The sequence below is a fragment of the Paracoccus tegillarcae genome (assembly GCF_002847305.1).
Lineage (GTDB): Bacteria > Pseudomonadota > Alphaproteobacteria > Rhodobacterales > Rhodobacteraceae > Paracoccus > Paracoccus tegillarcae.
Genome location: NZ_CP025408.1, coordinates 2578937 through 2634311 on the forward strand (window position 1 = coordinate 2578937; position 55375 = coordinate 2634311).

The window sequence follows — 55375 nt, forward strand, 5'->3', positions numbered from 1 at the left end:
CTGATCAACTATCTGCGCAAGTCGCAGAAAAAGGGCCAGCCCATTCGCGATGACGGCCCCGAGACGCATTTCGTCAAGGCGGGCACGCCGACCATGGGCGGCTTGCTGATCCTGTCGGCGCTGTTCACCTCGACCCTGCTCTGGGCGCGGCTGGACAATGGTTATGTCTGGATGGTTCTGACCGTGACAGCCGGTTATGCCGCGATCGGTTTTGCCGATGACTATTCCAAGGTCAGCAAGATGAACACCAAGGGTGTCTCGGGCAAGGTGCGGATGGCGCTGGGCCTGTTGCTGGCCTTTATTGCCGGGGTCTGGACCATGTGGCTGCAGCCCGATGGGCTGACCGGCATGCTGGCGCTGCCGGTGTTCAAGGATGTGCTGGTCAATCTGGGCTGGTTCTTCGTGCCCTTCGCCATGATCGTGATTGTCGGCGCGGCAAATGCGGTAAACCTGACCGACGGGTTGGACGGGCTGGCGATCATGCCTGTGATGATCGCAGCCGGGACGCTGGGGATCATCGCCTATACGGTGGGCCGGGTCGACTTTACCGACTATCTGGGCGTGCATCACGTCCCCGGTACGGGCGAGATCCTGATCTTTGTCTCGGCGCTGATCGGAGGCGGGCTTGGCTTTTTGTGGTACAACGCGCCCCCCGCCGCCGTCTTCATGGGCGATACCGGATCGCTGGCCCTGGGCGGCGCATTGGGCGCCATCGCCGTCGCCACCAAGCACGAGATCGTTCTGGCCATCGTGGGCGGGCTGTTCGTGGTCGAAGCCCTGTCGGTGATCATCCAGGTCATCTATTTCAAGCGCACGGGCAAACGCGTCTTTCTGATGGCACCGATCCACCACCATTTCGAGAAAAAGGGCTGGGGCGAGGCACAGATCGTCATCCGCTTCTGGATCATCGCGCTGATCCTTGCGCTGATTGGTCTGGCAACGCTGAAGTTGAGGTGAGGCAATGGCACTGACCGTCACGGCCAACCTGCCAAGCCGCGATTTCACCGCGACCGAGGCGTTTTATGGACGTCTTGGTTTCACCAGATCCTTCCGTGACGAAGGCTGGATGATCCTCAATCGTGACCAGACAATCATCGAGTTTTTCCCACACCCAGAACTTGACCCCGCCACAAGCTGGTTCAGTGCCTGTTTCCGCACCGATGATCTGAACGCGCTGCTGCAAGACTATGCCGCGATTGGCCTGCCTTCCGACGGTATTCCCCGCCTGACCGGCTTGCAGCGGATCACCGACGATCTGCGCATGTTTGCGGTCATAGATCTTGATGGCAGCCTGATCCGCTGCATCGGACCCTGATCTGCAACGCGCCTTGCGACTGCATTGGGCGGCAAATATCCTCGGGCGTCGGTGGGGCAGACAGCCCCCGGTCCGACAGTTTAAAAAGGGCATGACATGATCCCCGTCCAAGACGTCGAAAACCAGACCATTGCCGTGCTTGGCCTTGGTCGCTCGGGCAAGGCCACCGCTGCCGCGCTTGCTGCGGGCGGTGCCAAAGTCAGCGCATGGGATGACGGCGTCGATACGCGGCAGGCCGCCGAGGCCGAGGGGCTGGAGATCGTCGATCTGACCAGAGATGCCGCCTGGGTCGGTGTCAGCACCCTGATCACCAGCCCCGGCATCCCGCATCTTTACCCCAAACCGCATCCGGTGATCGAGATGGCGCTGCGGCTGGGTGTGCCGATCGACAATGATATTGGCCTGTTCTTTCGCAGCTTTGCCACCGAAGACTGGAACCATTTCGACCGCACCCCGCGCGTCATTGCGGTGACCGGATCGAACGGAAAATCCACGACGACGGCGCTGATCCACCATGTGCTGACCCAGGTCGGCCGGCCCGCGCAGATGGGCGGCAATATCGGCACCGGCGTCCTGTCGCTGGAACCCGCCATCGACGGCGAGGTCGTGGTGCTGGAATTGTCCAGCTATCAGACCGAACTGGCGCGTGCGCTGACGCCCGATGTTGCCGTTTTCACCAATCTTTCGCCCGATCATCTTGACCGTCACGGCGGGCTGGGCGGTTATTTCGCCGCCAAGCGCCGGCTGTTTGCCGAAGGTGGACCGGATCGTGCCGTGGTCGGGGTGGACGAGGTCGAGGGCCTTTATCTGGCCAATCAGCTCTCTATGGCGCCGGCTGATGATCGCGTGATCCGTGTGTCGTCTGACAGCAAGCTGGACGGCCCCGGCTGGTCGGTCTTTGCGCGTAAGGGCTTTCTCTCGGAATATCGCAAGGGGCGGCAGGTGGCCTCGCTTGATCTGCGCGAGATCACTGGACTGCCCGGCGCGCATAATCATCAGAATGCTTGTGCCGCCTATGCGGCCTGCCGCGCCGTCGGGCTGGCCCCGCGCGAGATCGAGGCGGCGTTTCACAGCTTTGCCGGCTTGCCGCATCGCAGCCAGACGGTCGCCGAATTGGGCGGCGTGCGTTACGTCAATGACAGCAAGGCCACCAATATCGACGCGGCCGCCAAGGCGCTGCAAGCATTTGACCGGATCCGCTGGATCGTCGGAGGGTTGGGCAAGGAGGGTGGGATCACGGCGCTGCAGCCGCATTTGGGGCGCGTGACCAAGGCCTATCTGATCGGCCATTCTGCCCGCGATTTCGCGCTGGAGATCGGTCAGACGCCGCATGAGGTCGTCGAAACCATGGAGGCCGCCGTCGCGCGCGCCAGCGCCGAGGCCGAGCCGGGCGACACCGTTCTGCTGGCCCCGGCTGCGGCCAGTTTCGATCAATATCCGAATTTCGAAAAACGCGGCGAGCATTTCGTGGCGCTGGTCGAAGAGCTGGCACGGGGATAGGCCGCGCCCTCAGGCCTGCCCGCTGATCGCGCTGAGATGAAAGTGGTTCAGCGGCCCATGTCCACTGCCCACCGACAGTTCGTCAGCGCTGGTGATGGCCTTGCTGACATAGGTCTTGGCGCGGGCGACGGCATCACGCAGTGGCACGCCATGACCCAGCCATGCGGCGATGGCAGATGACAGCGTACAGCCTGTGCCGTGGGTGTTCCTGGTGTGGTGGCGGGCGGCATCGAACCAATCCATCCCATCCACAGTGGCCAACAGATCGGGACTGTCCTCGCCCGGCAGGTGACCGCCTTTCAGCAGCACCGCACGCGGGCCCAGTTGCAGCAAGGCGGTGGCCTGAGCCTGCATCGCCATGCGGTCTTTGGCAGGTGCCGTCTCCAGCAGGTCGGCGGCCTCTGGCAGATTGGGTGTCAGCAGATCGGCCATGGGCAAAAGCCGGTCGCAAAGTGCGGTGACGGCCTGACGTTCCAGCAACCGGTCGCCACCCTTGGCCACCATCACAGGGTCCAGCACAATCGGCGCAGCAAGGCCCGCCAGTGCATCGGCCGCGATACATGTGATCTGCGCATTGCCCAGCATGCCGATCTTGACCGCATCGATGCGGATATCGGCGCGGATCGCTGCAATCTGGTCCGACAGCATCTGGGCAGGCGGTAGATGCAGACTGCTGACGCCTTGTGTGTTCTGCGCGGTCAAGCCGGTGATCGCCGCCATCGCATAGCCGCTATTGGCCGAGATCGCTTTGATATCGGCCTGAATGCCGGCCCCGCCCGAGGGATCAGATCCTGCGATAGAAAGGATATTGGGGATCATGCGCAGCGCCGTCCCGTTGAGGCGCCGCAGATGGCCCTGCGCATAGAGGTGAGATAGGTTGCGGAATTGTCCATTATGCCCTCGCTTTGACGACGAAGGCGCGTCGGGGCAGGCATCAGGGTGCTGACCCCGCGACTTCCTCCGCCGGCATTATCCGGTTCAGGTTCTAGGGTGCATCTCAGCCTGCGGTCTCGCGCAAGCGCCCCTGTCGCAAGGTTGCAGGAAGCAGCCGGTTGCCGCTTAAGTCAAGCAGTATCGGCTTTGATAATGAGGTCGAGATTGGCGTACATCACCTCCATCCCCTCGGCCATGCCAAAGCTCAGCGCCTGTTCGCGAGCCTCGGCGCTGGCGAAGGTGATGGTCATCTGCATCTTGGTCATGCCGCCCGCGTCGATCAGCCGCGTCTCGACCAGGCTTTCCATATAGTCATGCTGGGGACAGGTTTCGCGGTGCCTGATCAGTTCCGGCGGTTCCAGCAGGTCATAGGTGGCGACCATCACCAGATCCTCGTCTTCACCTGCCCAGACAAAGCGGTGTTGGCCACCGACCACCGCCTCGCCCTCAAGCGATTTCAGTGCGCCGTAATCGCTGGTCATCCATTGCCGCATCAACTGGGTATCCGTCACGGCACGCCAGACCTTTTCGCGCGGAGCGGCGAAATCGCGGGTGACGACGACGTCGCGTTCGCCCTGGGCTGTCATTGTCAACTTTGTCATGGCTTGGTCCTTTCATCTGGATCATCCGGCATCGCCGCCAGCACGTCGTCCAGCGCCCGGAAACGGGCGTCCAACGCGGCAAAGAACGGCCCGAACCAATCGGCGGTTTCTGTGATTGCTTGCTGGCGCAGCCGACGAGGCCGCGCGGTGCCGTCCACGCGGGTTTCAATCAGGCCAGCCTGCTCCAGCACCTTCAGATGGCGCGAGATCGCGGGTTGGCTGATGGCGAAGGGTGCGGCCAGTTCGGCCACGGTCGCCTCGCCCTCGTTCAGGCGCTGAATCAGCGCGCGACGCGTGGGATCGGCAAGGGCGGCAAGGCGTGCATCAAGTTCATTCATAACGAATCGTTTATATAATTAATTCGTTATATAATCAAGATGTCGCCTGTCAGGCGCCCTCGGTCAGGTGGTTCTTCATCCAGCGATGGGCGCAGCCGATCTTGTGGCGCACCGGGCCGGTCAACACGAAGGGATAGAGGTCTTCGTTATCCAGTGCCCGGTTGATGTCGTTGATGGCGATTGCGACTTTTCCGGCGACGTCCAGCAGGCGATCTGTGTCGTCCTCGAAATAGGGGCGGAAGTCGTCGGGTACGCCGGGCATCGACAGGCCGGCGCTGACGAAGCTGTCGGTGAAATCGACCAGATGCAGCAGATGCGCGACGGTTTCGGCCCAATCCTCATGCGGATGGGCGCTGGCATAAGGTGTGATGAAATCCGCCGAGGGCATCTGCGGCGTGTCGTAATAGATCTGCAGCGCCTGACTGTAATTGGTGCGCTCGTCGCCGAATATCTGGCGAAAGGCGGGCAGGAAATCGGGTGCGACCGATAGCCGGTCAAAAAAGAAATGCGCCAACTCGTGCCGGAAATGGCCGACCATGCTGCGATATTGCTCGCCCAGTTCACGGCGGCGCTGCAGGCGGATCAACTCATCCGCTTCGGTCACGTTGATGGTGATCTCGCCGGCCAGATGCCCCATGGTGATCTGCTCGGTCCGGCCGCCCGTGTCCTCGGCCAGCATAAGAAAGCGGGGTCGCGCGCCCGGATCGTCATCAGAAAACCAGTGCCAGTTTGCAATATTGGCCAGAACCCATCGCTTGCCGCGTTCGGCCCGGTCAAGCAATTGCAGGTTATTGCCTACGTTCAGAACCGGCACGACCTGCGACATGGCACAGGACCGGCAATGACCGCTGGGGCCAGACAGCCAGTTGCAGCCCAGAGATTGACGATTGGCGCAGGCGGGGCCGTCATTGCGCATCGCCATCGCGCCCGGGTCAAAGGTCAGGGGCTGACCGCAGACACATTGCAGGTTGTGAAAATAGGCGCGGCGTCCGCAGGTGGGGCATGAAAATCGTTGCATCGGCTGTTCCATTTGGGCAGGAAGAAAAGCCCGTAGCGACGGTTAGGTTCCCTTGTCGCGGGAAATGAAAAGTCAGCCGGCATTGCTTGACTTGGTGGGTCGAATCCGCCATATAGCCGCGGACCGGCCGGGCGAATAACCTTGGCCGGTACGTTATTTTCAACACCACCCCGATTGAACGGGTGCGCAGTCCGACGGCGGGACGATCCCGAAACGCCTGCAATCGCAGGGGCCACAGGGCGCGGCAGATAAAGGAAGACACAGCATGTTCGCGGTCATGAAAACCGGTGGCAAGCAATACAAGGTGCAGGCGGGCGACGTCCTGCGCGTTGAGAAACTGGCCGCCGCAGCTGGCGATACCGTCCAGTTCAACGATATTCTCATGGTCGGCTCGACCCTGGGCACCCCGATGGTGGCCGGTGCAGCCGTTCAGGCGGAAGTGATAGACCAGATCAAGGATGACAAGGTCATCACCTATGTCAAACGCCGCCGCAAGCACAGCTCGCAGCGGACCCGTGGTCACCGTCAGCAACTGACCCTGCTGCGCGTCACCGATGTGCTGGAAAAGGGCGGCGACAAATCTGGCGTGAAAGAGGCGATCGGCGCCCGCACCGCCGGTGCTGCCTATGCTGCCGAGGCCAAGCCGGCTGCCAAGAAGGCCGAGCCCAAGGCTGAGAAAAAAGCAGCTCCGAAGGCTGAGAAGAGAGCAGCGCCCAAGGCCGAGAAAAAGGCAGAAGCGCCCGCCGCCGAGGAAAAAGCGGCTGTCGGTACCCGCCCGGCCAACCTGCTGGATGCGCCTCGTGACGGTCAGGCAGACGATCTGAAAGAGATTTCAGGCGTTGGTCCCAAGCTCGAGGAATTGCTGAACGAGAATGGCGTTTACCACTTTGACCAGGTTGCTGCCTGGAAGAAGAAAGAGATCGAATACATGGACGATCAGCTGTCCTTCTCGGGCCGCATCGAACGTGATGAATGGATCAAGCAGGCCAAAGAGCTTGCCAAAGGTAAAAAGGACTAAGAGCCATGGCACATAAAAAAGCAGGCGGTTCGTCCCGCAACGGTCGCGACTCGGCCGGCCGCCGTCTCGGCGTCAAACTGTACGGTGGCCAGGAAGCCATCGCCGGCAATATCATCGTGCGTCAGCGCGGCACCAAGATGTGGCCGGGCCAGAATGTCGGCATGGGCAAGGATCATACCCTGTTCGCCCTGACCGATGGCGCGGTCAATTTCAAGAAAGGCCTGAAGGGTCGCACCTTCGTGTCTATCTTGCCCGCCACCATCGAGGCAGCCGAGTAACCGGCCGGTTTTAGACACAGATGTGTTGGGGGATCGGCGCAAACCGGTCCCCTTTTTCGTTGAGTTCCCGAGTTTTGAGCCGGGGGCATTATCATGCCGCTGGGGAGGGCGAGATGATAGAAGATCTGACAGCAGAGGCATATGCGCAGGCAGTGATCGAAACGCCGCGCTTCATTTTGCGGCCGCTGCGTGACAGCGACGCGGGATTGATCGCGCATTACACCGCTGATGAGCGTGTGGCCAAGGGCACCCGTGCCATCCCCCATCCCTTGCCGCCCGGCGCATCCGAGGCATTCATCCGGCGGTCTTTGGCAGCAGGTACGAGGGCCGAAGACGTTTGGGCCATCGACGGCAGCGCCAACCGGCTGGCCGAGTTGCTGGGCGTCGTGTCGCTGACCCGGCTCGAGGACAGCCAGTCCGAACTCGGCTTCTGGATCGGGCCCGGTTTCTGGAATACGGGCTTTGCCACCGAGGCGGTCGAGGCACTGGTCGCTGCCAACCCGCATGGTGCGCGGACCCTTTTTGCCGAGGCATTCCAAGACAATGCCGGATCAGCCCGAGTGCTGACCAATTGCGGCTTTGCCTATCTGGGCGACGCCGAAAGCTGGTCGGTTGCACGTCAGGCGAGGGTGCCGACCTGGACCTATCTGCGGCGGATGGATTGACCTGCTGATTGCAGATATTGCAAAAAAGTCGTCGCGTCATGCGCGGCGGCCCTTTTTATGCGCGCGCAGACTTCCTAGCTATCGGCTATGACACACGCGATCCCATATTCCGTTCTCGACCTGTCGCCCGTTCCCGAAGGGAGCGATGCGGCAGATGCCATTGCCAACACACTGGACCTGGCGCGCCATGCCGAGGGCTGGGGTTATCACCGCTATTGGATGGCCGAGCATCACAACATGCCGGGTATCGCCAGTGCCGCGACGGCTGTTCTGATCGGCTTGGTCGCCGCCCATACCAAGACGATCCGCGTGGGTGCGGGCGGGATCATGCTGCCCAACCACGCACCGCTGACCGTGGCCGAGGCATTCGGCACGCTGGCCACGGCCTTTCCCGATCGCATCGATCTGGGTCTGGGTCGTGCGCCCGGCGGTGACGGCGCCGTCATCCGCGCCCTGCGCCGCGATCCGATGGCCGACAGCTTTCCGCAGGATGTGGTCGAATTGCAGGACTATCTGGGCCCGCCGCGCGAGGGTGCAGCCGTGCGTGCGCTGCCGGGCGAGGGGACCAATGTTCCGATCTGGATGCTGGGCAGTTCCTTGTTTGGTGCGCAATTGGCGGCCTATCTGGGGCTGCCCTACACATTCGCCAGCCATTTTGCGCCGGGTGACCTGACCCAGGCCGCTGCGATCTACCGAGAGCAGTTCCGCCCTTCGGCCAGCAACGACAAGCCGCGCTTCATGCTGGCCGTGAACGTGTTTGCCGCCGATGACAGCGCCGAGGCGCATTATCTGCGCACGACGATGCAGTTGGCCTTTGCCCGGCTGCGCGGCGGCATGCCCGGCAAGTTGCCACGTCCGACCCACGATCTGGACGCCGAGATTTCCCCTGCGATGCGCCGGATGGTCGACGAGGCGCTGCGCGTCAGTGCCGTCGGCAATCTTGCCGAGATCCGCGAACAATTGGCCGGCATGATCGACACATATCGCCCGGACGAGGTGATCCTGACCGGACAGATCCACGAGCACGCGGCGCGCCTGCGCAGTTTTGAACTGGCGGCCGAGGCCATGCAGTCCCTGCCGGGCCAAACGGCCTGACGGTCGGATCGGGTCAGAACAGGAAATCTCCGGCATCCAGCTGCTGCAGTTGTGTGCCCAGCAGCACCACGACCGTGCCATCGGGCAGATCGAACTGGACGTTGCCATTGATCTGCCGGGCATAACCCATCACCTCGGAAAAGCTGTTCATGCCGGTACTGGGCAGAAAGCGCAGGTGATCGACGTTGTTCTGCCAGTCGGTGACGGTGTCACGCCCGCCACCGCGCTCGAACACGAATTCATCCGCACCGGCGCCGCCTGTCAGCGTATCGTTGCCAGCTTCGCCGCGGAGCAGATCATTTGCGTTGCCACCGATCAGCCGGTCGTTCCCACCTCCGGACCATAGGGTGTCGTTGCCATTGCCACCGTTAAGCGTGTCATTTCCGGTCGCGCCAAACAGCAGGTCATGCCCGTCGCCGCCGTCAAGCGTATCGTTGTTCGGCCCGCCGATCAGCAGGTCGTTTCCTGTCTGCCCCGCCAGATAGTCGTCGCCGCTATTGCCATCCAGCGTGTCGCGGCCATGGCCACCAAACAAGGTGTCATCACCAGTTTCGCCCAGCAAATGATCATGCCCGTTCTGCCCTCGTAGCGTATCCTGCCCGTCTCCACCGAATAGCTGATCGTCACCATCACCGCCCCAAAGATCGTCATTGCCAGGGCCGCCGTTCAGTGTGTCATGGCCGGTATAGCCTACCAGTAAATCGTCTCCGGCTTGTCCTTGCAGGGCATCGTTTCCGGTCTGTCCCAGCACATAGTCATCACCATCGCCGCCCCACAGCGTGTCATTTCCATCGCCGCCGTCCATCGTGTCGCGTCCGCTGCCACCGATCAGAGAATCATTCCCGCCTTCGCCCGCGATGAAATCATCCCCGGTGCCGCCGTGGACGGTGTCATCGCCATGTCCGCCGGTCAGCTGGTCATCGCCGGCAGCGCCGTTGAGAAAGTCATTGCCCGCCAGCCCGTGCAGATGGTCATTTCCCGCCCATCCGATAAGGCTGTCATTGCCGTCGCCGCCCCACATCGTGTCATTGCCATCGCCGCCAACCAGCAGATCATGACCGGCATTTCCGAAGATCAGGTTATGGCCAGATTGCCCCTGCAGACTGTCGTTCCCAAAGCCGCCTTCCAGTCGGTCGTTGCCGTTTCCGCCCCATAACGCATCATCGCCACCGTTCCCGAGCAACGTGTCATTCCCATCTGCGCCGCTTAGAAAATTGTTGCCTTCATTTCCTTCGATCCTGTTATGCGCGTTGTTACCCCTGCCGGCGTGATCGCCCGTGCCCTGCAGGACCAGGATCTCTATATTCCGGTAGGCGCCCTGCAAGGTCATGGTGCCGTCGATCCAGATCTGATCCCAGCCATTGCTGGGCATTTCGATGATTACATCCAGCGTATCTTCAAGAAGATAGATGTCGTCGCCGGCCCCCCCAAGCAATGTGTCAATGCCAAGGTTGCCGATCAGGGTGTCATTGCCGTCCCCGCCATCCAGCCAGTCGTTTCCGTCACCCCCTTCCAGTCGATCATCGCCGTTTCCGGCATCGATCACATCGTCGCCACCTCGACCGAAAAGTCGGTTATTGCCGGAATTGCCGCGGATCAGGTCGGCGCGGTCGGTTCCCCAGCCGTAAAGGGCCGCGGTGCCGATCAGCGTCAGTTCTTCGACCAGCCCTTCGACGGTCTGCAGATCAAAGCTGATCGAACTGTAGACCGTATCGTGCCCGCCACCGTTTTCGATCACCAGATCGCCGGGATTGTCGACGTAGTAAGCGTCGTTTCCGGCCCCGCCATCCAGGGTATCGGCGCCGGTGCCACCATTCAGCGTGTCATCGCCGCCCAGACCGAACAGCCGATCATCGCCGCCTTCACCAAGAATGGCATTGGCATCGCTGTTGCCAAAGATGCGGTTTGCAAGGGCATTGCCGGTCAGATCGATCGGACCAGAGCCGATCGCATAAAGCTCTTCTACATTTTGCGCGTTGCTGGCCAGCGAGTAGTGCCAACGGGAATAGACCCGGTCATAACCGCCAGCGGGCCCCGCCGCCTCGATGATCGTGTTTTCGGTATGCTCGACGAAATAGACGTCATCGCCGGCGCCGCCGATCAGGCTGTTGCTGCCCGCGCCGCCGTCGAGGACATCGTTGCCCGCGCCCCCGTCGATCGTGTCGTCGCCGTCATCGCCATAAAGCGTATCGTCGCCGTCACCGCCCAGAATGCTGTCATCACCGTCGAGCCCCGAGATGCTGTCATCGCCAGTCAGGCCGCGAATCAGATCGTTGCCCAACGTGCCGGTAAGCCGGTTACCGCGGCTGTCGCCATCGATCATGGTGATAGGTTGAGGCATAAGATTACGTTCCCGTGTTTCCTGTCTGTCGGTCTTGCGCCTTGCCGGCACGCGCAAACTAGCAACGCAGGACTAAGCTTTGATTAACGGGCGATCAGACATTCTTGCGTGACAGGTACTTGGGCACATCATGCGCAAAGCGCCGCATTGACGGCGGCGTGGAAATCTTGTCAGCCGGGGGGCATGACGATCCAGGATGCCAGCGCCAAAGACAATCTTGCCCGCCTGACGGCGGATCAGGCGATACCGTTGCGCAATGCCGCGTTTCTGACCGTGCTGGCCGAGACGTTGTGGATCGCTCAGGCGGCGCTGATTGCATGGTCGCTGGCTGCGCTGGCCGCCGGGGATGAGGCTGCGGGCACGACCTTGATGCTGGGTTGTGCCGGATTTGCGGTGATCGGCGCCCTGCGCGCTGCGTTGAATGCGGTGGCTGCGCAGATGCTGGCCCGGGCTGGTGACGCCGTGACCGCCCGGCAGCGCGCCGCGATGCTAGCACAGGCAGATCAGCGTGGCATCTGGGCGAACGCCCCGCCTGCGGCGGCAATCGCGGCGCTGGCGACCGACAAGCTGGCGCTGATGCTGCCCTATTTGCGGCGCTGGACGGCGGCACGTTTGCGCGTGGCGGTCATTCCTGTGCTGATCATCGCCGTGGCACTGCCGGTGTCCTGGGTGGTGGCGCTGATCTTTCTGATCACCGGGCCGATGATCCCGCTGTTCATGGCTTTGGTGGGCATGGCCGCTGGTCGGCTGAGCCAAGAGCGGATGGATGAGATCACCGATATGAACGCATTGCTGGTCGAGCGCCTGTCCGCGCTGACCGATATCCGCCTGCTGGATGCCTCGCAGGCGATGCTGGACAACTTTGCCGCGTCGGCGGATCGGCTGCGCAGCCGCACCATGCGGGTGCTGGCGCTGGCCTTTCTGTCCAGCACGGTGCTGGAGCTGTTCTCGGCCATCGGCGTGGCGATGACGGCGATCTTTGTCGGTTTCTCGTTGCTGGGCGTCCTGAACTTCGGCGGTTGGGACCAAGGCATCGGGATGGGGCAGGGGATCTTTCTGCTGATGCTTGCACCGGCATTCTATCAGCCGATGCGTGATCTGGCGGCTGCATGGCACGATCGTGCGGATGCCCTGGCGCTGGCCCGTGATCTGCAGGCTGAAACAGAGCGTGAGGAAGATGCGATTCTGGGTGACGGAGGCACAGCCGCGCCGTTGGGATTTGCGAACCTGCAGACGAAGGGCTTGCGCGCGGGCAGTCGCAAGCTGACCGATCTGTCGCTGCGACAGGGCGAGGCCGTGGCGGTGACCGGGCCGTCGGGGACGGGCAAGACCCGGTTGCTCATGTTGTTGGCGGGGCTGTCTGATCCAGCGCCTGGAGAGGTTCTGATCGATGGACAACAGTTGTCGCCGCACAATGCGGATCGCTGGCGTGCCGGGCTGGCGATGATCCCGCAGCGGGTGCATTTCACCGATGATACGCTGCTGGCGAATCTCTGCGGCGATGATCCTGCGGCGGATGAGGCACTGCAAGCGGCGCTGAGGCTGGCCGCGGCGGACCAGATCGTCGCCCGGCTGCCCGACGGATTGCAGACCCGTCTGGGCGAACAAGGCGCGGGTGTTTCGGGGGGCGAGGCGCGGCGCTTGATGATCGCGCGCGCGGCGCTGCGCCAACCCAAGCTGCTGTTGGCCGACGAGCCGACCGCCGATCTTGACGATGCGACGGCCAAGCTGGTGATCGCGGCGCTGCAAGACCTGCATCGCGCCGGAAGCACGCTGGTCGTGGCCAGCCACGATCCGCGCCTGATCGCCGCCATGTCGCGCGAGGTTGCCCTGTGAGCGCGTTGATCCCCTTTTTCACGACGATGTGGCGCGATCAGCGTTGGGCCTTGCTGCGTGGCTTGCTGCTGTCGCTTGTGGTGCTGCTGGCCGGGGTCGGCCTGCTGGGGCTGTCGGGCTGGTTTGTCACCGCAGCCGGGATCGCCGGGCTGGCCGGGGCAGGGGCCATGTTCGACGTCTTTCGTCCGGGCGCCGGCGTGCGCTTTCTGGCGCTCGGCAGGACGGCGGCGCGCTATGGCGAGCGGTTGTTGACCCATGATGCGACCCTGCGTGTACTGGCCGATTGGCGCGTGCGGCTGTTGGGTGCGCTGACAGCCGCACCCTTTGCGGTGCAGGCGCGTTTGCGCGGGGGTGTCGCGCTGAACCGGATCACATCGGATGTCGATGCGCTTGACAGTTTGGCGATCCGGCTGGTCTTTCCGATGCTGGCAGGCCTGGGCAGCGTGCTGATCGCGGCGCTGCTGATGTGGTGGCTGGTCTTGCCTGCAGTGGCCTTGTGGCTGCTGATATCGACGCTGGCAGGGGTTGGGTTGACGGTTCTGGCATTCGCAGGTCCCGCGTCGCGCCAAGCCGAACGGGCCGAGGCTGCGCGCCAGTCCTTGCGCGCAGGCATGATCGACCATCTGCGGGGGCGACTGTTGCTGGTGGTTGAAGGGCGTCTGCCTCGGGCACGGGACCGGGTCCTCGAACATGATCGGCAGGCGCGACAGGCGGTGCTGCGCCTGGCCGGCATAGAGATCGCAGCGGATGCCGCCATGCAACTGCTGACGACGGTGATTGCAGCGGGCACTTTGCTGATCGCCGGGTATGGCGTGCTGGACGGGCGGATCGGGGCGGCGCAGGCCGCGCTGGCTTTCTTTGCCGCGCTGGCCATGGCCGAGATCCTGATGCCGCTGTCGCGTGCAATTGCAGAACTGGGACGCATGCGCGGTGCCGCGGCGCGCCTGACCCCGTTGATGCAGGCCCAGCCCAGACAGCCCTTGCCGGCGGTTCCGGCCGCGCCGCGCGGTGGGTTGGTTCTGCGACAAATGGTGGTGGGGCGCGATGACCGCCCGTTGCTGTCACCGGTCAATCTGCACGTCAGGCCCGGCGAAACCGTCGCGCTGGTCGGGCGCAGCGGGGTCGGCAAGACCACTCTGCTCGATGCCATCGCCGGCTTGTCCGCACCATTGTCGGGGCAGATTTGCATGGGCGGGGGCATGCAGGATGAGGCCACCTTGCGCCAGTCGTTGGGCTATCTGACGCAAAGGCCGGCCCTGACCAGCGGTTGCATCGCCGATACGCTGCGGCTTGCCGATCCCGAGGCTACAGACCAACAGATGACACAAGTTCTGCAAGCCGTGTCATTGCCGCTGCCCCTTGATCGCCTGTTGGGCGAGGCGGGTCAGGGTCTGTCCGGGGGCGAAGCAAGACGGCTGGCATTGGCCCGGGCGCTGATCCGAAAACCTGAGATTCTGCTGCTGGATGAGCCGACCGAAGGGCTGGATGCTGCCACGGCAACTGCGGTCCTCGGGGGTATTCGCGCCTATCTGCCCGATGCGGCGGTTCTGATTGCCTCGCACCGTCAGGCGGAACGCCGTGCCGCCGACCGGGTCGTCGAATTTTGAGGCGATCAGGCGATCTGCGCAAAGCGCGGCGTTGGACCGCGATTGTCAAAGAAGGGGACGGTATCGGGGGCGCAGAGTGCGCCGTCGCCGGACAGGGCCACAAGTTCGGCAATTTCGGCCAACACGACCTCGGTGATGAAGGGCAGGTTCAGCGCCCGCGCCTCGGAGATCGGCACCCAGTGCAGGTGCGATAGCTCGTCGCAGGCAGCGCTGAAGTCGTCGGGGTCATTGCTGAGGCAGGCCGCGTCGGCAAGGAAAAAGCGGGCGTCGAACCGGCGCGGGCGCCCCGGCGGGGTGATCGCGCGGAAGACATAGTACAAGTGACTGGCGTCGGGCGAGAGGGCGTGTTCGGCATAGCCCGGCCAGTCAGAGGCAGGGCCACCACTGCGCCCGATCAACAGCCCGGTTTCTTCGGCCAATTCGCGCAATGCGGCGGCTGCCAGCGCATGTATATCGATGGGTGCCTCGCCTCGTGGCTCTTGTGTCAGGCGTTGCTGGCTGGTTTCGGGTAGCCCGGCGATCAGCGGGGCCGTGGCGTCGGCTGCATCCACTGCGCCCCCCGGAAAGACATATTTCGACGGCATGAACACGGCCTTTTCGCCGCGCAGTCCCATCAGCACAGCCGGGCCCGCTGGCAAGCGCCTGAGCAGAACGACCGTCGCTGCGTCGCGAATTGGCGGTTCGCCAGCGATCATGCGCTCTCGGGCTCGGCCTCAAAGCCGAAACCGTGCATGCGCCGGGCCCATTGCAAGGCGATCATCGCGCCCTTGATGCGGGGCAACAAGAACAGCGAGGCAATGACCGTGCCGGCGCAAAACCCGATCAGCAGGGTGGGGGTCGACGGCCGGTAAGCAACAAAAACCCACAGCAACAGGGGTGCAGCCAGATGCGAGACGATCAGAATCGTAAGATAGGCCGGCCCATCATCAGCACGCTGATGGTGCAAAGCCTCGCCGCAATTGGGGCAGTGGTCGTTGACTTTCAGATAGCTGGAAAAGATGCGCCCCTTGTCGCAGGACGGGCAACGGCCTGCTGCCCCGCTCAACATCGCCCTGCCGGTCAGGCGCTCGTTCTGTTGATCTGCGTGTGCCAGATCACTTTGCTGATTTTCCATATCCTACTATCCCTTGCTGCGGGCAGGGCCAATGTAACTATCCGGGATCAACAAAACCACTGTCATTATGCCGCATCAGTGGCGAAAGCCAGCTTGCCAGGCTTTTATGCCGCGATGTGTCGGGCAACTGACCAGCCGTGGTCCGCTATGGCTGTTCGATGCGTGGGGGGCAGGGACTTGCCCGCGCCGCGCTAAGCCGCCTGCGCTGCCGTCGCGCGGATGACACGGTTGCGGCCCAGGGATTTGGCAGCCAGCATCGCGCGATCCGCCCGGTCCAGCGCATCCTCGGCCAGCTTGACCGGCTGGGTCGTCGGTGCGCACTGGTCGCTGGTTGCAATACCGATCGACAGGGTGACCGACAGTTGCCTGCCCCCCAGTCGCATCGGCAAAGCGATCAGCATGGACATGACCGTCTGCCTGACAAGTTCGGCCAGCTGCGCCGCGCGCTCTGCGCCAATTCCCGGCAATACCGTGACGAATTCTTCGCCGCCCACGCGTGCGGTCATGCCAAGCTCCGAGATTGCCTGAACGATGCGGGCCGCGACCTCGACCAGCACGGCATCACCCGCTGCGTGGCCATATTGATCATTGATCAGCTTGAACCGGTCCAGATCCATCGCAAGGATAGAAAAGGGTTCGCCATTCCGCTGGGCATCTTGCGCGATCGCCGTCAGGCGAGGCAAGGCGTAGCGGCGGTTATAGAGACCGGTCAGCGGATCGGTCATGGCCCACAAATGGTGCCGCTCGGCCTCGGCCCGGCGCCTGTCCGCCAGACGTTTCTGCCGCAGCTGGGCGTTGATAGCGATCGCCGTCGCCTCGATCATTGTGTCCGATTGCAGACATAGCGGCATCGTGTCACCTGCGCCCAGATCCAGGGCGATGGTCGCGATATCAGAGCGGCCATTGGGCACCGCAACGATGAAAGATGAATTGCGCGACCCATTGCGCGAACGCAGCTCGGCCAACAGCCGCAGACCCTCACCCGGATTCTCGAGATCCGTCGCAATCACATACAGTTCTGCCGCATCGTCACGGGCAACCGCTGCCAGCGCCTGCTCGGCGTCGTTGATTGCAAAGCGGGACGGCAGATACTGCGACAACATATGCTTCCAGCCAAGCGCCCGGCCCGGTGTGTCGGCGACCAGCGTCACATCTCCGCGTATCGGCACGTCCAGCGCAGCAACCGTTTCTGTGACCTCGGACAAGGGGCGCAGAACGTCGCGTTGACGCAGCAATCCGCGGATCCTTGCCAGCAGCATGTTTTCGTCCACCCGCGGGTCAAGCACGGCTGTTGCGCCAGCCTTGAGCGCGGCGATCAGGTGATCGCTCTGGCATTGGACCAGCACAGGGATATGCGCCGTGGCGCTGTTGCGCGACAATTCATGACACAGGGCGACAGGGGCATCATGCCCAAGCGATGCGCCAAGGATGATCAGATCGGGGCGCTGCTGCGCGGCGAGGTCGCACACCTGTTGCGGCGAGGTTGCCGTCACGACCTCGTAACAGGCAGCGGTTAGCCTGACCTTCAACGTGATTCGATTGGTGGCAAGCCCGTCTGCGATGAGGATGCGTCCGCTCATGCAAGGATATTCCCTGATCTTTTCTTTGTGCTGTGAGCATGATCGAGAAAGTTTAACAAAGCGTTTCCCGCGGCTCACCAGTTTGCTGCTTTGGTTCAAGCCGGTGTGATCAAATCGTCAGCAGCGCATCGGTGCGACCAGAAAAATACTTCAAAAACAACGGATATGTTTGCATGCGTGCGGAATTCGATAAATGATCCAGAGGTCAATCAGGGAAAACAGGCTAAGTGATGCTTTCAGGTGAACGCGCAAAAGAGATCGCGGACAACGTGCTCGGTTTCGTCGCGGCTGACCAGGATATGGTTCAGGCATTGCTTGACGTGTCGGGCCTGGAGCCCGGCGATTTGCGACAAGCGGTCGGTCGGCCCGAATTTGCCGTATTCCTGCTCGATTTTATCCTGCTGAGTGATGACCGCGTACTGACCTTTGCCCAGAGCCAGGGGATCAAACCTGAATCGGTACTGTATGCCCGTGATTCGCTGGCGCACCAGGGTGTCGGAGACATGGATGGATGAGCCGCTGCATCCCGCGTCTGGTCCGAAGCGGCCCGGTTCGCACGCGCCGATGGTGATCGACGCGCGTAAGTCTTTTCTATTTGTAAAGGTTTCGGCGGTAGAATCGGCTGTGAAGAGGGTAAGATGCACGGTCTGATCAATCGTTCGATCGAAGGGTTCCTTCGCGACACCTATGGCGATGTTTTCTGGGCCGATGTGGCAGAAGCGTCGGGCATTGACGCGCGCGGGTTTCAGACCGTTCGTCAATATCCGGATTCGGTCAGCTATGCGCTGATCAATAACGCCGCGCAGCGACTGGACAAGCCAGAGGCGGAATTGTTGGAGGACCTGGGGGCGTGGCTCACGCGATTTGAACCTGTCAGGCGGCTGTTGCGGTTTTCCGGCCGCAATTTCGTCGATTTTCTGTACTCTCTGGAAGAACTGCAGGGCCGGGCCCATATGGTCCTGCCCGACCTCGGCATGCCGCGGATCAAGGTCGAAGCGCGGCGTGAGGATGAGCTGCGTGTTTTGATGCCCGATTGTTTCGATGAGTGGCGCAGCGTGGTGGCCGGCGTCATTCGCAGCATGGCAGATGACTACGGCGCGCTGGGCCTGATCGCGGTCGAAGGCACTGCCGTTGCGGTGCAGGTTTCGCATGAGGCGTTCACCAAGGGGCGCGGATTCGACCTTGGCGCGGGTTTGGCACGGACTGGCGGAGGGGAACCTTGACCGACCCGAAACCGAGCGCTGAAGGGCGAACCGCCCAGGGTGACGACGAAAATGACTTGGTCGTGACGCCCGCAATGCTTGCCGGCCTGTTGCCGATGCATCTGCTGCTTGCTGCCGATGGTGCAATTGAATCCGCCGGGCCGACGTTGCGAAAGATGCTGCCCGATGGGGTCAGAAAATTGGCCGAGGCATTCGTCCTGACCCGTCCCGTGCCGCAGGATGATGACCATCAGGCATTGCAGATGGCTGCCCGCACGTCCGAGCGGGTGATGCTGCGGATGGTCGATGAGCCGCGCTTGACGCTGCGTGGTCACGCAATCGAGGCCGGTGACGGCAGGTTGCTGTTGAACCTTGGTTTCGGGATTTCCCTTGCGGATGCGGTCAGAGAGCTGGAACTGAAAGACAGCGATTTTGCGCCATCAGAACTGGCGATGGAACTGCTGTTTCTGCACGAGGCCAACCGCGCGGTCATGGGTGAATTGTCACGCTTTAACCTGCGGCTGGAAGAGGCGCGCGAAGTTGCCGAAACGCAGGCATTCTCTGATCCCTTGACCGGCCTGTACAACCGTCGCGGCCTTGAACTGGCGCTGACGATGGCGCTGCGGTCGGCGGCCACTGCACGTATGCAGGATATGGGCGACGGCTCGACCGGGGGTTTTGCCCTGGCGCATCTGGACCTTGACCGGTTCAAAGAGGTCAATGACCAGTTCGGCCATGCGTCAGGCGATCAGGTTCTGTGCCGTGTCGCGCAGATTTTGCGCAGTGAAACCCGCAGCAACGATACCGTGGCGCGGGTTGGTGGCGACGAGTTCGTTCTGATTCTGGCGGGCATGACCAGCGCGGATGCTTTGACCCGGCTGTCAGAGCGTATCATTGCCGAGATCGAGCGTCCGATGGTTGTTGACCGGCATGAATGCAGAATCTCCGCCAGTATCGGCATCGCCATGTCATCGCACTACCCGGTTCCCGAGGCGGAAAGGATGTTGGCCGATGCCGATGCGGCGCTGTATCGGTCCAAGAATGCGGGGCGGGCAAGGGCGACGCTGCATGAGCCTTCTTGATGCGGGCGACGCATTTCCGTTGATCGTCTGCTGCGACGTTTCGTCTTTGCGTCGACGGGCAGCAGGGAACGAAGACTGTCGGGCAAGAGCGACCAGCAGCCGCATCTTGGATCGCCCTCTACGGCAGGCTACACCGCGAGAATGAGACATCATTTCCCCATGGGCAGCCCGGGACTGCGCGTCGGATTGCTGGGCGGCTCGTTCGATCCCCCGCATGAAGGGCATGTCCACATCACCGAAGAGGCGTTGCGCCGATTCGGGCTGGATCGCGTCTGGTGGCTGGTCAGCCCCGGCAATCCGCTGAAAGAGCGCGGGCCGGCGCCCCTGGAGCAAAGGCTGAGCGCAGCACGTGCGTTGATGCAGGATCCCCGCGTCATCGTGACAGGGATCGAGGCCAGACTGACGACGCGGATGACCGCTGACACGGTTGCCGAACTGCAGCGGCTTTATCCGGCGGTGAAGTTCGTCTGGCTGATGGGGGCCGACAATATGGTGCAGTTCAATCAATGGGATCGCTGGCGCGAGATCGCCAGCCGTGTACCGATCGGGGTTCTGGCCAGACCCGGGTCGCGGCTGGCAGCGCGCAATTCGGTCGCCGCGCAGGTGCTGCGACGGTATCGGCTGCCGGAATATCGGGCGCGAGAACTGGCCGTTAGCCATCCTCCTTGCTGGGTGATGATCAATGTGCCTATGTCGAACCTGTCCTCGACCGCCCTGCGGGCGCGGGCTGCACGCAAGGCCCGCGCCGGCTAAGGCAGCGCGGGCAAAACGCCGATCTGCACGAATGCCGTCAACACCGCGTTAACAGCAACCGCCGCCAGCAGCAGCCCCATCACCCGGCTGATCACGGATGCCCCGGTCGTGCCGATCAGCCGCAGAATCGGATGCGCCAGCAGCAGCAGCGCAAGTACGACCAGCATGATCAGCGCCATAAGAGTTGCGGTGATGAACTGGTGAGAGATCGAAAATCGGTCGTTATCCGTCAGGATCACCACGGCCAGCATGGCGCCGGGCGATGCAATCGACGGCATGGCCAGCGGATAGACCGACTTTTCCTTGATAAAGGCATCGGGATGCTCGCTTTCATCGGCAACCTCTCGGTCTGGTTTTGAGTCGCCGAAGATCATGGTCAGAGCGAACAGAAACAACACGATGCCGCCCGCAATCTGGAACGATGCCAAAGAGATACCCAGTGCCTCCAGCATTAATTGCCCCAGCACGATGAAGCTGAGCAGAACCATGAAAGCCACAGTCACGGCGCGGACAGCCAGGCGTCGCGATGCGGTGACCGACATGCCCGCGGTCACGGCCAGAAAGACTGGCAGCGTGCCGATCGGGTCGATCACGACCCAAAGCGTGATGAATTCCTGTAAGATCTTCTGCAGATTCATGGGTAGTTACGTTATCACTGGTTTCTAACAAGATGCCTTACGCTATAACCCGCAGGCAGCAATAAACAGGGGCGTTACCGCATGAATGGGCTGAACCGGCGTGCTTTTCTGACGGCTTCCGCAGCCATTCTGGTCGCGGGAACGCCCGGCAGAGCGCAGGAGGTTCTGCTTGGCGGCCCTGTGCGCCCACCGCGCCGGCCCGCGCCGTCGGCCAAGGCACTGGTCAATCGCGCCGGGCTTGGCGGCAGCGTCGCATATGCCGCCCTCGACGCGACGACAGGGCAAATGATCCGGTCAGAGCAGCCCGACCTGCCGCTGCCGCCCGCCAGCACGCTCAAGGCGGTGACCGCGCTGTATGCCATGGACCGGCTTGGCGGCGATCACAGATTTCGCACGCGGGTGATGCGGGTCGGGGATATGTTGGTGCTGGCCGGTGGCGGTGATCCGGTTCTGACGACGGATGATCTGGCGCGGCTGGCCGATGCGTTGGTGGCGACCGGGCAGCAAACGCCCACGCGTTTTGCCGTCTGGGGCGGCGCGCTGCCCCGCATCGAGGAACTGGAGCCGGGTCAGGCTGTTCACCTGTCCTATAATCCCGCGATCTCGGGGATGATCCTGAATTTCAACCGTGTGTATCTGGGGTGGCGGCAAGCCGGCGGCGACTATCAACTGACGCTGGAGGCGCGCGCCGATGCGCATTCGCCCCGTGCCTATACGATCACCGCCCGTGCCGCTGTGCAGCAGGCGCTGTTTACCTATTCCGCCGATGAAAGGCGCGAGCATTGGCTTGTGTCGCGCGCTTCGATGGGGCGGGCGGGCAGCCGCTGGTTGCCGGTGCGCAAACCGGAACTGTATGCTGGCGACGTGTTCCAGACGCTGTGCCGGGCGCGCGGGCTGGTGTTGCCATCGCCGGAGGTATTGGCCGACCTGCCCAATGCGGAAGAGGTTGCCGCGGTCGAGAGCCCGGCCTTGCGCGACATACTGATCGGGATGATGCGCTATTCGACGAATCTGACGGCCGAGGTTGTCGGGTTGCATGCCAGTGGCGCTGCAAGTCTGGCAGCGTCGGGCGCAGCGATGCGCGCGTGGTGGCAGGATGCAGGCGGCACCGGCGAGGTGGTGTTTGCGGATCACTCGGGACTTTCTGCCGACAGTCGCGTCACAGCCGGCGGGCTAGCACGATTGATGGCAGGCTATGGCCAGAAAAATGGTCTGCGGGCGCTGATGAAGGACGATCCTCTCGTCGATACATTGGGCCGCACCCCTGAGCACAGCGCACGGATCGAGGCCAAGACAGGAACGCTGAATTTCGTATCAAATCTGGCAGGTTATGCGACAGGGTCGCAGGGCGGGCGCGAGATCGTCTTTGCGGTGCTTTGCGCCGATTTGCCACGTCGGGCGCGCACCGAAGGGCAAGAGCTGCCTGCCGGCGTCTCGACCTGGACCAAGCGTGCGAAAACCCTGCAGGCAGAGTTGGTCGAGACCTGGGTCGCGCCCGATCCCGCGCCGGCCGTTACAACGTCCGGTGCCGAACCTGTGCCGATAACTCAATAGCCGCTGCGTGCAAGCGTGAGATATTGAATTCGTGACGAATTTCCGCCAGCAGCGCGATCTCGCCCGCGTAAAGTCTGCCATCAGCGGCGCCGACATCGCAGGCCATGGCATAGGCGGTTTCATACAGGCGCTCGGGCAGGGCATCGCGGATCAGCCCGAAGAGAGCATCCAACCCGTCCTCTTCCTCAAACAGCGACATCACAGTCTGGCTGACGGCGCGGATGCGGCTGTCGTCATAGTCGCTGAAGACGGGCAGGTGATCGACCATGCGCTGAATGGCCACCAGTTCCGAGGTCCGCATGGTCTCGTCGGACGCTGAGGTGGCGACCATAACGGCGACCAGCGCATCGCCGGGCGAGAAAGAGGGCAGGTCGGTGGTCATGCAAATCTCCGTGCTATGCCCGCAAATTATTGACGATAGGTCGAGGTTTCAATATGCCCGCCGCACCCCTGTCGACGGAGAATTCAGATGACAACCCTGCGCGATGCCGCGATGACTTCCAAGGCCTGGCCCTTTGAAGAGGCGCGCCGGTTGCTGAAACGCTATGAAAAGGCGCCGCCGGAAAAGGGCTATGTGCTGTTCGAGACGGGCTATGGTCCCTCGGGATTGCCGCATATCGGTACCTTTGGCGAAGTTGCGCGGACGACGATGATCCGTCGCGCCTTTGAAGAAATCAGCGATATCCCGACCAAGCTGATCTGTTTCTCGGACGATCTGGACGGCATGCGCAAGGTGCCTGAAAATGTGCCGAATAACAAGCTGTTGCAGGACCATCTGCAAGAGCCGCTGACGACGGTTCCCGATCCGTTTGGCGAATATCCCAGCTTTGGCGATCACAACAATGCCATGCTGCGGCGGTTCCTCGACACGTTCGGGTTCGAATATGAATTCATCAGTGCGACCGAATTCTATCGTTCGGGCCGGTTTGACGCGGTTTTGCTGCGTGCCTGCGAGAAATATGACGAGATCATGAAGGTCATGCTGGCCAGTCTGCGCGAAGAGCGTCAGCAGACCTATAGCTGCTTCCTGCCGATCAGCCAGAAGACGGGCAAGGTGCTGTATGTGCCGATCAAGCATGTGGATGCTGCGAATGGCACCATCACCTTTGATGAGGATGGCGAGGAAACGACTCTGTCCGTCACCGGCGGAAATGTGAAACTGCAGTGGAAGCCCGATTTCGGTGCGCGTTGGGCCGCGCTGGATGTCGATTTCGAGATGTACGGCAAGGATCACAGCACCAATACGCCGATCTATGACCGCATTTGCGAGATTTTGGGCGGGCGCAAGCCTGAGCATTTCACCTTTGAGCTATTCCTGGATCAGGACGGTCAAAAGATCAGCAAATCAAAGGGTAATGGGCTTTCTATCGACGAATGGCTTACCTATGCCTCGACCGAAAGCCTGTCCTACTTCATGTATCAGAAGCCCAAGACGGCCAAGCGGATGCATTTCGATGTGATCCCCAAGGCGGTCGACGAATATCACCAGCAACTGCGCGCCTATCCCGATCAGACGCCAGAGCAGCAGGCTGCCAATCCGGTCTGGCATATTCACGGCGGCAATGTGCCGGCCTCGGATATGGTGGTGCCGTTCCAGATGCTGTTGAACCTCGCGTCGGTCGCGGGGGCCACTGACAAGGACGGGCTCTGGGGCTTTGTCCAGCGGTATGCGCCGGATGCCAGCCCCGAGTCGCATCCCGGTCTGGACCAGGCCGCCGGGTTCGCCGTGCGCTATTTCACCGATTTCGTTGCGCCCACGCGCCAATTCCGCGAACCGACCGACATCGAGCGCCGCGCGTTGGAGGATCTGGCGGGTCGGCTGGCAGGCTGGGATCAGCCTGCGGACGCGGAAACGCTGCAAAGCATGGTCTTTGCTGTCGGCAAGGAACACGGGTTCGAACCGCTGCGGGACTGGTTCTCGGCGCTTTACCAGGTGCTGCTGGGTGCCGATCAGGGGCCGCGGTTCGGCGGCTTTATCGCGCTTTATGGCGTGGCAGAGACGCGCACGCTGATCGAACATGCGCTGGCCGGTGACCTGATCACGGCCGACGCCTGACATCTGCCTGTTGCGCGCGGCGCCGTTGCGGCGCGCGCGGGCTTCACCACGGGTTAACGTTTCATCAACTATTTCTTCATCCGGTCATGCGGCCTGCCGCCAGCAGACCTGGATTGGGAGAATGGGCGATGAACATAGCGATCACCGACGGCTTGCAACTGATGCCGCCGGCATTTGGCGCGGGGCTGAGCGTCTGGTCCAGCGAAGACGGGACGCCGGGCAGCGAAAGCTGGTCGCAGGCGACGAACGCGGCCATCGTGCCCGCCGATCAGGATTTCGGCCGTTGTCTGGAAATCTATAAGACCTCGACAACCACCCGGATTCGTTTTCGGGGTGAAACGCCCATGATTCCGGGCGTCTATCTGCGCGTCTCGGCGCGGTTGAAGGCGATGGCGGGGGCGCTGCCCAATGCCCGCATCGCGGCCTTTGCAGGCGACAGTCAGCGCAACAATGTCTCGAACGTGCCGCAGGCGGCGCAGGCCGTGGCACTGCCGAACTATGGCGAGATCATCGAGATCAGTGCGATCATTGGTGTGGGCGCGCGCAACGGCGTTGATCTGAGCTGGGGCACGGTGCCGATCTATGGGCATTTCGGGCTGGACCTGACCGGACCGAATGGCGGTTCGGTGCGGATCGAATCGATCCGCATCGAGGACGTGACCTCGGCCTTTATCCCCGAGCTGATCGATTGGGTCGATGTGCGCGATTACGGCGCTGTGGGCGACGGTGTTACAAATGACCACGCGGCATTCGCGGCGGCCGACAGTGCCAGCCGGGGCGGCGGTATTCTGGTGCCTGAGGGCAATTTTTTCATCGGCAACAGCATCTCTATCAATGCGCCCATCCGCTTTACGGGCAAATTGACCGCCCCGACCGCTGTTCGGGTGGTCTTTTTGCACAGCTTTGACTTTCCGACTTATGCGGATGCCTTTGGCGACGAGACACTGGGGTTGAAAAAGGCGTTGCAGGCGCTGTTCGGCTTTACAGATCATGTCACGCTTGACCTGTGCGGGCGACGCATCGAATTGACCGAGCCGATCATCGTCAATGAGGTGGCGCCGGGACTGCAGAACTTCTTTACCCGCCGCAATATCGCCAATGGTGAAATTCGCGCCGTCGAAGGCCCGGCCTGGGATACGCGCAGCGTCAGCAGTCAAGGAACCTATGACATCGCTGATTCAGAGACGCTGACCAATGTCGGCAATGTTGCTGCGATCGAGATCGGCAGTCGCGTTCAGGGCAGTGGTGTCGGACGCGAGGTCTATGTGCGCGATCGCAACATCTCGCAGCGGACGATCACACTGTCCCAGCCTTTGCATGGCGGGTCCGGGACCCGCAGCTACAGCTTTCATCGCTATCGCTACATGATTGATTTTTCTTTGGTAAGTTCGATCCAGCGGGTGAGTTTCCTTGATGTGGTCTTCAATGCCGACCGCCATGCCAGCGGGGTGATGCTGCCGCGCGATGGCGGCTTGTTCGCCTTTCGCGATTGCATGTTCGAAGAGCCAAAGGATCGCGCAATCACCTCTATCGGGCGGGGCTGTCAGGGTTTGCAGGTCGATCAGTGCGACTTTCGCTCTTCCGAGGGGTCCTTGCTGGCGCAGCAGCGCACGGCAGTCGGGATCAACGTCAACGCCAATGACGTCAAGATCCGCAACAACCGCTTTGTCCGGTTCGCGCATTTCATGGTTGCCCATGGTGGCGGCCATATCATCACCGGCAACCACTGGTTTCAGGGCGACAGCGCCGAGGAGGGCCTGCGCACCGCCGGCCTGGTTCTGACGCTGGTCAATCCGATGATCACGATCAGCGGCAACTATGTCGACAATGCCTCGATCGAATGGACCAACGAGCATTCGGTCGATCCGACCTTTACCGGCGGGGGCTTCAGCTTTGGCGGTTTGACGATCACCAATAACAGCTTTCTGTGCGACCATACCGTGCCCTGGTTTTCATGGCTGGTGATCAAGCCGTTTGGTGGCGGGCAGTTCATCCACGGGCTGAACGTGTCGGGCAACGTGTTCAAATCGCTGTATAACAAGATCGACCGGATCGAACGTGTCGATACCTCATTCGGCGATCTGAACTATAACCGGATGCGCAACGTGCATTTCTCGGGCAACAGCCTTGTGGGGGTCACGAACTTTGTCCAGAACCCGCTGACGATCACCCATATGCAAAGCACCGCCAGCAAGACCTGGACGCTGCCCGCGCTGGATGGTTTGCCGTTCCAAAGCTGGGCCAAGAACGCAAAGTCGGTGCTGCTGACCAGTCCGCTGACACTGGCGGGCGGCGCGCAGGTTCAGGATACGCCCTGGGTCGAAACGGAAGTCGGCGCCGCCAAGCGCCAGTTGCGGCTGAATTGGGGTCAGGCGGTCAAGGGCCGCGTCGTCGTTCAATTGAGGATGGACGATCTGGACTAGCGTCTGACACATCTGACTGACCGCGCCGCCATGGTTTTTACCGTGGCGGCGCTTTTGCATGGTGGAACTCGCGTTTTTGTGAATTATTTACAAGAACCGTATACATCTGGTGAATAAATTTACAAAATTATCTATTTAAAAAAATGGTTTACGTGAAAGGGTGCTTTGTGATTAACATGGCGGCATCCTGCGATCCGACCCTGTCCGGCATCTTGGCTGGCAGAGGGGCGGACACAGCGCGCTGGCCATGAGGAGGAGGGGCGTCATGAGTGCCGAAGCTACTGAGAAATATGCCATTCCACAGGGGTTTGAAAATGCCCATGCGGGGCCGGGTGACTACACCCGGCTATATGCCGAATCGATTGATGATCCTGATGCGTTCTGGGGGCGCGAGGGCAAGCGGCTGGATTGGATCACCCCTTACACCAAGGTGAAGAACACCGATTTCACCTTTGGCAATGTCAGTATCAAATGGTTCGAGGACGGTCAGTTGAACGTCGCGGCGAACTGTATCGACCGTCATCTGGCGACGCGCGGCGATCAGACAGCGATCATCTTCGAGCCCGACAGCCCTGATGATGAGGCTCAGCACATCACCTATCGCCATCTGGGCGAGCAGGTGAACCGGATGGCCAATGTCCTGCGCGACATGGGCGTCAAAAAGGGTGATCGGGTGGTGTTGTATCTGCCGATGATCCCCGAGGCGGCCTATGCCATGCTGGCCTGTGCCCGGATCGGCGCGATCCACTCGATCGTTTTTGCGGGCTTCAGCCCCGATGCGCTGTCCAACCGGATCAACGATTCAGGCGCCAATATCCTGATCACCGCCGACGAGGCGCCGCGTGGCGGCCGCAAGACGGCGCTGAAATCCAATGCCGATCAGGCGTTGCTGGGCTGCTCGGACCGGGTGAAATGCCTGGTTGTCAAGCATACCGGCGGCCAGACGACCTGGACCGAAGGCCGCGACATCGACCTGCGCGCGCTGATGGCCGAGGCCAGCACCGATTGCGAGCCCGAGGCGATGAACGCCGAAGACCCGCTGTTCGTGCTGTATACCAGCGGTTCAACCGGCAAGCCCAAGGGTGTGGTGCATACCACCGGCGGCTATCTGGTCTTTGCCGCCATGACCCATCAATACACCTTTGATTACCACGACGGCGACATCTACTGGTGCACGGCGGATGTGGGTTGGGTCACCGGCCACAGCTATATCGTCTATGGCCCGCTGGCCAATGGTGCGACGACGCTGATGTTCGAGGGCGTGCCGACCTATCCCGATGCTGGCCGCTTCTGGGAAGTTTGTGCCAAGCACAAGGTCAACCAGTTTTATACAGCGCCAACCGCGATCCGGGCGCTGATGGGCAAGGGGAAAGAATTCGTCGAAAAGCACGACCTTTCCAGCCTGCGTCTGCTGGGCACCGTGGGCGAGCCGATCAACCCCGAGGCCTGGAACTGGTACAACGAACATGTCGGCAAGGGGAAATGCCCCATTGTCGACACCTGGTGGCAGACCGAAACCGGCGGCCACCTGATCACGCCACTGCCGGGCGCCACCGAGACCAAGCCGGGATCGGCAACCGTCCCGTTCTTTGGCGTGAAGCCGGAAATCCTGGACGCGGAATCGGCCAAGGTGCAAGAGGGCAATCCCGCCGAGGGCGTCCTGTGCATCGCCGATAGCTGGCCTGGCCAGATGCGGACGGTCTGGGGTGATCACCAGCGCTTTATGGAAACCTATTTCCAGCAATATCCGGGCTATTACTTTACCGGTGATGGCTGCCGCCGCGACGAGGATGGCTATTACTGGATCACCGGCCGCGTCGATGATGTGATCAACGTGTCGGGTCATCGCATGGGCACGGCAGAGGTCGAGTCCGCCCTGGTCGCCCATGAACAAGTCGCAGAGGCCGCCGTGGTCGGCTATCCGCACAGCGTCAAGGGGCAGGGTATCTATGCCTATGTCACGCTGATGAACGGGATCGAACCGTCCGAGGATCTGCGCAAGGAACTGGTCAAATGGGTGCGCAGCGAAATCGGCCCGATTGCCAGCCCGGATCTGATCCAATGGGCGCCCGGCCTGCCCAAGACGCGCTCGGGCAAGATCATGCGGCGTATCCTGCGCAAGATTGCTGAAAACGATTACGGCGCATTGGGCGACACCTCGACACTGGCAGAGCCAGAGGTCGTGGATGATCTGATCGCCAACCGAATGAACAAGGGCTGACAGGCCCTTGCCATCGCGCCCCGGTCTGCTCGCCCGGACACGGGGCGTGCAGAACAACCAAACGGGCGGAATGAGGGACATGTCTGAACAGGGAGGAACCTAGGGACATGAGTGACAAACAATCTTCAAATGCCTACTGGCAGGCGAACTTGCGGATCATCTGGATCTGCCTCGCCATCTGGGCCTTGGTGTCTTACGGCTTCGGGATCATCCTGCGGCCGTTGCTTTCGGGTATCAAGATCGGCGGCACTGATCTGGGTTTCTGGTTCGCGCAGCAAGGCTCGATCCTGGTATTCATCGTGCTCATCTTTTTCTACGCGGCGCGCATGAACAAGCTCGACCGCGAACATGGCGTGGATGAATAGGGGGCCATCATGGATCAATTTACTCTAAACCTGATCTTCATCGGCCTGAGCTTCGCGGTCTATATCGGCATCGCGATCTGGGCCCGTGCAGGCTCGACGGCTGAATTCTATGCCGCCAACCGTGGCGTCAGCCCGGTCATGAACGGCATGGCGACGGCTGCTGACTGGATGTCGGCTGCCAGCTTTATCTCGATGGCGGGTCTGATTGCCTTTACCGGCTATGACAACTCGACCTATCTGATGGGCTGGACGGGCGGCTATGTGCTGTTGGCACTGCTGCTGGCACCTTACCTGCGGAAATTCGGCAAGTTCACCGTGCCGGAATTCATTGGCGACCGCTTCTATTCCAAGACCGCGCGGATCATCGGCGTTATCTGCTTGCTGATCATCTCGATCACCTATGTGATCGGTCAGATGACCGGCGTTGGCGTGACCTTCTCGCGCTATCTGGAAGTGTCGAACTCGACCGGTCTGTGGATCGGCGCGGCGATGGTGTTCATGTACTCGGTTCTGGGCGGCATGAAGGGCATCACCTACACGCAGGTTGCGCAATATGTCGTGCTGATCATCGCCTACACCATTCCGGCGATCTTCATTGCGCTGCAACTGACCGGCCATGTTCTGCCGCAAACCGGCTTGTTCGGTACGCTGAACGAAGGCGGTGGCAAGTTCCTGGCCACGCTGGATCAGGTCGTCGTCGATCTGGGCTTCAAGACCTATACCGGCCACCACAAATCCACGCTGGACATGGTGTTGTTCACTCTGGCGCTGATGATCGGTACGGCTGGTCTGCCCCACGTCATCATCCGCTTTTTCACCGTGCCGAAGGTTTCGGACGCACGTAAATCGGCGGGTTGGGCACTGGTCTTCATCGCGCTGCTTTACACCGTCGCACCTGCTGTTGGTTCGATGTCGCGCTTTAACCTGACCTCGACCATGTGGCCGGGTGCAGAGACGGGCGACACCTACAGTCAGCCTGCGGTCACGTTGGACTCGATCGAGAACGACGACGACAAGCAGTGGATGCGGAACTGGCAAGTCACCGGTCTTCTGAATTGGGAAGACAAGAACGGCGACGGCCTGATCCAGTACTACAACGACGCTGTGACCGAAGGTCCGTCTGCCGAAATGGCCGCTGAACAGGGTCTGCAGGGCAACGAATTGACCACCGTGAACAACGACATCATGGTTCTGGCCAATCCGGAAATCGCGAACCTGCCCGGTTGGGTGATCGCAATTGTCGCCGCTGGCGGTCTGGCTGCTGCACTGTCAACCGCGGCTGGCCTGTTGCTGGCGATCTCGGGTGCGGTTTCGCATGACTTGATCAAGGGCGCGATCAACCCAGGCATCAGTGAAAAGGGCGAACTTATGGCCGCCCGGATCTCGATGGCTGCATCCATTCTGGTTGCAACGATCCTGGGTCTGAACCCGCCGGGCTTTGCGGCGCAGACCGTGGCACTTGCCTTTGGTCTTGCGGCATCATCGATCTTCCCGGTTCTGATGATGGGTATCTTCAGCAAGCGCATCAACAAAGAAGGTGCAATTGCGGGGATGCTTGCAGGTATCCTGTCGACGCTGCTCTATATCTTCACCTACAAGGGCTGGTTCTTCATCTCGGGGACCAACATGCTGGAAGATGTCGCAGCGAACTGGGTGTTCGGTATCTCGCCTGCATCCTTCGGTGTGATCGGCGCTCTGATCAACTTCATCGTGGCCTATGTGGTTTCCAATGCCACCGAGGAACCGCCGGTCGAAGTGGTCGAACTGGTCGAATCGATCCGCGTGCCTCGTGGCTCGGGGGGTGCGGTCGCGCACTAAACCTGCTCTGGCCGCGTCCCTTTCGGGGCGCGGCCGTTCCGCTTTCAGGGGATGACACATGTCCGACGCATCAGGATTCCTCTCTTCCGTCCATCCTTATGACAGCCTGCCGCAGGACGAATTGGCGCGGGTCGCCAATTCCTTCAGCCGCAGGGAAATTCCCTCTGGAACGGTCGTTTACCAATATGGCGACCCATTGGCCGGTGTCTGGCTGATCGAAAGCGGTCGCGTGGCCGTCAGCGATCGCAACGGCGATTCCGTTTCCGAACTTGGTCCACGAAACAGCTTTGGCGAACGCGGCTTGCTGCGCGACGGCGTGGCCGTGACCACGGCCCGGATCATCGAGGATGCGGTGCTGTGGATGCTGCCGCGCGAGGCGTTGCTGGAACTCATCGCCCAAAACCGAGCGGTGGCGCGGTTTTTTGATCGCGGTCGCACGCCGCAGACACGCGGCGCCCAGATCGCGACGCTGAAAGTCGCCGATCTGTTGACCCGCAAGCCACTGGTCTGCGGCCCCGACACGCCCGTCAGGCGAGCCGCCGAAATGATGCGCGATGCCGGTGTCAGCAGTATCGGCGTGACCGATGCGAAAGATGCGCTGGTCGGGCTGGTGACGATTCGCGACATGTCGAACCGCGTGGTGGCCGCGGGGCTGGATGGCAGCCACCCGGTCAGCCAGATGATGACCCGCGATCCCATCACGCTGCCGCCCTCGGCCCTGGGCTATGATGTGCTGAACGTGATGCTGGAACGCAAGATCGGCCACCTGCCGGTCGTCGATCAGGGCCGCTTTGTCGGCATGATCAGCCAGACCGATCTGACCCGTGTGCAGGCGGTCAGCGCCTCGGTCCTGATCCGCGATCTGGCCGATGCCGGATCGGCTGATGAAATGGCGCAGGTGACCGCGCGAATCCCCGATCTGCTGGTCAGCCTTGTTGCCGCCAATCAGCGACACGAGGTCATTACCCGGATGATCACCGACATCGCCGATGCGGTGACGCGCCGCCTGCTGATCCTGGCCGAGGCCCAATTGGGGCCGGCGCCGGCAGTCTGGCTATGGGCGGCCTGCGGCAGTCAGGGGCGGCAGGACCAGACCGGCGTTTCCGATCAGGACAATTGCCTGATCCTTGAGGACGGCACCGATCCGGACGATCCCTGGTTCACGGAATTCGCGCGCATCGTCAGCGATGGGCTGAACGAATGCGGCTATGTCTATTGCCCCGGCGACATGATGGCGACGAACCCACGCTGGCGTCAGCCGGTCTCGGTCTGGCGCAGCTATTTTCGCGGCTGGATCGAACGTCCCGATCCCGAGGCGCAGATGCTGGCCAGTGTCATGTTCGATCTGCGCGCCATCGGCGGCGATGCCAGCCTGCTGGCCGGGTTGCAGTCCAAAACACTGCAGCTTGCGTCCAAGAACTCGATCTTTGTGGCGCATATGATATCGAACTCGCTCAAACATCGGCCTCCGCTGGGGATGATCGGCGGCTTTGCCACAATCCGCAGCGGTGAGCATCGCCATCACATCGACATGAAACATAACGGCGTCGTGCCGGTGACGGACCTTGCGCGGGTTTATGCGTTGCAAGGGCGGATCAGAGCGGTGAACACACGCACACGGCTGCTGGAGGCCGAGGATGTCGGCGTGCTTTCGGGCAGTGGCGCCCGCGATCTGGTTGCGGCATATGACCTGATCCAGACATTGCGGCTGGAAAATCAGGCGCATCTGGTGCGCGCGGGTCGCAAACCCGATAACTACGTGTCGCCGGCGGATCTGTCAGATCTGGAACGCAGCCATTTGCGGGACGCTTTCGTCGTGGTGCGCGGCATGCAATCGGCCATCGGCCAGGGCAAGGGGATACTGGGATGAGTGGCGTCGGGGTCGAATTACTGGGTGTGATCGCGGTCGGCATCGGTGCGGCGGCGGTTCTTTATGCGGCCTTGCATGCGGCGCGAAAGGCGGGGCTGGTGCTGCCGCGCTGGATCCTGGCCGCGGGCATCGGGCTGGCGATGATCGGCTATTCGGTCTGGAACGATTACTCCTGGTTCGAACGCGCCAAGGGCCGTCTGCCGGCTGATACCGAGATCCTGCTGACCGGCACCGACAAGATGCCCTGGGCGCCCTGGACCTATCTGTTCCCGATCACCACCCGCTTTGCCGCGCTTGACCCGGCCAGCATCGAACGCAGCGGCGCTGACGCCGCCAGCGCCCAGATCACCCTGGTCGAGCGGCGCGGGCCGATGCTGGTGGTGGGGCAGGATTTTGACTGCGTGGGCGGACGGATCCGGCCCGGCTCTGCCGACTGGATGTCAGTGACCGAGGGCGATCCGGCTTTTGCCTATATCTGCGGCGAGGAGGGGTAATGGCGCGCATCATGGTGATCGAAGACGAGGACAATATCGCGCTGGCGCTGGATTACCTGTTGTCGCGCGACGGGCATGATCATTCGCGCATGGCCAGTGGTGCCGGCGCGGTGCAGGCGATCCGCGAGCAACGCCCCGATCTGGTCTTGCTGGATGTGATGCTGCCCGAAGTCTCGGGCTATCAGATCGTGCAGGAAATGCGCGCCGATCCGGACCTTGCCGAAACGCGCGTGCTGATGATGACGGCGCGGGGTTCAGTGGTCGAGCGGCGCAAGGGATTGGCACTGGGGGCCGACGGGTTCATTGCCAAACCGTTCGAACTGTCCGAGCTGCGCGCCGAAATGGCGCGGCTGCTGGCGCCGCCATGCTGACCGGGCTGTCACTGCGCTTGCGGGTCCTGCTGATCTTTGCAGGGCTGGCGGGTACGGTGCTGGCCGTGTTTCTCTTTGCGCTCTGGGTCGAGGCGCGGCGTATGTCGCAAGCCGGGATCGACATGGGCGAGGCGACCTCGCCGATGGTGCTGGCAGGTTTCATCGCCGGGCTGGGCGCCGTGCTGGCGATTGTCGCGGTCTGGTTCCTGTTCGACCGTTTCGTCGCCCATCCGATCGAGACGCTGGCCGGCGGGCTGCGCACGGGCCAATCGCCCGATCTGGATCAGGCGCGCTATCTGGCCGATCTGGGGCCTGCCGCACGGGATGCCGCCGAGGCGCGGGCGCGCTCGGCCGAGGCGCTGGCGCAGGCGATGCAGGACCATGCTGCGGAACAGGCGCGCGAAAAGGCAGCGCTGGAATCGATCCTGTCGGATTTCGGGGCGGCGGCGGTGATGACCGATACGGCCGGTCGGGTGGTCTTTTACAATGCCGCAGCCGGACGGATGATGCCGGGATTGGGGCTGGATCGGCCGCTGGCCCGGCATCTGCGCTCGGGCGCGCTGGATGCGGCGCGGGTGCGGCTGGTTGATGGCGGGGTCGCGGCCACCGACCTGACGGCGCTGACCGTGGATGGTACCCGCTTGACCGGGCGGATGCGGTTGATGGACGATGGCACGCTGCTGATCCTGCGCGACCGGCCCGCCGCACGGCCCGAATCCCGTGCAGCCTTCGAGGCGCTGCGCCGACGCGCGGCGACCCTGGTGCCGATGCTGGAGGTTCTGGACGGGCCCATCCCGCCCGCGCTGGCACAGGCGATCCGGGCAGAGGGGCAGGGATTGGCAAATGCCATGCGCAGCCTGTCCGATGCCGATAAGCCCGATGACAGCGGTGCCTGCGCGCAACTGGCTGAACTGGCTGTTGGTCTGGATACAGGCGGCGCCCCATTGCCGCGACTGTCGGTGCAGGCACAGGCGGGGCCGGTAAACGCGCTGCTGCGTGCGTTGGACGGGCATTTGCGGGCGCAAGGTCACGCGCCCCGGCTGGTCGTGGATACGGCGGACGCGGCCGAGGTCAGGCTGCTGTTGGAATGGCAGGGCGCTGCGTTGCCCATGGACCGGCTTGAGGCATGGCTGGCCGAGCCGCCCGACCACGATCAGCCCGATCTCAGCGGGGCCGATTTGCTGGCGGCACAGGCAACCGGCATCTGGGCCGAGCATGACGACCCCGCAGGCCCCGCCCGGCTGGTCCTGCCTTTGCCGCGCGCCGCCGAGGCGGATGTATCGGGTGGGCTGACCTATGATTTCGCGCTGGCCTCGCGCGGGGCGGCGTCAAGCCAACTGGCCGATCTGACCTGTGTGGTCTTTGACACCGAAACCACCGGGCTGGAACCCACCGACCGAATTGTCCAGATCGCGGGTGTGCGCATCGCAGGCGGGCGTCTGACCGGCGAGCGGTTTGAAACGCTGGTCAATCCGGGCCGCCCGATTCCGCCTGCCTCGACCAAGATCCACGGCGTGACCGATCAGATGGTAAAGGACGCGCCGGATATGGCCGCGGCCCTTGTCGCCTTTCACCACTTTGCCGAGGACGCGGCGTTGGTCGCCCATAACGCGCCTTTCGATATGGGCATGCTGCACAGCGCGGCGCCCGAAACCGGCGCGCATTTCGACAATCGGGTGCTGGATACGGTGCTGCTGTCGGCCATGGTCTGGGGGCAATCCGCGCCGCATACGCTGGACGCACTGTGCGAGCGGTTGCAGATCACCATCCCCGAAGAACTGCGCCATACCGCCATGGGCGATACGGAGGCGACGGCGCAGGCCTTTTTGCAACTTATCCCCGCACTGGCCGCCAAGGGGATCAAGCGGTTCGAGGATATGCAGGTCGAGGCGCGTAAACATCGCCGCCTGATCGGCGATGCAAATCAGGACGCGGCCAAGACATCATCGTCCTGATCAGGGGCCTAAAGTTCGATCTGTGGCTGTGAGGGATCCACGGGTGGGCCAGCCTCATCGGGGTCCGTGTCGCTGCCCGGTGCGTTTCGACCGAGGTCCCGCAACCCTTCGCCAATCGCCGGTGGCGGCGGGGCGCCGGGCTTGCGGCGAATGACGATATCGCCGTTTTCCAACCGCTCGGGCGTCTGATAATTGGCGATGTCATCGACCAGCACCGAAAGATCGCTGAGTGCCGGACCCATCATCGAAAGGGCGCCGGCAAGGTCTTGCGACATGCCCTCGATCTCGGGGGCCATCTCGTTCATCAGGTTGCGAAACAGCATGTCCATGCCGCGCCCGATCAGACCGGCGCCTTCGTCCACCGATCCCTCTGCGCCCGCATCCGGCTGGTCCGCCATCGGCGGCTCATAGTCGTATTCGGGGCTGACCGGGGCGGAATCGTTGGTCTGGGCCAGCGCAAAGGGGGCGGCGGCCAGAAGGGCGATCAGGGGCAGGGCGTAGACGCGTTTCATACTTCAAGAATGGGGCCTGAGGCGCGCTGGCGCAAGTCGCAAGCGCGCGATCAGGCCGCGTCTCACCGTGCAGCGCGGGTGATTTGTTCCGCGGTGATGCCGTGACGCGGGCCAAAGCGCGCCCTGGCTGCGATCAGTCGCGGGTCGTCAGGGCGCAGGCCGAGGGTGGTCATGAATTCATCGCGTTGGGCGCGACGCAGCGCATCGCGGTCGATGGCGGTGCCAAGCGCCCGGTCGATCACCTCGCCACCCGGAGAGACGTGGAACCAGCGGGTGAAATCGCGAAAATGGTGCTGGTTGTGCAGCACCGTCACGTGACGCTCGGGGGCGGTTTTGGGCACGGGCAGATGGGCGGTCATGTGAAACCATTCATAGCCCAGAAAGGTGCCGACACCGCCCAGCAGGATGATCGCCGCGCCGATCTGCCAGCCCAAGCCGGGCAGAATCAGGCCCGCCACAAGGCTGACGGCCAGATAGTGCACAGCCAGCATCGGCAGCGCCACCCACCACGGCACGAAGAACAGCCCCGGCACGGTCGGGAAATCGTGATGCCCGTAATGCGCCTGGTACAGCAGGTCAAAGCGCCATTGCGCGCGCGGCGGCGGCAGGTGGAACAGAAAGCGGTGCATCGCGTATTCGTTCATCATCTGCATCGCAACGCCGACCGGCACCAGCGGCCACAGCCACCACGGCCCCAGGGCAAGCGCGATCAGGCCGGCCAGCATCGCAAGGGCCATGATCGAAATGGGCCAATGCGAGAACATCAGGCGCAGCCTGCTCATGTGGGGATGTGCGACGTGATTGCCTGAATTCATGCGGTGCAGGATGGGTCCGGTTTTCGTCTGGCGCAAGGCGGACGCAGGGTCAGCCTGGCTCAGGCGGCGCGCAACAGGCGGCCAAGGCGGGCCATGCCTTCATCGATCAGCGGTTTGTCATGCAGCGTAAAGCTGAGCCGGATCGTGTTGCGGCCGCTGCCATCTGCATGGAAGGCATGGCCGGGAACGAAGGCGACCCTTTCGGTTTGCAGTGACCTGGCCAGCAGCTCTGCGCCGTCCATATGCCGGGGCAGGGTCAACCAGATGAACATGCCACCATCGGGTCGGTTCCACGTGACGCCGGCGGGCATTTCGCGCCCGAGCGCGTCTGGAATCAGATCACGCCAGCAAAGGAAATGATGTCGGGTTGGTCCAGAAGCTTGAGCAATTCCCGGATTTCCGAGGCCTGCATCCGTGACATGCGATTTGCAAAGAGCTGGTCCAGCGACATGATCATCCCCCTACCCGGTAGAGAAATCGTTGGCGCAGTTTTTGAGGTAAGTCAATATAGCTGACCTTATTGCCATGCGCCAATTCTCGCTGGTGTCCGGGCTTGGACTTGATCGGTGCGCGCACCGCAATTTTATCCTGCGATGGAATGGCGGACAGATTGACCGCCGATTTGCGGCACTGCGACCGCAAGAACCGGAAATGAGGATCGAAGATATGAAGGCTTTTGTCATGACGCGCTACGGCGCCGCCGACGCCTCTGAACTGCGCGAGGTCCCGCGCCCTCAGCCGGGGCCGGGCGAGGTGCTGGTGCGGGTTCACGCGGCGGGGCTCAATCCCGTCGACTTCAAGACCCGAGAGGGCGAGATCAAGGCGCTGCTGCGCTATAGCCTGCCTGCCGTCATGGGCAACGAGCTGTCGGGTGTCGTCGAGGAACTGGGCGATGGTGTCGATATTTTCGCCAAGGGTGACCGGGTCTTTGCGCGCACGGCAAAGAAAGCAATGGGCGCCTTTGCAGAATATGCGGCCGTTCCGCAGGACTTGCTGGCGCGCGTGCCGGATGGCGTCGATCTGGCGACGGCTGCTGGTGTACCCCTGGCCGGGTTGACGGCGCTGCAGGCGTTGCGCGACGAAATCGGCCTGACGCCGGGGCAGCGGGTCTTTATCCCGGGCGGCGCGGGCGGCGTGGGAACATTTGCCATTCAGGTCGCGAAATGGCTGGGCGCGGAGGTCATCACCACCGCATCGCCGCGTGGCCGCGAGTTGGTGGAACAGTTGGGCGCGGATCGGGTGATCGACTATACGACCGAACGCTTCGAGGATCAGTTGCGCGATATGGATGGCGTCTTCGATCTGCTGGGTGGCGAGACGCTGCAATCGTCCTTTGGCGTGGTGAAGCCGGGCGGCAAGGTGGTGTCCGTCGCGGGCCTGCCCGAGCCGCAGACCGCGCGCAAGGATCTGGGTATGGGATCGGTCATGACGGCGGTTTTCTGGTTTGTCTCCAGAAAGCTGCGGGCAGAAGCCAGAAAGAACGACGTCAGCTATCGGTTCCTGTTCATGCATCCAAGCGGGTCAGAACTGGCTGAACTGGGCGACATGATCGAGGGCGGTCATCTGGCGCCAGTGATCGACCGGGTCTTTCCCTTTGATCAGATTGCCGAGGCGATGGCCTATCTGGAAACGGGCCGGGCCAAGGGCAAGGTGATCGTCCAGATGGTCGAGCAATAGCATCGGATGGGTGCCGGGTGCCGGTCGCCAGGCTGTGAAAGGCCGCGACCAACCCGGCGTTGCGCGGTCCGCACACCGCGTGTATCAGGTCTGAAAAGACGGGCAGCATAAGGAAATTGCCATGCGCAGAGTTGTTGTCACCGGGCTGGGGATGGTCACTCCGCTGGCCTCGGGTGTCGAGTCGACCTGGGAACGGCTGTTGGACGGGCAGTCGGGGGCGGGGACGATCACCCGCTTTGATCCAGAGAATGTGGTGACCAAATATGCCTGCGAAATCCCTTTTGGCGATGGCAGCGACGGCAGTTTCAATCCCGATGACTGGATGGAGCCAAAGGACCGCCGCAAGGTCGATGATTTCATCCTCTATGGCATGGCTGCCGCGCAGCAGGCCGTGGACGATTCCGGCTGGACGCCTGAGACAGACGAGGACCGCGAACGCACGGGGGTAATGATCGGGTCCGGCATCGGCGGGCTGACCAGCATTGCCGAGACCGCTGTCCTGATCAAGGAACGCGGGCCGCGGCGGGTGTCGCCATTCTTTATTCCCGGATCGCTGATCAACCTGATCAGCGGTCAGGTCAGCATCCGGTTTGGCTTCAAGGGGCCGAACCATGCGGTTGTGACGGCTTGTTCGACAGGCGCCCATGCCATCGGTGATGCGGCGCGGCTGATCATGCTGGGCGACGCCGATGTGATGGTTGCAGGTGGTGCCGAGGCGCCGATCAGCGAGATCGGGATCGCGGGTTTCAACGCCTGCAAGGCGCTGTCGACCAAGCGGGGCGACGACCCGCAATCGGCAAGCCGCCCCTATGACGAGGACCGGGACGGCTTTGTCATGGGTGAGGGTGCTGGTGTCGTGGTGCTGGAGGAATACGAACACGCCAAGGCGCGTGGCGCGCGGATCTATGCCGAGGTGCTGGGCTATGGTCTGTCGGGCGATGCCTATCACATCACCGCGCCAAGCGAGGATGGCGATGGCGGTTTCCGGGCAATGACGAATGCGCTGCGTTCGGCGGGGCTGGAGCCGGGGGCCATCGACTACATCAACGCGCATGGCACCAGCACCATGGCCGACACGATCGAGCTGGGCGCGGTGGAGCGGCTGCTGGGTGACGGTGCAGGCAACGTGGTGATGTCCTCGACCAAATCGAGCATCGGGCATCTGCTGGGCGCGGCTGGCGCGGTCGAGGCGATCTTTTGCGTGCTGGCAATCCGCGACCAGATTTGCCCGCCGACGATCAATCTGGATCATCCGGCGGTTCAGCCCAAGCTGGATCTGGCTGCCAATTCCGCAGTGCGGCGCAAGGTTGATGTGGCGCTGTCCAACAGCTTTGGCTTTGGCGGAACCAATGCCAGCCTGATCCTGGGTAAGGTGTCCGACTGATGTGGCGTAACATTGCCTCTAATTTTCTGACGCTGTCGATTGTGCTGCTGATCGCGCTGGCTGGCGGTATTGCCTGGGGCAAGCGCGAGTATAGCGGACCGGGTGCAAGTGCGCTGGCGCAATGCGTGCAGGTCGCGCAGGGCGCCAGTCTGAACGCCGTCAGCAACCAGTTGGCTGAACAGGGTGCGATCAGCAGCGCCTATATCTTTCGCGCGGGCGTCGATTATCAGGGCCTGGCGGGGCAGTTGAAATATGGATCCTATCTGGTGCAACCCGATGCCAGCATGGAAGACATCGCAGGCGTCATCACCGAGGGCGGTCCCTCGACCTGCGGGACCGAGGTCATCTTTCGGATCGGCGTGCGGGCCAACAGCGTGGTGCTGCGCGACATTGATCCCGAGACCGGCACCTATGAAGAGCGGGTGAAATACGATCCCGCAGCCGAGCCCGAGCCAGAGACGATTGCCAGCGCCATTCAGCAACCCGATGCACGGTTGCGGATCGCCATGGCAGAGGGCGTCACCAGCTGGCAGGTGGTCAACGGGTTGCAGGCCGCTGCTTTCATGGGCGGCGAGGTTGCCTCTGTTCCCGCCGAGGGCAGTCTGGCGCCCGATACCTATGAGGTCAGCGCCGGCGATGATCGCGCCGCGCTACTGGCCGAGATGGGTCGTCGGCAGGAGGTCATCCTGAACCAGGAATGGGAGGCGCGGCCCTTTGGTCTGCCTTATGCCAGCATCGAAGAGGCGTTGATAATGGCCTCTATCGTGGAAAAGGAAACCGGCGTTCCTGATGAGCGCGAGATGGTGGCCAGCGTCTTTGTGAACAGGCTGGAATCGGGGATGCGGCTGCAAACCGACCCGACGGTGATCTACGGTGTGACGGGGGGCGAGGGCATTCTGGATCGCGGCTTGCGCCGGTCGGAACTGGATACGCCGACGCCTTACAACACCTATCAGATCGACGGGCTGCCGCCGACGCCGATCGCCAATCCCGGTCGCGCCGCAATCCGGGCGGCGCTGAACCCGGTTGAAACCGATTTCGTGTTTTTCGTCGCAGATGGCAGCGGTGGCCATGCTTTTGCGCGCACGCTGGAAGAGCACAACGCCAATGTTGCGCGCTGGCGTGAGATCGAGGCGCAACGGGGCGAGAACACCGAAAGCCCGGTTCAAACCGACGGCTGAGCGCCGGCACCCGGTGGACAACTGAAAGCCCGCCCGGAACCATCGGGCGGGTTTTTTTGTTTGGATTTACTGAGGGGCGCGCGTTTTCGCGCGCGGAGAAGGGGGAGTTGAGGATGAAACTATCGGAAATGTTCGCCAGCCTGTCCCGCAATGCGCAGGAATTCGAGAAGCGCGCTGCCAAGTGGCAGGACGACATGAAGGACAAAAGCGAAGATCTGATGCAAAGCGCGCGCAACTGGTCCGCCTCTGCCGAAGATCGCCAGAAAGACATGGAGGCCCAGATCAAGGGCTATTTCGACGACGCCAGTGATGAAGTGAAGGCGCAGTGGGAAAAATCCAAGGTCGACTGGGACGCCGAAGTCGCCCGGCTGCGTGCCAAGGGCGAGGAAATGCGTCAGGCCGCCAAGCATATGCATGACGAAGACGTGGCCGACTGGTCCGAGGCTTATGCCGCCAATATGGTGTCCTATGCGCAGCAGGTGCAGGAAGAGGCCAGCCGGGCCGTTGCCGCCGCCGCTGAGGCGCGCGCCAAGACCGAGACCAAGACGGCCTGATCCGGCCTCTGGATTCGGGATTATGACGCCCGCATAGGTTGAATTATTGATTATCAGGGGCAGTGTTGCGCGGCGCGCGCTGCCCCTGTTGCGTTATGTATATGATTGATATATTTAGATAAATCGTCATTGTTGTGGCGGCGCCTGTATTCCAGATTGACTTACCGAACGCCCTAAGGTAGAAAGTTTACATGCTGGGAGAAGTGGGCAAGCGGCCGGGGTAGGACCCTTGGGCCGCTTTTTCGTTTCTCGCTCGTGCGGACAGAACACGAGGCGGGGCAGTACTGCATGAACGATATGGAGTGGGTCGGGGATAACACCCCCGAGGGGCCGTTCGCGGCAATCGAAAGCATGTCTGATACCGACCGCGAGGCGGTAGCGGCAGCAATAGAACGGGCGATCAAGCCGAACGAACTGGACGAGGTCGGTTTGGCCTCGCGACTGTTGTGGAGCTATGTCGCCGATCTGGAACGCGACTGGCGGGCGATAGAGGCCGGCCAGGAGATCGCAATCGACGCGGCCGCCCTCAAGAAGGCGATAACGTCGGCCCGCGACGTCCGCGAGGCGTGCGGCCATTTGAGACAGGAAAGGGATAAGGTTGACAAGCTTCGCAAGGACATTGCCGGCGGGGTCGGAGGCGGCAGCCTTGACCTTGACGGCGCAAGAGATGAGATCGGGCGCCGCCTGGCTTGCCTCCGCCGCGCAGGAGGAGGTTGACGAATTTCTGGATGGGCTCAGTGACAATGCGCTGCTGAGCCTGCCCTGGCTGTTCGAGTTCTGGGCGCTGCCACATCAGCTGCCGCCCGAGGGTGACTGGAAAAGCTGGGTGATCATGGGCGGACGCGGTGCGGGCAAGACCCGCGCCGGGTCCGAATGGGTGCGGCGGATGGTCGAGGGGCCGACCGCCGCCGCACCGGGGACATGCCATCGCGTGGCGCTGGTGGGCGAGACCTTTGATCACGCGCGCGAGGTGATGGTGATGGGGGAAAGCGGGATCCTTGCCTGCTCTCCGCCAGATCGCCGCCCGGTCTGGGAGGCGGGGCGGCGTCGGTTGGTCTGGGCCAATGGCGCCACGGCGACGGTCTATTCCGCGCATGAGCCCGAGGCGCTGCGCGGGCCGCAATTCGACGCGGCCTGGGTCGACGAGTTGGCCAAGTGGAAGAAGGCGGAAGAAAGCTGGGACATGCTGCAATTCGCGCTGCGTCTGGGCGAGCATCCGCAGCAGGTGGTGACCACGACGCCGCGCAATGTGGGCGTGCTGAAGCGGATATTGGGCAACGCGTCCACAGTGACCACCCATGCACCAACGGATGCGAACCGGGCCTATCTGGCAGAAAGCTTTCTGGCCGAGGTTCAGACCCGCTATGGCGGGACGCGACTTGGCCGGCAGGAACTCGACGGTGTGCTGCTGGATGATGTCGAGGGCGGGCTGTGGACGACGGCGATGCTGGAGGCTTGTCGCGTCGAGCGGGCGCCAAGCCTGTCGCGCGTGGTCGTTGCGGTGGATCCGGCGGTGACGGCGGGCAAGGCCAGCGATGAATGCGGGATCGTGGTTGCGGGTGTTGTCAGCGAGGGCGAGCCGGGGGCCTGGCAAGGCTATGTGCTGGAGGATGCGACCGTAAAAGGCAGCCCGATGGACTGGGCGCGTGCGGCGATTGCGGCGATGGATCGCCACGGCGCCGACCGATTGGTTGCCGAGGTCAACCAGGGTGGCGATCTGGTCGAGCAGGTGATCCGGCAGGTGGACCCGCTGGTGCCGTTCCGCGGCTTGCGAGCCGCACGCGGCAAAGGCTTGCGGGCAGAGCCGGTCGCGGCGCTTTATGAGCAGGGTCGCATTCGGCATCTGCGGGCGGGCAATCTGGGGGCGCTTGAGGATCAGATGGTTCAGATGACCGTGCGCGGTTTTGAAGGACGCGGATCGCCGGATCGGCTGGATGCGCTGGTCTGGGCGATGCACGATCTGATGATCGAACCGGCGGCGAGTTATCGTCGACCGCAGTTGCGGCAGTTGTAAGCGGGGCCGGGGGGCGTTGCCCCCCAGCCTTTGCGGCCCCTCGATGGGGCCTCAAAGGCTTCCCCCCAGGATATTTGGATGAAGAAGAAAGGGCCGTGCCGTTTGGGGTGCGGCCTTTTTCGTTGCGATGAGCAGGAGGCGAAAAATGGCGTTTCGGTTGTTTTCACGGGAGGAAAAATCCGCCCCCGTGGTGGAAAAGAAGGCCAGCGCGACGGGTCGGGTCGTGGCGTTCGCCAGCGGCTCGGGCCGGGTGGCATGGACCGCGCGCGACACCGGCTCGTTGACGCGGGGCGGCTTTGTGGGGAACCCGGTCGGGTTCCGATCTGTGCGCTTGATTGCCGAGGCGGCGGCGGCGGTTCCACTGATCTGTCAGGACAAGGATCGTCGCTATGAGGTCCATCCGGTTCTGGATCTGTTACGCCGGCCAAATCCGGGACAGGGACGGGCGGAGTTGTTCGAGGCCTTGTTTGGCCAGATGCTGCTGTCGGGCGATGGCTACCTCGAGGCTGTCGGGCTGGGCCATGACGATTTGCCCGATGAGTTGCATGTGCTGCGTTCTGATCGGATGAGCATTGTGCCCGGCGCGGATGGCTGGCCGGTGGCGTTTGAATATGCGGTGGGCGGCCGGAAGCATCGTTTTGACATGACCGGATCGCCTGATCCCATCTGTCATATCAAGAGCTTTCACCCGCAGGACGATCATTACGGGCTGTCGCCGATGCAGGCGGCGGCGGTGGCGCTGGATGTGCATAACAGCGCGTCGGCCTGGTCAAAGGCGCTGCTGGACAATGCGGCGCGGCCCAGTGGGGCGATCATCTACAAGGGCGTCGATGGGCAGGGCAGCCTGTCCCCTGATCAGTATGACCGGCTGGTCTGCGAGATCGAGGCAAACCATCAGGGCGCGCGCAATGCGGGGCGCCCGATGCTGCTGGAGGGGGGGCTTGACTGGAAGCCGATGGGGTTCAGCCCCTCGGATATGGAGTTCCATCAGACCAAGCAGGCGGCAGCGCGCGAGATTGCGCTGGCCTTTGGCGTGCCGCCGATGCTGCTGGGCATCCCCGGTGACGCGACCTATGCCAACTATGCCGAGGCGCATCGCGCGTTTTACCGCCTGACCGTCCTGCCGCTGGCGACGCGGGTGGCGGCGAGCGTCGCCTGGTGGATGAGCGAGCATCTGGGCACTGAGGTGGATCTGCGGCCCGATCCCGATCAGGTGCCGGCACTGGCCGGGGAGCGCGACCAGCAGTGGAAGCGGATCGGCGAGGCCTCTTTCCTGAGCGACGCCGAAAAGCGGGCGTTGCTGGGGCTGCCGCCGCTTGCCGATGGATGATCTGAGTATGGAGGGTTCACGCTTGGTCAAGGATGCGCTGGGCTGGCATGACCTGCGTTTCGAGGCACAGGAGCGGATCATGGCCCTGCAGTTCGGGGCCGTCGAAAAGCGCCTGGAGAAGATCGAGTCGATGATCGAGGGCCTCGAGCGCCGGCTGTGGATGACCGTCTATGGCGTGGTGGCCGTCATCCTGACGCAGGCCGTGCAAGGCATTCTGGAATTTGCGCCGAAAGGGGGCTGAGAGATGGATCTTGGGTTGGAACTGAAATTTGCGGGCGGTGCGCCCACATTGACGGATGGATCTGTCATCGAGGGCTATGCCAGCCTGTTTGGTCTGACTGATCAGGGCGGTGATGCGGTCTTGCCGGGCGCGTTTGCGGCAAGTCTGAAGACGCTGGCGGGAAAGGGCGACAAGGTGCGGATGCTGTGGCAGCACGATCCGACCCGCCCCATCGGCGTCTGGGATGAAATCCGCGAGGACGAGAAGGGCTTATGGGTCAAGGGGCGGCTGCTGCCCGATGTGGCGCAGGCGCGTGAGGCGGCGGCGCTGATCCAGGCGGGCGCGATTGACGGGCTGTCGATCGGCTATCGCACCATCAGGGCCGAGCGCGATCAAAAGGGTCGCCGGATGCTTGCCGAGGTGGCGCTGTGGGAGGTGTCATTGGTGACCTTTCCGATGCTGCCCGAGGCCAAGGTTGGCCACAAGGCAGCTGACGATCTGCGCGAAATGGCTGCGGTCTTTTCCGCGGCAACCCGGGCTTTGCGGGCCGATCTAGATTGATGCCTTCGGGCGTCTGACAGGGTTCGGGCCGCGCTGTGGCGCGGTTCGGCGACAGGGGCGGCATCGCCCTGAACCATCGTGATGAGGAGACATCTATGACCGAGGTGAAAGCCGCGGCCGGGGAGGATATGCCCGGCGAGCTGAAGGGAGCGATGCTTGGGTTCGTAAGTGAACTCAAATGCTTCCGTGACGATATTCAGAAAAAACTTCAAGCACAGGACGAACGTATGACCATGCTGGATCGCAAAACCGCCCTTCGTGGCCGCACCCCACTGTCGACCAATGCCGAGGTCGAGGTGCCGCATCAGAAGGCGTTCAACGCCTATCTGCGCAGCGGCGATGATGATGCGCTGCGCGGCCTGCCCATCGAGGAAAAGGGCCTGACCGTTGCCAGTGACGGTGGTTTTCTGGCTACGCCGCGAGTCGCGGAAACGGTCCAGAATGTGCTGAGCAGCGGCGCGTCGCTGCGCAAGCTGGCCCATGTCGTGATGGTGGAAAGCGCCGCCTATGAGGTGCTGGTCGACAAGGGCGATCTGGGTGCTGGTTGGGCGACCGAAGCCGACGCGATCGAAACCGGCAGCAGCGGGATCGACCGCATCTCGATCCCGGTCCACGAACTGTCGGCCATGCCCAAGGCCAGCCAGCGGTTGCTGGATGATGCCGCTTTTGACGTCGAGGGCTGGCTGGCAGAGCGCATCGCCGACAAGTTTGCCCGCGCCGAGGCTGGTGCCTTTATCAGCGGCGACGGCATCGACAAGCCGCGCGGCATTCTGTCCTATCCGACCGCCGATCATGGCGCCGAGGGCGACGGTCAGATCGGGACTGTCAGCAGTGGCAGCCTGGGAAGCTTTGCCACCGAACATCCTGCCGATGCGCTGATCGACCTGGTCTACGCGCTGGCCGCGGAATATCGCGCCAATGCAAGCTTTGTCATGAACTCGAAAACGGCGGCGACGATCCGCAAGATGAAGGATGCCGACGGCCGCTTTGTCTGGACCGACTCGATCGCGGCTGGCCAGCCGGCACAATTGCTGGGCTATCCGGTGATGATCAGCGAGGACATGCCCGATCTGGATCTGGACTCGCTGTCGATTGCCTTTGGCGACTTTCATGCGGCCTACACCGTCGTCGAGCGTCCCGATCTGCGCGTGCTGCGCGATCCCTTCAGCGCCAAACCGCATGTGCTGTTCTATGCGACCAAACGCGTCGGCGGCGGCGTGACCGACTTCCGCGCTGTGAAGCTGATGAAATTCGCCTGATCTGAGGATCGGGTGAAAGGGGGCCGCGCAACTCGCGCTGGTCTGACCGGCAAGACTGTCCGCGCGCGCTGAGGACTGGCGCGCGGGTGCGGCCCCCACATGCAGCCGCTTCGCCCGCCGGGCGGGGCGGTGCAATGGATTTCTGGCGGAACGGCAGCAGGGAAGGTTCGGGACATGATGCTGATCGAGGAAACGGCGCCGGCGACGGAGGCGCTGCCTGTCGCCCGGTTGCGCGATCATCTGCGGCTGGGCTCGGGGTTTGGGCTGGCCGATGACGAGGCGGAAAACGGGGCCCTGGCAGGCTTTTTGCGGGCGGCGATCGCGACGATCGAAGCACGGACGGGCAAGGTGCTGCTGACGCGGCGCTTTCGGATGCAACTGGATGATTGGCGCGATCGGCTGGGGCAGACCTTGCCGCTTGCGCCGGTGGTGGCGGTCGAGCGGATCGAGGTTGACGACGGTGCAGGCACGATCACCGAGATACCGGCGGCAAGCTGGCGGCTGATCGCGGACTTGCAGCGCCCGATGATCCTGCCGGCAGGGGTGATCCTGCCGAATGTGCCGCGTCTGGGGTCTGTGACGGTGACGTTCACGGCGGGCTTTGGCGAGGACTGGGATGCGGTGCCTGCCGATCTGGCGCAGGCGGTGCTGATGCTGGCGGCACAATTCTATGAGGATCGCAGCTTTTCGGGATCAAAGGCGGCGCTGCCTTTTGGCGTGACCGCGTTGATCGAGCGCTGGCGTGCGGTTCGCACTTTGGCCGGGCGCGGCGCCTCTCGGGGGGTACGCTGATGGCGGAACCAAGGCTGAATGTGCCGCTGGTGCTGGAAAGCCCGGTTCGGCAAAGCGATGGCATGGGCGGGCATCGTCTGGCCTGGCAGACCGTTGGCAAGATCTGGGCCGAGATGCGCGCGGGCAGCGGACGCGAGCGTTCGGGGCAGGCGGGTGCGCAAAGTGTCGTTCGCTGGCGGATCGTGACGCGGGCTGCCGTCAGCGGTGATCCACGTCGCCCTGGGCCCGAGCAGCGGTTGCGTTTGGGTGAACGCGTGTTCCGCATAGAGGCAGTGGCCGAGAGCGACCCGGACGGGCGCTATCTCACCTGCTTTGCACGTGAGGAGGATCAGGCATGAGCTATGCGGCGGGGGTGGCCTTGCAGGCCGCCGTTTATCAGCAGTTGCGCGCGGATGTCGCGCTGTCTGATCTGGTCGGCGATGCGGTCTATGACGCGATGCCGGTCGAGGCGCCAAGCGGCGTATATGTTTCGCTTGGCCCTGACGATGCGCGTGATGCGGGCGACGTGTCGGCACGGGGATCGCGGCATGATTTCGTCGTTTCGGTTTTGTCCGGCACGGATGAGACGGACGGCTTCGGCGCTGTGAAAGAGGTTGCCAGCGCTGTCAGCGCGGTTCTGGAAAGCGGCGAAACGGTGCTGGCGCATGGGCATCTTGCGGGGATGTGGTTCCTGCGCGCAAAGGCGCGGCGGGTTGAAAACGGTGCGGCGCGGCGGGTCGATCTGACCTTTCGCGCCCGGATTGATCTGGGCTGAGGAGACGACAAAATGGCAGTGCAGAATGGGCGCGATCTGCTGATCAAGATGGACATGATCGGCGATGGTACTTTCGAGACGGTTGCGGGGCTGCGCGCCTCGCGCTTGGCCTTTAACGCCGAAACGGTGGATGTCACCAGCCTGGAAAGCCAGGGGGGCTGGCGCGAGCTTTTGGGCGGAGCCGGCGTGCGCAGCGCGTCGATCAGCGGCTCGGGTGTGTTCCGCGACGCGGATACGGATGGCCGTGCGCGGCAGATATTCTTTGACGGTGAGGTGCCGCGCTTTCAGGTGATCATTCCTGATTTCGGCATTGTCGAGGGACCGTTCCAGATCACCGGGCTGGAATATTCGGGCAGCTACAATGGCGAAGCGACATATGAGTTGTCGATGGCCTCTGCCGGTGCGCTCACGTTCGAGCCGGCTTGATGGTGAACCCGATGCGTGGCGAGGTCGAGATCTTGCTGGACGGTCGGCCGCATGTCGCGCGGCTGACACTGGGCGCGCTGGCCGAACTGGAAGAGGCTCTGGGCAGCGACAGCCTGCTGGCGGTGGTTGGTCGTTTCGAGGGCGGCAGTTTTACCACCCGCGATGTGCTGGCCGTACTGCTGGCGGGCTTGCGTGGCGCTGGCTGGCAGGGTGCGGCTGACGAATTGATGTCAGCCGAGTTCGGGGGTGGGCCGATGGGCGCGGCGCGAGCAGCGGCAGAGCTGCTGGCCCGCGCCTTTCGGCTTGAGCCATGAGCGGCGCGGCCCAAGTCCGGCCGCAGGGTCTGGATTGGCGGGGTTTGATGCGTGCAGGCATTCGCGGTCTGGGCCTGCGCCCGGCCGAATTCTGGGCGCTGACCCCGGCTGAACTGGCACTGATGCTGGGCGTCGAGGCCGGACCGCCCGCCATGACACGTGACCGCCTGGCCGAGATGGCGGCGCGCTTTCCCGACTGAGCAACAGCCGGGGATGCAGGATTTCAGCAAGCGAGGACCGTTTCATGACGGATAATAACGGGTTCGCGGCCGGGCTTGACCGGCTGGACGATGATTTCGATCAGGCCAGCAGCATGACGGCTGAATTCGAGGCGGAACTGTCGCGATTGCGGCAGTCGATGATGTTCACCAGTCGCGAGGTTGGCACGTTGTCGGGTGGGCTGGAACGCGGGTTGCGCCATGCATTCGAGGGGCTGGTTTTCGACGGCATGAAATTGTCGGATGCCCTGCGCGGATTGGCCCGATCAATATCTGACACGATCTTTTCCATTGCCATGAAGCCGGTCGAGCAGGCCTTGGCCGGCACCTTGGCGCAGGGGATCAGTGGCATGGTTTCGGGCGCGATGCCATTTGCTGACGGTGGCGCCTTTGTGCAGGGCAGGGTGATGCCTTTTGCCAAGGGTGGGGTGGTCAGCCAGCCAACTTCTTTCCCGATGCGCGGTGGGACCGGGCTGATGGGTGAGGCCGGTCCAGAGGCGATCATGCCGTTGCGCAGAGGGGCGGATGGCCGGTTGGGGGTCGCAGTTGCCGGTGGTGGTGGTCGGCCGATCAATGTGACGATGAATGTAACCACGCCTGATGTGACCGGATTCCGGCGCAGTCAGTCGCAGATTGCGGCGCAACTGGGCCGGGCGCTGGCGCGCGGCGAGCGCAACGGCTGAGGAGGAAAGCGATATGGCATTTCACGACGTCAGGTTTCCGGCGAACCTTTCCTTTGGCTCGGTCGGCGGCCCCGAAAGGCGGTCCGAGATCGTCACCCTGGCCAGCGGTTATGAAGAGCGAAACTCGCCCTGGGCACATTCGCGGCGGCGCTATGACGCGGGCATGGGATTGCGATCATTGGACGATGTGCAGGCATTGCTGGCCTTCTTTGAGGCGCGGGCGGGTCAATTGCATGGCTTTCGCTGGAAAGACTGGTCGGACTACAGAAGCGGACAGCATTCAGCCAATCCCGCCTTTACCGATCAGGTCATCGGCGAGGGCGATGGCGAGACGCGCTTGTTTCAACTGACCAAGGCTTATGTGTCAGGTGCGACGCGCTATGTGCGACCAATCACGAAGCCGGTGCTGGACAGTGTCCGCGCCGGCGTAGGTGGGATCGAACTGTTCCCGGGTGAGGGCTACAGCGTGGATCATGGTCTGGGGATCGTGAGCTTTGATACCCCGCCGGAAATCGGCGCAGAGGTCACTGCGGGCTTTGAGTTCGACGTGCCAGTGCGTTTCGATGCGGATCACATTGCGGTTTCGGTCGCCTCGTATCAGGCCGGCGCCATGCCCCAGGTTCCAATCGTTGAGGTGCGGGTATGAGCGTCACGACCCTGGCCCGTGCATGGGCTATCAGTCGCAAGGACGGGCTGGAGCTGGGCTTTACCGACCACGATCAGGCTCTGTCTTTCGAAGGTATCCGCTTTCGCCCTGATAGCGGCATGACCGCGCGGGCCGTCGTGCAGGGGACCGGTCTGTCGGTCGACAACACCGAGGCCGAAGGTGCGCTGACCGATGATGCGATCACCGAGGCCGACCTGATGGCCGGTCGGTGGGACAGCGCAGAACTGCGTATGTGGGAGGTCGACTGGACGGATGTTGCGTCGCGGCGGATGATCTTTCGCGGCAGTCTGGGCGAGGTTTCGCGCGCAGGAGGTGCATTTCGGGCTGAGTTGCGGGGGCTGTCCGAACCTCTGAACCAGTCGCGGGGGCGACGCTATCATCCACGCTGCTCGGCCGTACTGGGCGACGCAGACTGCGGTGTGGATCTGCTTGACCCAAAGCTGAGCGCCGAGGCGGTGGTTGAAGTTGTGGGCGAGGATGGCCGCCTGACGCTGGCGCAGTTGGGCGAGTTTACCAGCGGCTGGTTCGAACGCGGGACGATCGAGGTGATCTCGGGGCGCGCGGTCGGGATGGCTGCTCAGATCAAGAACGATCTGACATTGCCCGGCGGCGCGCGGGTGTTGGATCTTTGGGCTGCATTGGCCGAGATCCCGGTCCCCGGTGATCGGGTTCGCGTGACGGCAGGGTGCGACAAACACAGCAGCACCTGTCGCGGTAAATTTAACAATTTCCTGAATTTCCGTGGGTTCCCGCATCTGCCAAGCGAGGACTGGCTGTTGTCGCCAGACAAGGCGCGCAGAGAGCCCGATGTCAAATTGTCCGTGGGCTGGAATCAGTCCCGAAATCGATTTGGAGGCGGCGCGGAAAATGAGTGATCTTGCCGTTGCGATCGCGCGCAACTGGATCGGTACGCCCTATGTTCACCAGGCCAGCGCCCGCGCCGCAGGTTCCGATTGCCTGGGTCTGATCCGTGGTATCTGGCGCGAGCTTTATGGTGCCGAACCCGAGCCTGTGCCCCCCTACTCTGCGGATTGGGGCGAGATGGGGCGCACCGAAATCCTGCTGCGGGGCGCGACGCGTCATTTGGTGGCGCTATCGCGAGATGCGCAAGAAGCGCCGGGACAGGTATTGCTGTTTCGGATGCGCGAAGGTGCGATCGCCAAACATCTGGGGTTGTTGGTTCAACTGGGTGAGCGATCCAGTTTTGTCCATGCCTATAGCGGGCATGGCGTCATCGAAAGCTCGTACAGCGCCGCCTGGCGACAGCGCGTCGTTCAGAGGTTTCGGTTTCCCTGATACAAAATTGAAGGAGGGTCGCTATGGCCACGTTGGTGCTGTCGGCTGTTGGAGCTTCGGTCGGTGCGGGCTTTGGTGGCGCGTTCCTGGGCCTCTCGGGTGCGGTGATCGGCCGCGCGGTAGGGGCCACGATCGGGCGTGCCATTGATCAGCGTTTGCTGGGTGGCGGATCGAAGGCCGTTGAGACCGGACGGATCGATCGCCTGCGTTTGCAGACCGCTGGCGAGGGTATGGCCATCCCGCAGGTTTGGGGGCAGATGCGCCTGCCGGCTCATGTGATCTGGGCGTCGCCGCTGGAAGAGATCCGGCAAAGCCAGGGTGGTGGCAAGGGCGCACCGAAGCAAAAGGTGATAGAGATCAGCTATCGCCTGTCTGTCGCCCTTGCACTGTGCGAGGGCCGTATTCTGGGTGTTGGGCGTGTCTGGGCCGATGGCGAAGAAATTGCCGCGGATGATCTGAACATGCAGGTTCATCACGGCGACGAGACACAGCAACCCGACGCCACCATCGCCACGCACGAGGGCGAAGATGCACCGGCCTATCGCGGGACCGCCTATGTCGTGCTGGAAAATCTCAGCCTGGAGCGGTGGGGCAACCGTATGCCTCAGCTTAGCTTTGAGGTAACGCGCCCTGCCCAGGATGGCTCGGGTCTTGCCGGCGATGTTACGGCTGTTGCGATGATCCCGGGCACCGGCGAATATTCCCTGGCGACGACACCGGTGATGCGTGAGGATGGGGTATTTGGCCAGAAAATCACCAACCTGAACACCCCAGCAGGCGGCACCGATTTCGCCGTCAGTTTGCGGACCCTCGGGCGCGAATTGCCGTATGTCGGTTCAGTATCCTTGGTTGTTTCCTGGTTCGGCGACGATCTGCGGATCGGTGAATGCAACGTACAACCCAAGGTGGAAAATGTGGAAGCCGCCGGCCATGACATGGACTGGCGAGCCGGTGGGATCGCCCGAGACGATGCAGGCGAAATCGCGAAGGTGGAGGGTAGGCCGATCTATGGCGGCACACCCTCGGATCAGTCGGTTCTTGAGGCGATTGAGGCAATCGATCGGGCTGGAAAAAAGGCTGTCTTCTATCCGTTCATTCTGATGGAGCAACTCGCAGGCAATGGGCTGACTGATCCCTACGGCAGCCAGGAACAGGCGGTGATGCCATGGCGTGGCCGGATCACGACCGCGCTGGCGCCGGGGCGCGCGGGCTCGACCGACGGAACCGCCGCCGCCGTGGCTGAGGTCGACGCGTTTTTCGGTGCTGCCGAGGCATCGGACTTTAGCGTGGTTGATGGCAAGATCGTTTATGCCGGCCCCGCGGAATGGTCTTACCGACGCTTTATCCTGCATTACGCGCATCTTTGCGCGATGGCAGGAGGGGTTGATGCCTTTCTGATCGGGTCAGAGATGATCGGCATGACGCAGATCCGTGGCGCCGGACGCAGCTATCCTGCGGTGGCACAACTGCGTCGTCTGGCCGCCGACGTTCGCGCCATTCTGGGTGCAGGGGTCAAGCTGAGCTATGCTTCGGATTGGTCGGAATATTTCGGCCACCAGCCGGGCGATGGTGAGGTGATGTTTCATCTGGACCCGCTCTGGGCCGATGAGAACATCGATTTTATCGGCATCGACAACTATATGCCGATGTCGGATTGGCGTGATGGCTCGGAGCACCTGGATGGGGATTGGCGGCGCATCGACAATCACGACTATCTGCTGGCCAATGTTGCGGGTGGCGAAGGTTTTGACTGGTATTACGCCAGCCAACAGGACCGCGACGATCAGCGCCGTACGCCGATCTTCGATGGCGCCCATGGCGAGGACTGGATCTGGCGCTTCAAGGATCTGAGCGGCTGGTGGCAAAACCCGCATTTCAACCGACCGAACGGCGTCCGTAGCGCCGAGGCGACGCAATGGGTGCCCGGCTCCAAGCCGGTGTGGTTCACCGAGATCGGTTGCGCGGCTTTGGACAAGGGCACCAACCAGCCTAACAAGTTCCTCGACGCGATGAGCTCGGAAAGCCGGCTGCCGTATTACTCGAACGGGCGGCGCGATGATGCGTTGCAGGCGGCCTATGTCCGGGCAATCATGGCCTACTGGTCGGATCCACAGAACAACCCCGAGATGGCCGATGGTGGCCGGATGGTCGATGTATCTCGGGCGCATGTCTGGTGTTGGGACGCGCGACCTTATCCGGCATTCCCTCAGCGCCTGGACCTGTGGAGCGACGGCCTGGCATGGGAGCGTGGGCACTGGCTCAACGGTCGCGCTGGTGCCGTGCCGCTGGCCAGCGTGGTGGGTGATATCTGCCAGGCAGCCGGCGTCAGGCATTACGACACGACCGGGCTGTCCGGCGTGGTCCGCGGCTATGTCGCAAATGGTGGCGACTCTGGGCGCTCGATGCTGCAGCCCTTGATGCTGGCTCATGGTTTCGATGCGGTAGAGCGTGACGGCGTTCTGACATTTGTGATGCGCAAAGGCCTGCCGGTCGCCGATCTTGGCCCCGAGCACCTGGCCGTGACAGAAGAGATCGAGAATTTTCAAGCCGTCCGTGCGGCGGAACCTGAACTGGCCGGCCGTGTCAGATTGACCCATGTCGAAGCGGGATCGGGGTACACGCCCTGCACCGCCGAGACGATGCTGCCGGGGGACGACCCGACAGCCGTGGCCGACA

57 protein-coding genes and 1 riboswitch (2 of these 58 cut by a window edge) are annotated in these 55375 nt (G+C 62.7%); of the genes, 44 read left to right on the top strand and 13 right to left on the bottom strand.

The annotated features are described in order from the left end of the window. From mraY to murD, 3 genes are all read left to right on the top strand, one after another. On the top strand, window positions 1-957 hold the 3' portion of the coding sequence (gene mraY / locus CUV01_RS12585) for a phospho-N-acetylmuramoyl-pentapeptide-transferase (RefSeq protein WP_101460784.1). 126 nt of this gene lie to the left of the window's left edge; 957 of the gene's 1083 nt are visible here — the last part of the coding sequence; its start codon lies off the left edge, out of view; its stop codon occupies window positions 955-957. Window positions 958-961: 4 nt separating this feature from the next. Continuing rightward, entirely contained in the window at window positions 962-1315 is a 354-nt protein-coding gene (locus CUV01_RS12590; protein ID WP_101460785.1) for a VOC family protein, read from the top strand. Window positions 1316-1411: 96 nt separating this feature from the next. After that, a complete protein-coding gene (gene murD, locus CUV01_RS12595; protein ID WP_101460786.1) occupies window positions 1412-2815 on the top strand; it encodes a UDP-N-acetylmuramoyl-L-alanine--D-glutamate ligase in 1404 nt (467 codons plus the stop codon). A gap of 9 nt (window positions 2816-2824) precedes the next feature. Here murD and thiD read toward each other — a convergent pair whose 3' ends face one another. The 4 genes from thiD to CUV01_RS12615 form a co-directional block, all read right to left on the bottom strand. Further along, window positions 2825-3634: a bifunctional hydroxymethylpyrimidine kinase/phosphomethylpyrimidine kinase gene (gene thiD, locus CUV01_RS12600; protein WP_101460787.1), complete on the bottom strand. Its 810-nt coding sequence runs from the start codon at window positions 3632-3634 to the stop codon at window positions 2825-2827. A 119-nt stretch (window positions 3635-3753) separates the two neighbouring features. Further along, a riboswitch (TPP riboswitch) is annotated at window positions 3754-3851 on the bottom strand. A 28-nt stretch (window positions 3852-3879) separates the two neighbouring features. Then, window positions 3880-4350 (bottom strand): SRPBCC family protein, encoded by a 471-nt coding sequence (locus CUV01_RS12605; RefSeq protein ID WP_101460788.1) that lies wholly within the window; start codon window positions 4348-4350, stop codon window positions 3880-3882. Then, entirely contained in the window at window positions 4347-4688 is a 342-nt protein-coding gene (locus tag CUV01_RS12610; protein ID WP_101460789.1) for an ArsR/SmtB family transcription factor, read from the bottom strand. Before CUV01_RS12610 ends, CUV01_RS12605 begins: the two co-directional genes overlap by 4 nt. 49 nt (window positions 4689-4737) lie before the next feature. Beyond that, entirely contained in the window at window positions 4738-5706 is a 969-nt protein-coding gene (locus CUV01_RS12615) for a putative zinc-binding metallopeptidase (RefSeq protein ID WP_101462068.1), read from the bottom strand. Between the two features lie 265 nt (window positions 5707-5971). Between CUV01_RS12615 and CUV01_RS12620 the strand changes: the two genes are divergently transcribed. The 4 genes from CUV01_RS12620 to CUV01_RS12635 all read left to right on the top strand — a co-directional run bounded on the left by CUV01_RS12620 (window position 5972) and on the right by CUV01_RS12635 (window position 8762). After that, window positions 5972-6724, top strand: coding sequence for a 50S ribosomal protein L21 (locus CUV01_RS12620; protein WP_101460790.1), 753 nt, complete (start codon window positions 5972-5974; stop codon window positions 6722-6724). 5 nt (window positions 6725-6729) lie between these two features. Continuing rightward, window positions 6730-7002 carry a 50S ribosomal protein L27 gene (gene rpmA, locus CUV01_RS12625; RefSeq protein ID WP_101460791.1) on the top strand — a complete coding sequence of 91 codons (273 nt, stop codon included), beginning with the start codon at window positions 6730-6732 and terminating at the stop codon, window positions 7000-7002. Window positions 7003-7115: 113 nt separating this feature from the next. Beyond that, complete coding sequence (locus CUV01_RS12630; RefSeq protein WP_101460792.1) at window positions 7116-7667, top strand: GNAT family N-acetyltransferase; 552 nt, start codon at window positions 7116-7118, stop codon at window positions 7665-7667. A gap of 87 nt (window positions 7668-7754) precedes the next feature. Next, a complete protein-coding gene (locus tag CUV01_RS12635) occupies window positions 7755-8762 on the top strand; it encodes an LLM class flavin-dependent oxidoreductase (protein ID WP_101460793.1) in 1008 nt (335 codons plus the stop codon). A gap of 13 nt (window positions 8763-8775) precedes the next feature. Here the strand turns inward: CUV01_RS12635 and CUV01_RS19670 are convergent, their stop codons facing one another. Then, window positions 8776-11103, bottom strand: a complete 2328-nt coding sequence (locus CUV01_RS19670; protein ID WP_157994853.1) for a calcium-binding protein — start codon at window positions 11101-11103, stop codon at window positions 8776-8778. A 183-nt stretch (window positions 11104-11286) separates the two neighbouring features. Between CUV01_RS19670 and CUV01_RS12655 the strand changes: the two genes are divergently transcribed. Next, window positions 11287-12939 (top strand): ABC transporter ATP-binding protein/permease, encoded by a 1653-nt coding sequence (locus CUV01_RS12655; protein ID WP_101460794.1) that lies wholly within the window; start codon window positions 11287-11289, stop codon window positions 12937-12939. Next, window positions 12936-14546: an amino acid ABC transporter ATP-binding/permease protein gene (locus tag CUV01_RS12660; RefSeq protein WP_101460795.1), complete on the top strand. Its 1611-nt coding sequence runs from the start codon at window positions 12936-12938 to the stop codon at window positions 14544-14546. The genes CUV01_RS12655 and CUV01_RS12660 overlap by 4 nt, the downstream gene beginning before the upstream one ends. Before the next feature lie 5 nt (window positions 14547-14551). Here CUV01_RS12660 and CUV01_RS12665 read toward each other — a convergent pair whose 3' ends face one another. The 3 genes from CUV01_RS12665 to CUV01_RS12675 all read right to left on the bottom strand — a co-directional run bounded on the left by CUV01_RS12665 (window position 14552) and on the right by CUV01_RS12675 (window position 17240). Beyond that, window positions 14552-15241: an NUDIX hydrolase gene (locus tag CUV01_RS12665; protein ID WP_101460796.1), complete on the bottom strand. Its 690-nt coding sequence runs from the start codon at window positions 15239-15241 to the stop codon at window positions 14552-14554. Then, window positions 15238-15660 carry a DUF983 domain-containing protein gene (locus tag CUV01_RS12670; protein WP_101460797.1) on the bottom strand — a complete coding sequence of 141 codons (423 nt, stop codon included), beginning with the start codon at window positions 15658-15660 and terminating at the stop codon, window positions 15238-15240. The genes CUV01_RS12665 and CUV01_RS12670 overlap by 4 nt, the downstream gene beginning before the upstream one ends. A 191-nt stretch (window positions 15661-15851) precedes the next feature. After that, a complete protein-coding gene (locus CUV01_RS12675; protein ID WP_101460798.1) occupies window positions 15852-17240 on the bottom strand; it encodes a diguanylate cyclase domain-containing protein in 1389 nt (462 codons plus the stop codon). 230 nt (window positions 17241-17470) lie between these two features. On the opposite strand from CUV01_RS12675, the gene CUV01_RS12680 reads away from it, so the two are divergent. The 4 genes from CUV01_RS12680 to CUV01_RS12695 all read left to right on the top strand — a co-directional run bounded on the left by CUV01_RS12680 (window position 17471) and on the right by CUV01_RS12695 (window position 20277). Further along, a complete protein-coding gene (locus tag CUV01_RS12680) occupies window positions 17471-17755 on the top strand; it encodes a DUF3572 domain-containing protein (protein WP_101460799.1) in 285 nt (94 codons plus the stop codon). A 123-nt stretch (window positions 17756-17878) separates the two neighbouring features. Continuing rightward, window positions 17879-18463 (top strand): heme NO-binding domain-containing protein, encoded by a 585-nt coding sequence (locus CUV01_RS12685; protein WP_101460800.1) that lies wholly within the window; start codon window positions 17879-17881, stop codon window positions 18461-18463. 62 nt (window positions 18464-18525) lie between these two features. Beyond that, window positions 18526-19524, top strand: a complete 999-nt coding sequence (locus tag CUV01_RS12690) for a GGDEF domain-containing protein (protein ID WP_232962220.1) — start codon at window positions 18526-18528, stop codon at window positions 19522-19524. Window positions 19525-19665: 141 nt separating this feature from the next. Continuing rightward, on the top strand, window positions 19666-20277 hold the full coding sequence (locus tag CUV01_RS12695) for a nicotinate-nucleotide adenylyltransferase (RefSeq protein WP_101460801.1): 612 nt from the start codon (window positions 19666-19668) through the stop codon (window positions 20275-20277). On the opposite strand, the gene CUV01_RS12700 is transcribed toward CUV01_RS12695, so the two are convergent. Continuing rightward, window positions 20274-20915, bottom strand: coding sequence for a MarC family protein (locus tag CUV01_RS12700; protein ID WP_101460802.1), 642 nt, complete (start codon window positions 20913-20915; stop codon window positions 20274-20276). The genes CUV01_RS12695 and CUV01_RS12700 overlap by 4 nt on opposite strands. An 81-nt stretch (window positions 20916-20996) precedes the next feature. On the opposite strand from CUV01_RS12700, the gene dacB reads away from it, so the two are divergent. Then, window positions 20997-22469, top strand: a complete 1473-nt coding sequence (dacB, locus tag CUV01_RS12705) for a D-alanyl-D-alanine carboxypeptidase/D-alanyl-D-alanine endopeptidase (RefSeq protein WP_101460803.1) — start codon at window positions 20997-20999, stop codon at window positions 22467-22469. On the opposite strand, the gene CUV01_RS12710 is transcribed toward dacB, so the two are convergent. Further along, entirely contained in the window at window positions 22429-22851 is a 423-nt protein-coding gene (locus tag CUV01_RS12710) for a tellurite resistance TerB family protein (RefSeq protein ID WP_101460804.1), read from the bottom strand. The genes dacB and CUV01_RS12710 overlap by 41 nt on opposite strands. A gap of 87 nt (window positions 22852-22938) precedes the next feature. On the opposite strand from CUV01_RS12710, the gene CUV01_RS12715 reads away from it, so the two are divergent. From CUV01_RS12715 to CUV01_RS12755, 9 genes are all read left to right on the top strand, one after another. Beyond that, entirely contained in the window at window positions 22939-24525 is a 1587-nt protein-coding gene (locus CUV01_RS12715) for a lysine--tRNA ligase (protein ID WP_101460805.1), read from the top strand. Between the two features lie 128 nt (window positions 24526-24653). Next, the gene (locus CUV01_RS12720; protein WP_101460806.1) at window positions 24654-26948 is read left to right on the top strand and encodes a glycosyl hydrolase family 28-related protein; all 2295 of its coding nucleotides are present in this window, start codon (window positions 24654-24656) and stop codon (window positions 26946-26948) included. A 265-nt stretch (window positions 26949-27213) separates the two neighbouring features. Further along, window positions 27214-29169: an acetate--CoA ligase gene (gene acs / locus CUV01_RS12725; RefSeq protein WP_101460807.1), complete on the top strand. Its 1956-nt coding sequence runs from the start codon at window positions 27214-27216 to the stop codon at window positions 29167-29169. A 107-nt stretch (window positions 29170-29276) separates the two neighbouring features. Beyond that, the gene (locus tag CUV01_RS12730) at window positions 29277-29534 is read left to right on the top strand and encodes a DUF4212 domain-containing protein (RefSeq protein WP_101460808.1); all 258 of its coding nucleotides are present in this window, start codon (window positions 29277-29279) and stop codon (window positions 29532-29534) included. 9 nt (window positions 29535-29543) lie between these two features. Beyond that, window positions 29544-31352, top strand: coding sequence for a sodium:solute symporter family protein (locus CUV01_RS12735; RefSeq protein WP_101460809.1), 1809 nt, complete (start codon window positions 29544-29546; stop codon window positions 31350-31352). 58 nt (window positions 31353-31410) lie between these two features. Further along, window positions 31411-33222, top strand: coding sequence for a DUF294 nucleotidyltransferase-like domain-containing protein (locus tag CUV01_RS12740; protein WP_101460810.1), 1812 nt, complete (start codon window positions 31411-31413; stop codon window positions 33220-33222). Next, window positions 33219-33716, top strand: a complete 498-nt coding sequence (locus CUV01_RS12745; RefSeq protein ID WP_101460811.1) for a hypothetical protein — start codon at window positions 33219-33221, stop codon at window positions 33714-33716. The genes CUV01_RS12740 and CUV01_RS12745 overlap by 4 nt, the downstream gene beginning before the upstream one ends. Continuing rightward, window positions 33716-34087 carry a response regulator transcription factor gene (locus tag CUV01_RS12750; RefSeq protein ID WP_101460812.1) on the top strand — a complete coding sequence of 124 codons (372 nt, stop codon included), beginning with the start codon at window positions 33716-33718 and terminating at the stop codon, window positions 34085-34087. The genes CUV01_RS12745 and CUV01_RS12750 overlap by 1 nt, the downstream gene beginning before the upstream one ends. After that, complete coding sequence (locus CUV01_RS12755; RefSeq protein WP_101460813.1) at window positions 34081-36042, top strand: exonuclease domain-containing protein; 1962 nt, start codon at window positions 34081-34083, stop codon at window positions 36040-36042. The genes CUV01_RS12750 and CUV01_RS12755 overlap by 7 nt, the downstream gene beginning before the upstream one ends. A gap of 8 nt (window positions 36043-36050) precedes the next feature. Here CUV01_RS12755 and CUV01_RS12760 read toward each other — a convergent pair whose 3' ends face one another. From CUV01_RS12760 to CUV01_RS12770, 3 genes are all read right to left on the bottom strand, one after another. Then, window positions 36051-36554: a hypothetical protein gene (locus CUV01_RS12760; protein WP_101460814.1), complete on the bottom strand. Its 504-nt coding sequence runs from the start codon at window positions 36552-36554 to the stop codon at window positions 36051-36053. Window positions 36555-36616: 62 nt separating this feature from the next. Continuing rightward, a complete protein-coding gene (locus CUV01_RS12765; RefSeq protein WP_101460815.1) occupies window positions 36617-37336 on the bottom strand; it encodes a sterol desaturase family protein in 720 nt (239 codons plus the stop codon). 92 nt (window positions 37337-37428) lie between these two features. After that, complete coding sequence (locus CUV01_RS12770; protein WP_198731817.1) at window positions 37429-37680, bottom strand: aminotransferase class I/II-fold pyridoxal phosphate-dependent enzyme; 252 nt, start codon at window positions 37678-37680, stop codon at window positions 37429-37431. Between the two features lie 340 nt (window positions 37681-38020). Here CUV01_RS12770 and CUV01_RS12775 point away from each other — a divergent pair, with 340 nt between their 5' ends. From CUV01_RS12775 to CUV01_RS12875, 21 genes are all read left to right on the top strand, one after another. Then, complete coding sequence (locus tag CUV01_RS12775; RefSeq protein WP_198731818.1) at window positions 38021-39046, top strand: NADP-dependent oxidoreductase; 1026 nt, start codon at window positions 38021-38023, stop codon at window positions 39044-39046. 121 nt (window positions 39047-39167) lie between these two features. Beyond that, the gene (gene fabF, locus CUV01_RS12780) at window positions 39168-40430 is read left to right on the top strand and encodes a beta-ketoacyl-ACP synthase II (RefSeq protein WP_101460816.1); all 1263 of its coding nucleotides are present in this window, start codon (window positions 39168-39170) and stop codon (window positions 40428-40430) included. Continuing rightward, window positions 40430-41611 carry an endolytic transglycosylase MltG gene (gene mltG, locus CUV01_RS12785; protein ID WP_101460817.1) on the top strand — a complete coding sequence of 394 codons (1182 nt, stop codon included), beginning with the start codon at window positions 40430-40432 and terminating at the stop codon, window positions 41609-41611. The genes fabF and mltG overlap by 1 nt, the downstream gene beginning before the upstream one ends. 113 nt (window positions 41612-41724) lie before the next feature. Beyond that, window positions 41725-42165, top strand: a complete 441-nt coding sequence (locus tag CUV01_RS12790; protein WP_101460818.1) for a hypothetical protein — start codon at window positions 41725-41727, stop codon at window positions 42163-42165. A gap of 288 nt (window positions 42166-42453) precedes the next feature. Further along, on the top strand, window positions 42454-42882 hold the full coding sequence (locus tag CUV01_RS12795; protein WP_157994854.1) for a permease: 429 nt from the start codon (window positions 42454-42456) through the stop codon (window positions 42880-42882). Next, complete coding sequence (locus tag CUV01_RS12800) at window positions 42833-44179, top strand: DNA-packaging protein (RefSeq protein ID WP_101460820.1); 1347 nt, start codon at window positions 42833-42835, stop codon at window positions 44177-44179. The genes CUV01_RS12795 and CUV01_RS12800 overlap by 50 nt, the downstream gene beginning before the upstream one ends. 145 nt (window positions 44180-44324) lie before the next feature. Next, the gene (locus CUV01_RS12805) at window positions 44325-45509 is read left to right on the top strand and encodes a phage portal protein (protein ID WP_101460821.1); all 1185 of its coding nucleotides are present in this window, start codon (window positions 44325-44327) and stop codon (window positions 45507-45509) included. Between the two features lie 7 nt (window positions 45510-45516). Then, entirely contained in the window at window positions 45517-45750 is a 234-nt protein-coding gene (locus tag CUV01_RS12810; protein WP_101462074.1) for a GTA head formation protein, RCAP_rcc01685 family, read from the top strand. 3 nt (window positions 45751-45753) lie between these two features. Beyond that, window positions 45754-46290, top strand: a complete 537-nt coding sequence (locus CUV01_RS12815; RefSeq protein ID WP_101460822.1) for an HK97 family phage prohead protease — start codon at window positions 45754-45756, stop codon at window positions 46288-46290. 95 nt (window positions 46291-46385) lie between these two features. After that, the gene (locus tag CUV01_RS12820; protein WP_101462075.1) at window positions 46386-47549 is read left to right on the top strand and encodes a phage major capsid protein; all 1164 of its coding nucleotides are present in this window, start codon (window positions 46386-46388) and stop codon (window positions 47547-47549) included. A gap of 174 nt (window positions 47550-47723) precedes the next feature. Continuing rightward, entirely contained in the window at window positions 47724-48341 is a 618-nt protein-coding gene (locus tag CUV01_RS12825) for a head-tail connector protein (protein WP_101460823.1), read from the top strand. Then, window positions 48341-48679: a head-tail adaptor protein gene (locus CUV01_RS12830; RefSeq protein WP_101460824.1), complete on the top strand. Its 339-nt coding sequence runs from the start codon at window positions 48341-48343 to the stop codon at window positions 48677-48679. The genes CUV01_RS12825 and CUV01_RS12830 overlap by 1 nt, the downstream gene beginning before the upstream one ends. After that, on the top strand, window positions 48676-49095 hold the full coding sequence (locus tag CUV01_RS12835) for a DUF3168 domain-containing protein (RefSeq protein WP_101460825.1): 420 nt from the start codon (window positions 48676-48678) through the stop codon (window positions 49093-49095). Before CUV01_RS12830 ends, CUV01_RS12835 begins: the two co-directional genes overlap by 4 nt. A gap of 12 nt (window positions 49096-49107) precedes the next feature. Next, window positions 49108-49521, top strand: a complete 414-nt coding sequence (locus CUV01_RS12840; RefSeq protein WP_101460826.1) for a phage major tail protein, TP901-1 family — start codon at window positions 49108-49110, stop codon at window positions 49519-49521. Next, complete coding sequence (locus CUV01_RS12845; RefSeq protein WP_101460827.1) at window positions 49521-49835, top strand: gene transfer agent family protein; 315 nt, start codon at window positions 49521-49523, stop codon at window positions 49833-49835. The genes CUV01_RS12840 and CUV01_RS12845 overlap by 1 nt, the downstream gene beginning before the upstream one ends. Next, the gene (locus tag CUV01_RS12850) at window positions 49832-50035 is read left to right on the top strand and encodes a phage tail assembly chaperone (protein WP_101460828.1); all 204 of its coding nucleotides are present in this window, start codon (window positions 49832-49834) and stop codon (window positions 50033-50035) included. Before CUV01_RS12845 ends, CUV01_RS12850 begins: the two co-directional genes overlap by 4 nt. Window positions 50036-50079: 44 nt before the next feature. Then, window positions 50080-50736 carry a phage tail tape measure protein gene (locus CUV01_RS12855; RefSeq protein WP_101460829.1) on the top strand — a complete coding sequence of 219 codons (657 nt, stop codon included), beginning with the start codon at window positions 50080-50082 and terminating at the stop codon, window positions 50734-50736. 13 nt (window positions 50737-50749) lie between these two features. Further along, window positions 50750-51382, top strand: coding sequence for a DUF2460 domain-containing protein (locus tag CUV01_RS12860; protein WP_101462076.1), 633 nt, complete (start codon window positions 50750-50752; stop codon window positions 51380-51382). Then, the gene (locus tag CUV01_RS12865; RefSeq protein WP_101460830.1) at window positions 51379-52278 is read left to right on the top strand and encodes a DUF2163 domain-containing protein; all 900 of its coding nucleotides are present in this window, start codon (window positions 51379-51381) and stop codon (window positions 52276-52278) included. The genes CUV01_RS12860 and CUV01_RS12865 overlap by 4 nt, the downstream gene beginning before the upstream one ends. Further along, window positions 52271-52699: a C40 family peptidase gene (locus CUV01_RS12870; protein WP_101460831.1), complete on the top strand. Its 429-nt coding sequence runs from the start codon at window positions 52271-52273 to the stop codon at window positions 52697-52699. Before CUV01_RS12865 ends, CUV01_RS12870 begins: the two co-directional genes overlap by 8 nt. A 23-nt stretch (window positions 52700-52722) precedes the next feature. Continuing rightward, window positions 52723-55375, top strand: the 5' portion of a protein-coding gene (locus tag CUV01_RS12875; protein ID WP_101460832.1) for a baseplate multidomain protein megatron. Its footprint extends 1229 nt past the window's final position; only the first 2653 of its 3882 coding nucleotides appear in the window; it begins with the start codon at window positions 52723-52725; its stop codon lies beyond the right edge, outside the window.

Bases quoted from the DNA above. Each gene is read 5' to 3' on its own strand.
- CUV01_RS12590 (WP_101460785.1), top strand. From the start codon at position 962: ATGGCACTGACCGTCACGGCCAACCTGCCAAGCCGCGATTTCACCGCG.
- murD (WP_101460786.1), top strand. From the start codon at position 1,412: ATGATCCCCGTCCAAGACGTCGAAAACCAGACCATTGCCGTGCTTGGC.
- thiD (WP_101460787.1), bottom strand. From the start codon at position 3,634: ATGATCCCCAATATCCTTTCTATCGCAGGATCTGATCCCTCGGGCGGG.
- CUV01_RS12605 (WP_101460788.1), bottom strand. From the start codon at position 4,350: ATGACAAAGTTGACAATGACAGCCCAGGGCGAACGCGACGTCGTCGTC.
- CUV01_RS12610 (WP_101460789.1), bottom strand. From the start codon at position 4,688: ATGAATGAACTTGATGCACGCCTTGCCGCCCTTGCCGATCCCACGCGT.
- CUV01_RS12615 (WP_101462068.1), bottom strand. From the start codon at position 5,706: ATGCAACGATTTTCATGCCCCACCTGCGGACGCCGCGCCTATTTTCAC.
- CUV01_RS12620 (WP_101460790.1), top strand. From the start codon at position 5,972: ATGTTCGCGGTCATGAAAACCGGTGGCAAGCAATACAAGGTGCAGGCG.
- rpmA (WP_101460791.1), top strand. From the start codon at position 6,730: ATGGCACATAAAAAAGCAGGCGGTTCGTCCCGCAACGGTCGCGACTCG.
- CUV01_RS12630 (WP_101460792.1), top strand. From the start codon at position 7,116: ATGATAGAAGATCTGACAGCAGAGGCATATGCGCAGGCAGTGATCGAA.
- CUV01_RS12635 (WP_101460793.1), top strand. From the start codon at position 7,755: ATGACACACGCGATCCCATATTCCGTTCTCGACCTGTCGCCCGTTCCC.
- CUV01_RS19670 (WP_157994853.1), bottom strand. From the start codon at position 11,103: ATGCCTCAACCTATCACCATGATCGATGGCGACAGCCGCGGTAACCGG.
- CUV01_RS12655 (WP_101460794.1), top strand. From the start codon at position 11,287: ATGACGATCCAGGATGCCAGCGCCAAAGACAATCTTGCCCGCCTGACG.
- CUV01_RS12665 (WP_101460796.1), bottom strand. From the start codon at position 15,241: ATGATCGCTGGCGAACCGCCAATTCGCGACGCAGCGACGGTCGTTCTG.
- CUV01_RS12670 (WP_101460797.1), bottom strand. From the start codon at position 15,660: ATGGAAAATCAGCAAAGTGATCTGGCACACGCAGATCAACAGAACGAG.
- CUV01_RS12675 (WP_101460798.1), bottom strand. From the start codon at position 17,240: ATGAGCGGACGCATCCTCATCGCAGACGGGCTTGCCACCAATCGAATC.
- CUV01_RS12680 (WP_101460799.1), top strand. From the start codon at position 17,471: ATGCTTTCAGGTGAACGCGCAAAAGAGATCGCGGACAACGTGCTCGGT.
- CUV01_RS12685 (WP_101460800.1), top strand. From the start codon at position 17,879: ATGCACGGTCTGATCAATCGTTCGATCGAAGGGTTCCTTCGCGACACC.
- CUV01_RS12695 (WP_101460801.1), top strand. From the start codon at position 19,666: ATGAGACATCATTTCCCCATGGGCAGCCCGGGACTGCGCGTCGGATTG.
- CUV01_RS12700 (WP_101460802.1), bottom strand. From the start codon at position 20,915: ATGAATCTGCAGAAGATCTTACAGGAATTCATCACGCTTTGGGTCGTG.
- dacB (WP_101460803.1), top strand. From the start codon at position 20,997: ATGAATGGGCTGAACCGGCGTGCTTTTCTGACGGCTTCCGCAGCCATT.
- CUV01_RS12710 (WP_101460804.1), bottom strand. From the start codon at position 22,851: ATGACCACCGACCTGCCCTCTTTCTCGCCCGGCGATGCGCTGGTCGCC.
- CUV01_RS12715 (WP_101460805.1), top strand. From the start codon at position 22,939: ATGACAACCCTGCGCGATGCCGCGATGACTTCCAAGGCCTGGCCCTTT.
- CUV01_RS12720 (WP_101460806.1), top strand. From the start codon at position 24,654: ATGAACATAGCGATCACCGACGGCTTGCAACTGATGCCGCCGGCATTT.
- acs (WP_101460807.1), top strand. From the start codon at position 27,214: ATGAGTGCCGAAGCTACTGAGAAATATGCCATTCCACAGGGGTTTGAA.
- CUV01_RS12730 (WP_101460808.1), top strand. From the start codon at position 29,277: ATGAGTGACAAACAATCTTCAAATGCCTACTGGCAGGCGAACTTGCGG.
- CUV01_RS12735 (WP_101460809.1), top strand. From the start codon at position 29,544: ATGGATCAATTTACTCTAAACCTGATCTTCATCGGCCTGAGCTTCGCG.
- CUV01_RS12740 (WP_101460810.1), top strand. From the start codon at position 31,411: ATGTCCGACGCATCAGGATTCCTCTCTTCCGTCCATCCTTATGACAGC.
- CUV01_RS12745 (WP_101460811.1), top strand. From the start codon at position 33,219: ATGAGTGGCGTCGGGGTCGAATTACTGGGTGTGATCGCGGTCGGCATC.
- CUV01_RS12750 (WP_101460812.1), top strand. From the start codon at position 33,716: ATGGCGCGCATCATGGTGATCGAAGACGAGGACAATATCGCGCTGGCG.
- CUV01_RS12755 (WP_101460813.1), top strand. From the start codon at position 34,081: ATGCTGACCGGGCTGTCACTGCGCTTGCGGGTCCTGCTGATCTTTGCA.
- CUV01_RS12760 (WP_101460814.1), bottom strand. From the start codon at position 36,554: ATGAAACGCGTCTACGCCCTGCCCCTGATCGCCCTTCTGGCCGCCGCC.
- CUV01_RS12765 (WP_101460815.1), bottom strand. From the start codon at position 37,336: ATGAGCAGGCTGCGCCTGATGTTCTCGCATTGGCCCATTTCGATCATG.
- CUV01_RS12770 (WP_198731817.1), bottom strand. From the start codon at position 37,680: ATGCCCGCCGGCGTCACGTGGAACCGACCCGATGGTGGCATGTTCATC.
- CUV01_RS12775 (WP_198731818.1), top strand. From the start codon at position 38,021: ATGAGGATCGAAGATATGAAGGCTTTTGTCATGACGCGCTACGGCGCC.
- fabF (WP_101460816.1), top strand. From the start codon at position 39,168: ATGCGCAGAGTTGTTGTCACCGGGCTGGGGATGGTCACTCCGCTGGCC.
- mltG (WP_101460817.1), top strand. From the start codon at position 40,430: ATGTGGCGTAACATTGCCTCTAATTTTCTGACGCTGTCGATTGTGCTG.
- CUV01_RS12790 (WP_101460818.1), top strand. From the start codon at position 41,725: ATGAAACTATCGGAAATGTTCGCCAGCCTGTCCCGCAATGCGCAGGAA.
- CUV01_RS12795 (WP_157994854.1), top strand. From the start codon at position 42,454: ATGAACGATATGGAGTGGGTCGGGGATAACACCCCCGAGGGGCCGTTC.
- CUV01_RS12800 (WP_101460820.1), top strand. From the start codon at position 42,833: ATGAGATCGGGCGCCGCCTGGCTTGCCTCCGCCGCGCAGGAGGAGGTT.
- CUV01_RS12805 (WP_101460821.1), top strand. From the start codon at position 44,325: ATGGCGTTTCGGTTGTTTTCACGGGAGGAAAAATCCGCCCCCGTGGTG.
- CUV01_RS12810 (WP_101462074.1), top strand. From the start codon at position 45,517: ATGGAGGGTTCACGCTTGGTCAAGGATGCGCTGGGCTGGCATGACCTG.
- CUV01_RS12815 (WP_101460822.1), top strand. From the start codon at position 45,754: ATGGATCTTGGGTTGGAACTGAAATTTGCGGGCGGTGCGCCCACATTG.
- CUV01_RS12820 (WP_101462075.1), top strand. From the start codon at position 46,386: ATGACCGAGGTGAAAGCCGCGGCCGGGGAGGATATGCCCGGCGAGCTG.
- CUV01_RS12825 (WP_101460823.1), top strand. From the start codon at position 47,724: ATGATGCTGATCGAGGAAACGGCGCCGGCGACGGAGGCGCTGCCTGTC.
- CUV01_RS12830 (WP_101460824.1), top strand. From the start codon at position 48,341: ATGGCGGAACCAAGGCTGAATGTGCCGCTGGTGCTGGAAAGCCCGGTT.
- CUV01_RS12835 (WP_101460825.1), top strand. From the start codon at position 48,676: ATGAGCTATGCGGCGGGGGTGGCCTTGCAGGCCGCCGTTTATCAGCAG.
- CUV01_RS12840 (WP_101460826.1), top strand. From the start codon at position 49,108: ATGGCAGTGCAGAATGGGCGCGATCTGCTGATCAAGATGGACATGATC.
- CUV01_RS12845 (WP_101460827.1), top strand. From the start codon at position 49,521: ATGGTGAACCCGATGCGTGGCGAGGTCGAGATCTTGCTGGACGGTCGG.
- CUV01_RS12850 (WP_101460828.1), top strand. From the start codon at position 49,832: ATGAGCGGCGCGGCCCAAGTCCGGCCGCAGGGTCTGGATTGGCGGGGT.
- CUV01_RS12855 (WP_101460829.1), top strand. From the start codon at position 50,080: ATGACGGATAATAACGGGTTCGCGGCCGGGCTTGACCGGCTGGACGAT.
- CUV01_RS12860 (WP_101462076.1), top strand. From the start codon at position 50,750: ATGGCATTTCACGACGTCAGGTTTCCGGCGAACCTTTCCTTTGGCTCG.
- CUV01_RS12865 (WP_101460830.1), top strand. From the start codon at position 51,379: ATGAGCGTCACGACCCTGGCCCGTGCATGGGCTATCAGTCGCAAGGAC.
- CUV01_RS12870 (WP_101460831.1), top strand. From the start codon at position 52,271: ATGAGTGATCTTGCCGTTGCGATCGCGCGCAACTGGATCGGTACGCCC.